The sequence below is a fragment of the Microcoleus sp. B4-C1 genome, from assembly GCF_036705285.1.
In the GTDB taxonomy this organism is placed as follows: Bacteria; Cyanobacteriota; Cyanobacteriia; order Cyanobacteriales; family Microcoleaceae; genus Microcoleus.
The window spans coordinates 1-41,074 of record NZ_JAUBUC010000040.1; the positions used below are offsets into that span (position 1 = coordinate 1).

Annotated in this window: 34 protein-coding genes; 19 read left to right on the forward strand and 15 right to left on the reverse strand. The window is 45.5% G+C overall.

Features of this window, described 5'->3' with window-relative positions; translation table 11 throughout:
- Positions 1-76 precede the first annotated feature (76 nt).
- On the reverse strand, positions 77-3,622 hold the full coding sequence (locus QUB26_RS17075) for an EAL domain-containing protein (protein WP_333242678.1): 3,546 nt from the start codon (positions 3,620-3,622) through the stop codon (positions 77-79).
- 242 nt (positions 3,623-3,864) lie between these two features.
- Positions 3,865-4,926: a transposase gene (locus tag QUB26_RS17080; protein WP_333318951.1), complete on the reverse strand. Its 1,062-nt coding sequence runs from the start codon at positions 4,924-4,926 to the stop codon at positions 3,865-3,867.
- 198 nt (positions 4,927-5,124) lie between these two features.
- Between QUB26_RS17080 and QUB26_RS17085 the strand changes: the two genes are divergently transcribed.
- On the forward strand, positions 5,125-6,129 hold the full coding sequence (locus QUB26_RS17085; RefSeq protein ID WP_333318981.1) for a zinc-dependent alcohol dehydrogenase family protein: 1,005 nt from the start codon (positions 5,125-5,127) through the stop codon (positions 6,127-6,129).
- Positions 6,130-6,603: 474 nt separating this feature from the next.
- Here the strand turns inward: QUB26_RS17085 and QUB26_RS17090 are convergent, their stop codons facing one another.
- The 7 genes from QUB26_RS17090 to QUB26_RS17120 form a co-directional block, all read right to left on the reverse strand.
- A complete protein-coding gene (locus tag QUB26_RS17090) occupies positions 6,604-6,906 on the reverse strand; it encodes a DNA cytosine methyltransferase (protein ID WP_333318953.1) in 303 nt (100 codons plus the stop codon).
- 170 nt (positions 6,907-7,076) lie between these two features.
- Positions 7,077-7,193, reverse strand: coding sequence for a hypothetical protein (locus tag QUB26_RS17095; protein ID WP_333233953.1), 117 nt, complete (start codon positions 7,191-7,193; stop codon positions 7,077-7,079).
- 114 nt (positions 7,194-7,307) lie between these two features.
- Positions 7,308-7,550, reverse strand: coding sequence for a hypothetical protein (locus QUB26_RS17100; protein WP_333318955.1), 243 nt, complete (start codon positions 7,548-7,550; stop codon positions 7,308-7,310).
- 184 nt (positions 7,551-7,734) lie between these two features.
- Positions 7,735-8,313 carry a hypothetical protein gene (locus QUB26_RS17105; protein WP_333318957.1) on the reverse strand — a complete coding sequence of 193 codons (579 nt, stop codon included), beginning with the start codon at positions 8,311-8,313 and terminating at the stop codon, positions 7,735-7,737.
- Positions 8,314-8,548: 235 nt separating this feature from the next.
- Entirely contained in the window at positions 8,549-11,023 is a 2,475-nt protein-coding gene (locus QUB26_RS17110) for a glycoside hydrolase family 18 protein (RefSeq protein ID WP_333318959.1), read from the reverse strand.
- Between the two features lie 146 nt (positions 11,024-11,169).
- Entirely contained in the window at positions 11,170-11,874 is a 705-nt protein-coding gene (locus QUB26_RS17115; RefSeq protein ID WP_333172742.1) for a CAP domain-containing protein, read from the reverse strand.
- 164 nt (positions 11,875-12,038) lie between these two features.
- Positions 12,039-12,224, reverse strand: a complete 186-nt coding sequence (locus tag QUB26_RS17120; protein WP_333138832.1) for a LysM domain-containing protein — start codon at positions 12,222-12,224, stop codon at positions 12,039-12,041.
- A gap of 374 nt (positions 12,225-12,598) precedes the next feature.
- Between QUB26_RS17120 and QUB26_RS17125 the strand changes: the two genes are divergently transcribed.
- Together QUB26_RS17125 and QUB26_RS17130 are read left to right on the forward strand one after the other, a co-directional pair.
- Positions 12,599-13,111, forward strand: coding sequence for a transposase (locus QUB26_RS17125; RefSeq protein WP_333318961.1), 513 nt, complete (start codon positions 12,599-12,601; stop codon positions 13,109-13,111).
- Between the two features lie 20 nt (positions 13,112-13,131).
- On the forward strand, positions 13,132-13,668 hold the full coding sequence (locus QUB26_RS17130) for a transposase (RefSeq protein WP_333318964.1): 537 nt from the start codon (positions 13,132-13,134) through the stop codon (positions 13,666-13,668).
- Between the two features lie 253 nt (positions 13,669-13,921).
- On the opposite strand, the gene QUB26_RS17135 is transcribed toward QUB26_RS17130, so the two are convergent.
- The 3 genes from QUB26_RS17135 to QUB26_RS17145 form a co-directional block, all read right to left on the reverse strand.
- Positions 13,922-15,649 (reverse strand): asparagine synthase-related protein, encoded by a 1,728-nt coding sequence (locus QUB26_RS17135; RefSeq protein WP_333318966.1) that lies wholly within the window; start codon positions 15,647-15,649, stop codon positions 13,922-13,924.
- Between the two features lie 29 nt (positions 15,650-15,678).
- Positions 15,679-17,139 carry a serine/threonine-protein kinase gene (locus tag QUB26_RS17140; protein ID WP_333242688.1) on the reverse strand — a complete coding sequence of 487 codons (1,461 nt, stop codon included), beginning with the start codon at positions 17,137-17,139 and terminating at the stop codon, positions 15,679-15,681.
- A 132-nt stretch (positions 17,140-17,271) separates the two neighbouring features.
- Positions 17,272-18,276: a LysR family transcriptional regulator gene (locus tag QUB26_RS17145; RefSeq protein WP_333242691.1), complete on the reverse strand. Its 1,005-nt coding sequence runs from the start codon at positions 18,274-18,276 to the stop codon at positions 17,272-17,274.
- 296 nt (positions 18,277-18,572) lie between these two features.
- On the opposite strand from QUB26_RS17145, the gene QUB26_RS17150 reads away from it, so the two are divergent.
- From QUB26_RS17150 to QUB26_RS17185, 9 genes are all read left to right on the forward strand, one after another.
- Positions 18,573-19,286, forward strand: a complete 714-nt coding sequence (locus tag QUB26_RS17150; RefSeq protein ID WP_333318968.1) for an NnrU family protein — start codon at positions 18,573-18,575, stop codon at positions 19,284-19,286.
- Between the two features lie 44 nt (positions 19,287-19,330).
- A complete protein-coding gene (locus tag QUB26_RS17155) occupies positions 19,331-19,708 on the forward strand; it encodes a thioredoxin family protein (RefSeq protein WP_333242698.1) in 378 nt (125 codons plus the stop codon).
- A gap of 389 nt (positions 19,709-20,097) precedes the next feature.
- The gene (locus tag QUB26_RS17160) at positions 20,098-22,143 is read left to right on the forward strand and encodes an NAD(P)H-quinone oxidoreductase subunit 5 (RefSeq protein ID WP_333246321.1); all 2,046 of its coding nucleotides are present in this window, start codon (positions 20,098-20,100) and stop codon (positions 22,141-22,143) included.
- A 513-nt stretch (positions 22,144-22,656) separates the two neighbouring features.
- Positions 22,657-24,243, forward strand: coding sequence for a photosynthetic/respiratory NAD(P)H-quinone oxidoreductase subunit D1 (gene ndhD1, locus QUB26_RS17165; protein ID WP_445299615.1), 1,587 nt, complete (start codon positions 22,657-22,659; stop codon positions 24,241-24,243).
- Between the two features lie 273 nt (positions 24,244-24,516).
- Positions 24,517-25,332 (forward strand): DMP19 family protein, encoded by an 816-nt coding sequence (locus QUB26_RS17170; RefSeq protein ID WP_333246320.1) that lies wholly within the window; start codon positions 24,517-24,519, stop codon positions 25,330-25,332.
- A gap of 135 nt (positions 25,333-25,467) precedes the next feature.
- Positions 25,468-25,728 carry a hypothetical protein gene (locus QUB26_RS17175; RefSeq protein ID WP_333318970.1) on the forward strand — a complete coding sequence of 87 codons (261 nt, stop codon included), beginning with the start codon at positions 25,468-25,470 and terminating at the stop codon, positions 25,726-25,728.
- 33 nt (positions 25,729-25,761) lie between these two features.
- Positions 25,762-25,944, forward strand: coding sequence for a ParE family toxin-like protein (locus QUB26_RS32025; RefSeq protein ID WP_445299395.1), 183 nt, complete (start codon positions 25,762-25,764; stop codon positions 25,942-25,944).
- 293 nt (positions 25,945-26,237) lie between these two features.
- On the forward strand, positions 26,238-26,474 hold the full coding sequence (locus QUB26_RS17180; protein ID WP_333246316.1) for a type II toxin-antitoxin system Phd/YefM family antitoxin: 237 nt from the start codon (positions 26,238-26,240) through the stop codon (positions 26,472-26,474).
- 241 nt (positions 26,475-26,715) lie between these two features.
- The gene (locus QUB26_RS17185; RefSeq protein WP_333246314.1) at positions 26,716-26,925 is read left to right on the forward strand and encodes a hypothetical protein; all 210 of its coding nucleotides are present in this window, start codon (positions 26,716-26,718) and stop codon (positions 26,923-26,925) included.
- Between the two features lie 120 nt (positions 26,926-27,045).
- Here the strand turns inward: QUB26_RS17185 and QUB26_RS17190 are convergent, their stop codons facing one another.
- A complete protein-coding gene (locus tag QUB26_RS17190) occupies positions 27,046-27,390 on the reverse strand; it encodes a metalloregulator ArsR/SmtB family transcription factor (RefSeq protein ID WP_333054392.1) in 345 nt (114 codons plus the stop codon).
- A 97-nt stretch (positions 27,391-27,487) separates the two neighbouring features.
- Here QUB26_RS17190 and QUB26_RS17195 point away from each other — a divergent pair, with 97 nt between their 5' ends.
- Genes QUB26_RS17195 through QUB26_RS17205 form a run of 3 tightly spaced genes read left to right on the forward strand, consistent with a single transcriptional unit; the run spans position 27,488 to position 29,656 of the window.
- Positions 27,488-28,189: an MBL fold metallo-hydrolase gene (locus tag QUB26_RS17195; RefSeq protein WP_333054391.1), complete on the forward strand. Its 702-nt coding sequence runs from the start codon at positions 27,488-27,490 to the stop codon at positions 28,187-28,189.
- A 31-nt stretch (positions 28,190-28,220) separates the two neighbouring features.
- Positions 28,221-28,772: a rhodanese-like domain-containing protein gene (locus QUB26_RS17200; protein ID WP_333318972.1), complete on the forward strand. Its 552-nt coding sequence runs from the start codon at positions 28,221-28,223 to the stop codon at positions 28,770-28,772.
- Positions 28,769-29,656, forward strand: coding sequence for a sulfite exporter TauE/SafE family protein (locus QUB26_RS17205; protein ID WP_333054388.1), 888 nt, complete (start codon positions 28,769-28,771; stop codon positions 29,654-29,656). Before QUB26_RS17200 ends, QUB26_RS17205 begins: the two co-directional genes overlap by 4 nt.
- Positions 29,657-29,798: 142 nt before the next feature.
- On the opposite strand, the gene QUB26_RS17210 is transcribed toward QUB26_RS17205, so the two are convergent.
- Entirely contained in the window at positions 29,799-30,548 is a 750-nt protein-coding gene (locus QUB26_RS17210; RefSeq protein WP_333302691.1) for a LuxR C-terminal-related transcriptional regulator, read from the reverse strand.
- Between the two features lie 299 nt (positions 30,549-30,847).
- Here QUB26_RS17210 and QUB26_RS17215 point away from each other — a divergent pair, with 299 nt between their 5' ends.
- From QUB26_RS17215 to QUB26_RS17225, 3 genes are all read left to right on the forward strand, one after another.
- Positions 30,848-31,276 carry a DUF6220 domain-containing protein gene (locus QUB26_RS17215; RefSeq protein WP_333242728.1) on the forward strand — a complete coding sequence of 143 codons (429 nt, stop codon included), beginning with the start codon at positions 30,848-30,850 and terminating at the stop codon, positions 31,274-31,276.
- Between the two features lie 9 nt (positions 31,277-31,285).
- Entirely contained in the window at positions 31,286-31,720 is a 435-nt protein-coding gene (locus QUB26_RS17220; protein WP_333242731.1) for an MAPEG family protein, read from the forward strand.
- A gap of 1,304 nt (positions 31,721-33,024) precedes the next feature.
- Complete coding sequence (locus QUB26_RS17225; protein WP_333242734.1) at positions 33,025-35,019, forward strand: bifunctional serine/threonine-protein kinase/formylglycine-generating enzyme family protein; 1,995 nt, start codon at positions 33,025-33,027, stop codon at positions 35,017-35,019.
- A 76-nt stretch (positions 35,020-35,095) separates the two neighbouring features.
- Here the strand turns inward: QUB26_RS17225 and QUB26_RS17230 are convergent, their stop codons facing one another.
- Positions 35,096-36,871, reverse strand: coding sequence for a DMT family transporter (locus QUB26_RS17230; RefSeq protein ID WP_333242736.1), 1,776 nt, complete (start codon positions 36,869-36,871; stop codon positions 35,096-35,098).
- Positions 36,872-37,692: 821 nt separating this feature from the next.
- Between QUB26_RS17230 and QUB26_RS17235 the strand changes: the two genes are divergently transcribed.
- Positions 37,693-41,028, forward strand: coding sequence for a non-ribosomal peptide synthetase (locus tag QUB26_RS17235; protein ID WP_445299617.1), 3,336 nt, complete (start codon positions 37,693-37,695; stop codon positions 41,026-41,028).
- Positions 41,029-41,074 lie beyond the last annotated feature (46 nt).

The window sequence follows — 41,074 nt, forward strand, 5'->3', positions numbered from 1 at the left end:
GCCCGTCCTTTTTGGACGGGCGGGACGCCCATCCCACAATAACAATTAAAATTGTAAGTTATTTAATTCGCGATCCTTACCATTGGGGTTGACTTTCTATCAAAAGTGTGGCTGCGATGCTGTCTATCGGCTTTGAGAAAAAGTATCCTTGTCCGTATTCGCATTGCAGCGCTCTAAGTAAATTAAGCTGTTCGCTGGTTTCGATGCCTTCAGCAATTACATCCATGCCTAAATGACTGGCTAAAATTAAAATAGTCTGTACAATCGCTTCGTTTCCTTCATCTTCAGTCATGCGGCTGACAAAAGCTCGATCGATTTTTAAAGCATCAGTTGGAAAAGTGTGCAGGCGGCTCAAAGAAGAATAGCCAGTGCCGAAATCGTCAATATATAATTGAATTTGTAAATTTTTCAATTCCGCGAGGATAGCCACTGCTGATTCGGCATTCTCCATGATGACGCCTTCAGTAATTTCTACCTTTAAAGTGCGGGGGTCAAGCTGAGTTTCTTGTAAAATGTCGCGAATGCGATCGATTAAATCCGGTTGTTTAAATTGTTGGTTAGAAAGGTTGACGCTGACAGTCAACGGCGGATTTTCGGGGAATTTTTGGTGCCACTCGTGGATCTGATGGCAAGCCGATCGCATCATCCACCAGCCAATAGGTATAATCAATCTAGTTTCTTCAGCTACTAAAATAAACTCGCCAGGAGCTACGACACCCCGCTGCGGGTGATACCACCGCAGCAGCGCTTCAAAACCGCTGATTCTACCAGTAACAAGAGAGACGATAGGCTGATAGTAAAGCTGAAATTCCTGGGAGTCTAAAGCGCGTCGCAGGTCGTTTTCCAGTTGCAAAAGGGCGACGGCGCGAGTGTGCATACTTAAGTCAAAAACTTCGTGGCGAGCTTTGCCCAATCCCTTAGCATGATACATGGCCGCATCTGCATCTCGGAGCAGTTCTTCAGGCCGATCGTACAACATTGGGAACGGGACATTGGGAACAGGAGAGTCGGAAGATAAGCAAGACAAAGAAGTTTCCCGATCGATATTTCCCAAATTTTCGGGACTCGACAGTTTGCTGGTTTCCCTTGGATATCGAGGCAAACCAGAACAAACAATCCCAATGCTAGCACTGGTAAAAACTTGATATTCGTTAAGGTAAAAAGGCTCTGCCAGTTCCGCTTGCACTCGTTCGGCAATCTGGATCGCATCCTCGGTGCTTTTGATATTTTCCAGCAAAATAGCGAATTCGTCGCCACCAAGACGCGCAACGGTATCTCCAGCGCGCAAACAGATTCCCAGGCGCTGCGCGATCGCGATGAGCAACCGATCGCCCACTAAATGCCCCAAACTGTCGTTAACAACCTTAAAGCGATCAAGATCGATAAACAGCACCGCAAACAAAATTTCGGGGCGGCGTTTGGAAAGATCGATCGCGTGCCCCAAGCGATCCATAAATAAAGCTCGGTTGGGCAAACCGGTTAGCATATCGTGCAAAGCATCGTGTACCAACTTATCTTCTGCTATTTTGCGGAGGGTAATATCTTCGACAGTGCCTTCGTAGTAAAGTAAATTTCCGTCAGGATCGCGAACTGCCCGGCCGTTCTCGGAAACCCAGATAGTAGTGCCGTCAGCGCGGTAAACTTGGGACTCGAACTCAGACACAAAACCGTGTTTTTCGATCGCGCGCAAAAACTCGACACGGCGGTTGGGATCGAGGTAGAGTTGGCTGTCGATGTTGCGTATGTTCGCGATCAAGTCGGCGGCCGAGGAATAGCCGTAAATTCTCGCCAAAGCAGGGTTAGCGCTGAGGTAGCGTCCGTCGGGCGTTGTCTGGAAAATGCCTTCGATCGCATTTTCAAAAATACTGCGGTATTTCTCTTCGGCCTGTTGCAGCGCGAATTCTGCCTGCTTGCGATCGGTGATATCGGTCAACGTGCCGAGATAGCCTAGAACTTCCCCGCTTTTGGTAATTTCTGGCACTGCTTGCCAAAATACCCAGGTTGTCAACTCACCGTTGCAAAAGCGGTACTCTAACTTACATGGCAACTTGTCTATGACAGCGCGATACCACTGGCTCAAAACACGCTCGCGGTCTTCGGGATGCAAACTTTGCGCCCAACCTTCGCCGAGTGCCTTTGGCGCAGTCAGTCCCGCCATCTCCAAAAATCGCTCATTGACGTACAAGCAATCTCCAGCAGCATCGGCGCGGAAAATCCCGACCGGCAGTATTTTTGCCAAGGTGTAATAGCGATATTCGCTTTCTAGCAACGCGCTGGCAGCTACTTTAGTCTCTGTGATGTCAAACATTGCGCCTTGAAGGATGACAGACTTGCTTGCTTCATCGCGAACTGCGGTAGCTTGATCGCGGAACCAGACGACTCGACCGTTGCGGGCGATCGCGCGGTATTCTGAAACCAGCGACCCCTCGCAGAAGATATCTTCTCCATCGCTGAATTTCTGTGTAGCGTTTTCAACTAACACGCGGTCACGGTCTTCTGGGTGAACGAGTTTCAGCCACAGGTCGGGATCGGCTCTCCATTCAGATACAGAATAACCCAGAAAAGTCTCGATTTGCGGGCTGATGTAAAGTTTGGCAGCCTTGCGGTTGAGGGGAGAAATGTAGGTGACAGCGGGCATTTGTTCTACCAGGGCGCAGTATTTCGCTTCTACAGTGGACAGTGCTGCTTCTAGGCGCTGCCGCTCTAATTCAGCGGCTGCCCGTCCGGCAAAGATACTGAGAATTAATCGGAATTTGGCAAGATGTGCTTCCACCAGGGGTCGATCGTGAAAAATACAAATAATCCCTAAAGGTTCGCCGTAAGAGTTTTTCAGCAAGACTCCCAGGAAACTGCGCGCACCCGTAACTACCGGTCTGCGGTCTTCTGGAAAGGTTTCCCCGAGGTAGTCTGGACAGGAATACATTCCCTCCTCCAGCACCCGCGCTTCGGGAGTATTGGCAGTGTCGCACTCAAAATTTGGCTGCTGCTGTCCGTCGCTCCAAAAACTGATAACTTGCAATCTATCGGCAGCAGCATCGGTGCGTGCCTTCGACTTAATCGATTTGGCAGCGACGGCGGTGCGAACTCCGAGTGCTGAAGCTAAGTGGCACACTAAGGCATCAAAGAATTCTGCTCCCCCCGGCGAATCAGTACCTGCTAGGATTTCGCCCAGCAAATCTTCCTCTAATTGCGCGAAAGCATTAACTTTGGGAGGATTCTCGGCATTCGGGCGATCGGGATTTTGCCCCATCGAACCCGCAATGCTCAGACTTAGCGTTTTGCTATTTCCAGGCCCCAGAATAGGCGAAGAATTCACACTTAGGCGCTGTTGCTTAGCCAAGAATACAGCGCGACCCATACCTAAAACTTTACCCAAGAAGCTGTCAGTTGCCGGCCACAGATTTGAGTTGGGAAAAATCAAAAAGTTTTTCCGCATTTTCAATCCCGCAGATAAATCGTCGGGTTTTAATTCTGCCAACTGCCGTTGCTCTTTGGCTAGCGGTAGACTAGAAGGCCTTCGGTGCCACTTGAGATAAATCGCGGACACCACGGCTAAAGTCGTCAATAATCCCAGAAGATATGCAAGAATCTCAAAGTAAAAAAATAAATCTCGATCGAACATCGATTAGCACCGCTCGACAATTATTGTAGTTATCTGAAGCCAATCTATTTAAAAATAACTAAGTATCGTCACGGATGGGTAACGAATACAAGGTCAGATCGCCCTGAAAGCGACAAGAGAGTTAACAGTTCACAAAAAACCTGGCAATACTTGACATTACCGAACTTTTTGTATTTTTTTTCGTACAGGCTGAAACCGTACAGGTGAAATTGTAAACACATATATACGATTGTGGCACTCCTCTAAGGGGGTGAGTTTACGTTTACTTTTCTAATCATAATTAACGCTGCATTCACATCAGCATTAATCCGACTTTCATTCCAAGACCGAAACCACCCGCGTTTATCGATCTTACCCTGATAAGAGTCTTGCTTACCGACAGGCTCTAAATCCCCTAATCTGCACTTATTTGTATAATATGCTTGTGTAACTATTATGTTGATACCGACTAGCTCAGTTTTGTAAATAATAAACTTTACGATTTCGGTATGAGGAATTACACCCAAAATTTGATGCTTTTTTTGTAATTTTATATTGTGTTTATTTCTCACATTTGTGTCAATAATGAACTGAATTATTTTCCGAGCCACCAACCGCTTGATAATCAAACTGCTGGTTTTATCTTGGTAGTTTTCTAATCGTTTATTTCGTTTAAAGGTGATTTGCTGAATTTGGCGCCTGGTAGATTTTCCCTGCTCAATTTTTGACAGTAAAAATGCTTGGCGCTGATTGAAACATTGATTGATTGATGTGAGATTTTTTTGAGAATCATAAATAGTTGGAATAAATGTTGGCTTATTGGATGCCACAGCTACGAGGCGATCTATCCCTAAATCTATACTTGCTCTAAGGTGGCAATTTAAATTCACCAACGTTACAAGCTTTTGATGGGCAGCCTCAACAAAGTAGAGCGCTGTTGCAGGAACTATTCTTACCTTTATGACATCTTGGGACTTTGTAGAAATTATTATGTCACTTGGAGAGAAATGAAGTAGTCCCTTATTGGAGTCGCTCCCCCTTTTTTTTATGGATTGGTTATCAGAACTGAACAAGTTACCTGTACAGATTCTATGTTTGTATTGGGGGATGCTGGGGAGAAATGAAAATTTAGGTATATTTCGGTCATACGCTATTCTTGATTTTTGGCAATCCTCCCAATCGTGAACAACTTGTTTGAAAACTTGCTTGCTAATATTAGCAGGGAATGAGTGAGAGAAGTCTCTAGGTTTGAAGATGGCAAATAACTGTCTGATAATTTTAGTGCCACCAACTTTAGAACCCGAAGTGAAAAAGTGTGTCCTCATAAATATTTACCACGATCGTAGAGATTTTTGAACAGAAATGATAAGCCATCAAACTGTTTATAAAACTGATGCTGCCGATCTATGTAATGCCTTTCAACAACCCTCATAAATTTTGGGATAAACGAAAAGTTTTTTGTTGCTTTGCTAAGCAATGTACAATAAAGTCTAGGGATTATCTGATCTAGTGTAACACTCATGATGAAAGCGATCGTTTTTCAAACCCCCGGAAGCCCGTCCGTATTGAAAGTGCAAGATATCCCCGCCCCTACTATACAAAGAGAAACTGAAGTTTTGGTGCGGTTGCGAGCGGCGGGTATCAATCCGATAGATACTAAGTTGCGATCGCGCGGCACTTTTTACCCCGATAAAGCTCCTCACGTTTTGGGGTGCGACGGTGCTGGAGTCGTAGAGGCTATCGGTGCTGGTGTGCAAAGTTTCCAAGTGGGAGACGAGGTTTTTTTCTGCAATGGCGGTTTGGGCGGATCGATCGGGACTTATGCTGAGTTTGCCGTTGTAGACGAACGTTTTCTCGCCCTCAAGCCTGCTGCTTTAAGTTTTGCTGAGGCGGCGGCGGCACCGTTAGTTTTAATTACAGCTTGGGAATCGCTGTACGATCGAGGGCGCTTGCAAGCCGGTCAAAAGGTGCTGATTCAAGCTGGTGCCGGCGGTGTCGGCCACGTCGCGATACAGTTGGCGAAGTTGCAGGGTGCAGAGGTTTGCACCACTGTTAGTTCTGAGGAAAAAGCCAATTTTGTCAAGCACCTAGGTGCAGATGCAGTTATTTTATACAAAAATACCAATGTTGTCGATGAGGTTTTGACTTGGACTCAAGGACAAGGAGTTGATTTGGCTTTCGATACAGTCGGGGGAGAAACTTTTTACCAAACTATTCCGACTGTGAAAATTTATGGAGATTTGGTAACAATTTTGGAACCAGATCCGGCTTTGGGCAATTTGAAAACAGCGAGAATGCGGAATCTGAGAATTAGTCTGGAATTAATGTTGACACCGATGCTGGAAGGTTTGGTGGAGGAACAGGAACAGCAGGCTCAGATTTTGCAGAAGTGTGCTCGTTTGTGCGATCGCAACTTGCTAAAAATTCACGTCAGCAAAACTTTCCCTCTCGAAGAAGCGCAAGCCGCTCACGAACTGTTAGAAACAGGATCGGTAACAGGTAAAATAGTGCTTGAAATTGGGGCTTAAAAATGCGGATGCTTAAAATTGCGGCTTGAAGAATCGCGGGCGATCGCAAGAGACTGTTGGCGAATTTAAAAAAGGTGAAACCAAACATCCCATAATCATCCCAGGAAAGCTATAGTAATCCTTGCAGGAGCAGTAAATTTTTTACCCCACCCCAACCCTCCCCTTACCAAGGGGAGGGAGTAATAAATTCACAAATGATGCGAGGATTGCTAAGCTGTTGTACACCTAATTTGACAGTCAATTTTTATACAATTATTGTGGAACGGGCAGGAGATCCCGTCATACTACTCACCATTTGCATAATACAGGTCGTGACGCAATAATTAGTTGGGCGGGGGAATCGCTTTGCCCATCCTATATAGTTTTAGGTTATGATTGAGAATTATTAAACTGCATTTTTCAAAGGAACTTGCTTTGCTGAGGATAAACAATTATGGATAACTTCTAGAGCAACAGCTTTAACTACATTAATACTTACACTATTACCAGTTGATGATAAGCTTTATCATCGTTAGGATGCAAAATAAAACTATCTGAAAAACCTTGTAACCGTGCTGCTTCGCGGGGAGTAATCCTGCGGACTCGGTTATGAGAGTAAACTCCTAATCTATTAGCATCACTGGCAACAATTGTTACCGAAATCTTATGCGGATCGAGAAATTTATAGACTTCAAAGAAAAAGTTACCGGCTACAGGTTTGTGCTGATTGTTGTTCCCTTGCAGGTACTTTTTTGTTACCAAGGAATCCAAAACTTTATCGAGATTGGGATGAGCCACAAAAGTAGCTATTTGCTCTTTAGTTAATAGCTTGTCATCTGGCTCATGCCCAAATTATTTATTTCGCCTTTTCAAAATAAAACTCTTCATCAACTCAATTTTGTCTAAACTGAACTCGCCTCGCAAACCCAGTTCCCAAGAATGAAGAGAAGTGCCACCGCGATAGTCAATTAGTCGCCTACCCGGTACTGGTAAAGTAACTGAGCGTCGGGATTAATTTCGCTGCTTAAGAGGCATTCCGTTCCCAGATTCAAGGAACGAGCGGCGGATTCAAACGCTAATCTCATGCCCCCTCTTCCTGAGAATAAGTCAATAAAACGGATTTTTTTCAGGGCTATTAAGCCGACGGTAAAAACTCATCTTTTCTACTATTTTTCAATCGAGGCAGAGCCTCTAGATATTCATTGGTCTTCGAGGAGATTGCCTTGAGAGTCTTCGAGGAGAGTGACAAGTGCTACAGCAGACTGGGTGTTGAAGCCGATGAGCTGAAACTCTTCGACTATAACTTTTTCTTTGTTGGAGCTTTGCGCTATGCTCGTGACAGCTTCGCGAAGATTTTGCATTGCTGTACTGATGATTTCTTTGGATATCATGTTTTCCTCGGCTTGATTCCCTTTTGGATCGCCAGTTTGTAAGTTATTCATGAGTATATTTTTTCTCCAGAAAAATTGATTGGTATCGACAGCAAAGTCATTCTCAGATGAACCTGTATTTGTAGAGATTCGACTTGGACGAATAGAAATCGCACTAAATCATCCTTCCTCCATGAGTGATCGCTTAACTTTTAAGGCAGTCGCTACAAAAGCGGCGATCGCTGGGAATACTCCTTTAGAGATTAGGCCAAATATCTCTGATGAAAATTACAAAAGCTGTCGCAGTATGCGAGGTATTGAAAACATTAGAACCCGGCGCAAACACAGTATTAGTTTCGTTAACAAGTATACCAATGATTTCGTTAGGGTCGGTTCGGCCTGCAAATATATTACGTTGGACGCTCACTAATCTCTGCATTTCTCTTTGGTTAGGTGGCAGTTGCTCCTGGACATCGTCATTCCAAGGCGTGCCAGTACGATCCCAATTTAGCGAATAGGAAAAGCTATATGTATTGTTATCTATGTCGGATGGTTCAGCGGTATAAACTTGTCCATTAATAGTATCTAATCGCAAAGTTTCTCGACTTTCTTCCCGTACTTCTTGTTGCATGGTCTGTAGTTGATCACCCTGCGGGGAACCACCAAAAAACTGAGGAGTACCACCCGCAAACCAAAAATTACCATTATATGGATTCATATCAGCCTTAATAGGAACGATCATGTATTCACTATTGCATAGAATTACATAGGATTTAGGTCGCTTCTTGCAACGGTTTTTTGCTTTTTTGGCATTGTCACGAATTGTAGTGAACATGATAAATTATCCTGTTTAGTGAACTAGATTGATTTGTGTGAGCATACTCAGTTTTTTTGTTTCTTTCGGTGATAATCGTTCACCTCAGAAGTTAATAGGGGTTAAGGTACTATTCAGCCCAGAAACTTGAGCAAACAGGGCTAAATCATCAAATCGGAATTCCTGAAACCCTAATTCTATGTTATTGAACATGAAGACCCAGACCCTTTTTAGGTACTGGTCTTTTGCTTTTGCGTCATAGGTAAAACCCACCTTCACCAGTTCCAGCTCCAGGGATAACCACTCCCTGGTCACTTGATGAAATGTGACCTATTTCTTCGCCAGACAAACCCCGTAAATGCAAATTCATCCCACCTGGACCATAGGTCAAATCAAAGTTAGCTCTCCAGCCCTGACTCGCAAGCCAGTCAACCCCATAGTTGAGCTTTGCCGTACCTTGCCAAGAACCACCACCAAAAATAGGCGAACTTGGTGTAGAGATATAAGCGTCCCCTCCAAAGGTTGCTAACTTTCCTGTTTGATCCGAGTTCTGAAAATCTACCTTAATATACGTGTGTGCAGGGGGGGGCAATAACTCATACGTTATTGATATCTCTACGTTATAGTTATACTCCACAGGAGAAGGTGGATCAACAGGTGGAGCAGGAGGGGTTGGGATACCTGGGATACCTAAGACCGATCCTATATCTCCTAAATCCTTTGTGGGCCATTTATCAAAAGCACCTTTCAGCACATCTATGGCTCGCTGTATTTGTTGTGAAACCTCATCGGCTTCACGCTCACATTCTTTTTGTTCCTCTTCCTCATCCTCATTATTGTCAGGAGCTCGATCTCGACCTTCTGAAGGATTTTGTCGTGCAAACCCTTCCAGCAAAACATGTGCCTGGAACAAAGTAATCATTGAGAAGAACGGTACAAATACCCAACCAGCCACTCCTCCGATCATCAACCCAACCAGCCCGACCAATCCGGCGACTTTATCCTTGAGATCTGTTAAGACACTTACAGCGTCTGGACTATCTACCCTATATCTTTTTGCGGTTTCCTCTATCTCAATCCACAATCCAATTATTTTATCTTTATCGTCCTTTGAGGTTTCTTCGCCCTCTGTTTTTCCAGCTTCATCGAAAAATTTTGTGATTGCTTCTACCAAACTTGGATCGACAAGCAAGCCTAATCGAGATGTTTCCTTTTCACGTCCTTGTGCTATCTCAGCCGCGAACTCATTTGTGTAGCTTCCGATACGTTCGATGAGCGGGGTGAGTATATCGCTTGGCACAGGTGTCTTCCCACTTGGAGGCAATGCCGGTCTGGTTTCCGGGTTGCCAGAGTTTTGGTAAAGTGCCTTAATGATGCTTTTCCCCTCTTCCCAGATATCATTAGAAAGTTCCCAAATAATCACTCCCTGCGCTCCCACATCCTTTAAGAAATTCAGTTTGCTAACAGCAGTGCCTGGAGTTTCAAAGTAGATATTGTGAGTATACGGGTAATTTCCTGAAGCAGAGATAAAAGGAGGTCTAGGTGTACTTCCCGACACTTTAATATTGCCATTGGCAGCCCTATGAGCATCTGGAAATTGAGCCAGGATATCTTTGTACCGAATCGATTTATACCCTGGAGGAACTTCACCACTCAAGTCATCTGGATCTTTTCCATAGGCAAAATCATAGCCATAGATCGGCACTCCTGCGGCGATCTTGTCTCTGGGTATATTTTGTCCTGCACCCTGCCAGTTCACAAATAACGGATTCGTCCAGTACCAAAGTGTGTCTTCCACTGAAAGAATAGGATTATTTACAATCCCACCACCAGGCCACTCTCCCTGTTGTTCTTCAACATATGACTCCTGATTGCGTATCTTATACAGGGTTGTATGTGGCCCCACTGGAGAACTATTCCAAGATCCAGTAAGATCGTAGGTCATAATTCCCAGCCAATCCACATAATCTGCTAATTTTGGGTCATAGTTATTTCCATACCATGAGGTGCCAAAAATAGCTGCAGAAACCAATTTATCAGGCATAGCTTGCTTTAATTTTTGAGCAAACAAAGTCAAAGCAGATCCAGCCGGATGAGGTCCATCACCTTTTGGTCTTCCTCCCTGATCCTGTTCGCCAGGTTTGCCCCACCAGCACTCTAAATCCAGGTCTACGCCATCTAGATGGTTTGAGTTGACAAAATTGACTACATTTTGTACGGCGCGATTCAGAAGTGGATTATCGGGATTATTTCCTATAGAAGTCATCAAATTGAGGAATCCATAATCAACTGCACCTCCCAGCGCAATTGAGATTCTCGTACCGTTTCGATGTCCGGTGTTGACCACATCTGAGAGGATTGCCTTAACCTCATCCAAAGACTTTGGTTCAAACTCACCGATATTTACCTCACTAAACATGAGAAATGAGACGATGCCGTGTGTGATGTATCGATACATCTCATCATTGGCATAGTTAAATCCCTCTTTCTTTCTCCAAGTAGGAATATAGGCAATGATTTTAGCTTGTGCGGTAGGCGTGTGAGGTGTTTGATCGTACAACTCATCGTAAAACCGCCAACCATTATGATCTGCATCCCCTACCCCTGGTTCTGAAGCCCAGAAGTTGGCATAAAAGATGTTGCCATTGTATTTGACCATCGATCCGGTCGGGTACCCTTCGGGTTTAGCTACCCAGTCAGGAACGTTTGAATAATCTTGAGAGAATCCCATTTTTCAACTCCTTTCGCTAAATAAACTGTTCTACATTTAACTTACAATAAATCTGCCATTAGACATCTCCGATTAGGAGACTAAAACCCTTGCAATGCTTGAGTCAAAATCTAAATTCGGTCGATGTCTAATGAAGATAGATGCCGTTAGAAAACTGATTGACCCATAAAATTTCCTTGAGGACTGTAGCGGCAAACGAGTCTAGCGTTCCCATCACCACCGTCAACAACAGCACATCCTACTTGCGTAGTATTCTTCCAAACCATTTGAGTATAGTGACCGACATCCTGCCAATTGCCAGTATTACTAACATTCGGGAAAGTTCCACTGACAAAATGCTGCTTTTCGTTACCAAAACTCTGAATCATTTGCGTAAAAGAGAACGCCCCTGAAGTACCCATCCAAAGGTTCTCTCCTTCTCCTTCCGCTCCACTATGCTCAAATAATCCGTTAGAACTGAGGTAATTTGCCCACTCTTGAGCATGACTCGCCAAAGTATCAGACCAAGTGAGGGGTGGAACTCCGACTTGCGATCGGTACGAGTTGTGGGCGTTCAGGATCTCTTGCGCCATACCACCGCCTGACGGAGCAGATGGAGTACCTTGTTCGACTTGTTTGAAGGATGAGATCATATCATTCCAGGCGTTGGTGACCCAAGGATATTGACCTGGTGTAAGCTGAAAACTTCGCCCTTGGAAGTTTGCATGCTCAAAAAATTCCCAAGTGCCGGAGTAAACTTTAATTGAGGATATTTTGTCGTTCCAAAAATCCCCAACATAAGAATAGTCCTGATCCAGAGAACCTGATGCGGTTCCAGAGAATTGGGAATCCACAAAAATTTCGACTGACATAATTAACCCTCCAAAATTTTAAAAAGAGTTATTTCTGGCTTCTTCGGGTCAATATAAATCCATTTGCAAGTGTTAGTTGCAGAAGGTCAGTTTGATTGGCTAACCTTCTGCACTCTTAATAACTGCTATTAGCAGTGGTTAGTTTGACAAGCTTTCCAAATCTGTTAAGCAGGAATTTGAAGTTTCTGACCAATTTGCAAACTTGTAGGGGAAACGCCAGGATTTGCACCTGCAATTTTGTTCGCGTTCGCATCGCTACCATCACCATAGTAGGCAAGTGCAAGATTGGAAAATGTATCTCCAGACTCTACAGTATGTTGACAGGGGGGTTGACCTTGTTTACTGGACATATTTTTTTCCTTGAAAGATTATTGACGTAGTTGTGTTAGATAAGTAGTTAGACAGAATTAACTACACAAATACATAAATGCAATCATCCTAAATTAGCGACGGGTGCATCTACTAATTTAGTCTTTCGCCTCACAGCACCTCTTTCAGGACACTTTGGCAGAATTTAGGAGAATTTGTGGCGAGGGCGGGCGATTGACAAAAAAAACCCGGCCAAAATTGGTCGGGAGTTAGATCCCGTCTCTGGATTCAATTTAAATGCGTAGCAGCTTATATACAGCGTATTCCAGGTTTATGAAATACACCTATAGCAATCCTAAATCATTATCAAGACTATGATACAATTATATGCAATACTTGATTGTGACAATAAAAAATGGATAACTTACAACTGCAACAAAAAGATAGAGAAAAAGAAATAGCCCAATTAGAATCTTTCATTAAAAGCGATATCGATGCCAGAGAACTAAAACGAGCAATAGCTGTAAGGATGGCGCTCTCAGGTAAGAGCTACAATGAAATCAGCAAAATTTTAGGTGTAAGTAATTTTTTTATTGGTTATTGGAAAAAACAATTTAAAACCAAAGGCATCGCCGGAATCAAACTAGGACATAAAGGGTCAAAAGGGTATTTAACAGCTCGACAAAATACTGAAGTAATCGAGTGGTTAAAGAATAAAGAATATTGGAATTTAGATGAGTTGGTTACTTATTTAGAGCGAGAATTTGGTGTAACATATAAATCAAAACAGAGTTACTATGAACTTTTCGAGCGGGCGAAAATTAGTTGGAAAAAAACTCAAAAAACCAATCCTAAATTTGATAAAAAACTGGTAAAAAAAAAACGGAAGAAATTAACTATATTTTATTTAAAAACAAGGATGGTATAGAATCTGGGGAAATAATAGTATTGTTTTTAGATGAATGTCATCTACTTCATGGTGATTTAACTGGTTATGTTTGGGGTCAATCAAAAATCAGAATTGAAGTCCCAATTACCAATGAAAAAGATAGACAAACTTATTTTGGCGCCCTCAATTATCAAAGCAAAGAATTCCATATTCAGAGCCATCCATCTGGTGATGGAAAATCAACAGTTAAATTCATAAAATACTTACAAAATAAATATAAAAATCGAAAGATTATCTTGATTTGGGATGGAGCTAGTTATCATAAATATGGCGAATTTAGAGACTTTTTATTAGAACTAAATGGTGACAAAGAACCTGATAATTGGTCAATAACTTGTATTTTATTTGCTCCCAATGCTCCCCAACAGAATCCCGTTGAAGATATTTGGTTACAAGCTAAAAACTTTTTAAGAAAGTATTGGTATTTATGTAGGTCTTTTAAGATTGTCAAATTTTTATTTGAGTTTTTTACTAACGAACATAAATTTGATTTCCCCAAAATACGTCAATATACTTACACAGAGAAAATCATTTAGGATTGCTCTAGATATAGAAAATCATTTAGGATTGCTATAGAATACGCTGTATATCAAATCCGTTGGCATCGGAACGATTCATCTGTCTCTTCCGTTTCTCTGTATTCTCTGCGCCCTCTCCGGTTTAATTCGGTTCTATAAACAAGAGCGAAAACCGCATAGGGAAAATGCCATTGTCGATCGAGAAACTTGGGGGTCAAGTGCTTAAATTGACACGACGAAAGGCACGGCGCCGTGTCCTAATTTTGCATAACTAACGGCGATTCACTTGTAACCAAATTTCCAGCGTCACCAGCAGCCACAGCTTCAGCCCATAGCGGGGAAAAACTTCCCCACGATAGTTTAGCCACTCGCGGATTAGTGTTCGATCGACGTAAGGCGCGATCGCCGCATGACGATTCAGCAACAACGATCGCGCTTGTCGCTGCCAATCCCTCAAAAACCACTGCTGCATCGACATCACCATCCCGCTTTTCGGACGGTTGACAATGACATCGGGCAGCAAATCCGCCACAGCAGCCTTGAGCACGGCCTTTTCTTGCGCGCCCGAAAGCTTGTACTCTGGGGGAATTTGTAAACTCAGTGCCACCATCCGCGCATCGAATAGGGGCGATCGAGCTTTTAGTCCCGCCGCAGCCGTGAGATTATTCACCTTGGTCAAAATATAATCGGCTCCTTTAAACTCAATGTTGAGCCGCATCAGCCGATTCAAAAACGTCGTTTCTGTCTGTTGCAATTCCTCAGCAAAGACGGAAGGCGCATTCTTCACCTTTTCCCAAACCTCCGGCTTCAGCAAACGCGGCAAATCCACATAGCATTTTTGAAACGAAGTCAAATAAGCTGCGATCGGATCTGGTTTACCCTGAATCGAACCGTACAAACTATTCAGCAGCATCGGCTTATTTTTCGGCCCGCCAAAACACGGATCGCCACCTTCGCCATTGAGTACCACGTCTGCAAATTGCTTTGCCGATCGCCCCAACAGCAAATTGGGAACCGTCAAGCCTTCCCCCACCGGATCATCCATCGCCGCCAGCGTTTCCGGTAGCAACTCCCAAATTTGCTTTGGCGAAACTTCTAAAATATGGTGTTCAGTGCCACAATGTGCTGCGACGAGGTTGGCAAATTCAATCTCGCTGGGATAGTGAGCGCCAAAGTGCATCGAAAAAGTGTGTACCGGACGATCGTGCAGTCGCGCTGCGATCGCCGTGACGCAACTTGAATCAATACCACCGGAAAGATATGCTGCGACTGGTTCTCCCGCTGGTAGCGCTTCCTGCACCAGTTGTTCCAAAAGCGATCGCACTTGTTGACTATGCCATTCCAAAGGGCGATCGGCATTAGTAATTTGCTCCTGCGGTTCCCAGTATCTTTGCGCCTTAACATCCGGTAAATACAAGTAGCTACCAGGGCGCAACTCTCGCACCGCTTCCCACAGCGTTTGTGCTCCGGGTACAAAAGCACAGCACAAATAGTCGCGCAAAGCAACCAAATCGAGTGTGCGATCGTGATACGGATTGAGCGATCGCAGTCGGGGCGCGATCCAGCGAGTCGTTCCTGTACGGTTGTAATAGAGGGTTTTGGCTCCAACGCGATCGCGCCCCAGACACAAGGTTTTCTCCTCTCGATCCCACACTGCAAGGGCAAATTGTCCTGACAGCAAGCTCAGTGTTTTAGTACCGTACTGCTCCCATAGCCGCCCGACGATCGCCAAATCGGTCAATCCCTCGGTATCAATCTGTTGTTTGAGCATTGGGGTGCGATCGAAGCAGCAGTCACCTACCAGCACAAATCGCTGATTGGGGCTGAAGGTGGGTTCAGCTCCGATTATGGCAAAACCGGACGTTTCCCAAGTTGCAGGGTGCGATCGGGCTTCTGGGCCCCAAGCAATGACCCAATTCGGGTAGATAGACTTCTGAGTCTGCATTTTAAATAAAACATCTCCCATAATTATTGTGGAACAGGCATCTTGCCTGTTCAAAACAGGCTTTTCTACAGGTGACTATTAGCTTAAAAAATATTAGAAAGTAACTTATAAATCAACCGAAAAATAGCTGTTCCAGCGATCGCACCCAAAGCACCCAACCATCCCACAAACAACACGCCAGTGATCGGAGAATTCGGATAAATCGCACCTGCAGCCGTCTGTAAAACCGGGAAAAACCACAGCAAAGCCACAGTACCTGCACCAATAATCAACATCTCAGTTTGTTCGATCGCCCTGCGATACTGGCCGTAAATCAAACCCGCCACAATCATCCCCAACAATCCGATACTCAAGCCAGGAGAGGGCAGCAAACTCGTCAGGGCGATCGCCAGCACCCCCGCCTCAAAACCCGTAAACGCCGCCCCCGACAAAACCTCCCAAATCGAAAAAGTCGCTCTCTGCGAAGGTTGCAGCCCGGATGGAGGTGTTGCATGAACAGGCACAGGAGGCGGCTGAGTCGGTGGTAGCTGCTGAGTCGGTAGGGGAGTCGGAGTCCGTAGGGTCGGTGGCTGCACGACGATGTTAGGCTGTTGAGGCCCAGACATCAGAGCTGCTTCCACCTCACTCGCAGATTGAAACCGCTGACTGGGAGCTGATAATAACATTCGATCGAGAACATGAGCCAAACGCGAACTTACCTGCACCCGCGAATGCCAATTCCATTCGTTTCTGTAACTATCAAAAAGCTCCGTCGGCTGCAAACCACTCAGCAAAGTAATACAAGTCACAGCCAAAGCATACAAATCCGTTGCCGGATAAACTTCTTGCCCGCTCATCTGTTCTGGGGGAGCGTAACCCAAAGAATAAATACCAGTCGAAGCTTTTGCACTCCCAACACTTTGTGTTACTTGTTTAACAGCCCCAAAATCTAATAAATAAAGCCGACCATTTTTACCCCGCATAATATTAGCAGGTTTAATATCCCGGTGAATCGAACCGCGAGAGTGTACAAAATCGAGAACCTTCAAAATTTCCCGCAGCACCTCCACCGTTTCCGCCTCCGAAAACCTGCCTTTAACAGCCTGTTCATCCTCCAAATTTTTACCGTCAATAAATTCTTGAACCAGATAGAAAAACTGATCGTTTTTTCCCGGCTGCAAACTCGTAACAGTCAGCTCAAAAAAAGCCAGCAAACTCGGAATTTGGGAATGTTCGTTTCCCAGTTCTTCCAGCACCGCCGCTTCCCGTTCAAACAGAGTTTGAGCGATTTTTAGCTGGGGCGGAGTCAGACTTACCGACGGCTGCAAAAGTTTAGCAACGCACTGCCGCATCGCCGGAGTATCCCGGTCTCTGGCCAAAAACGCCGCCCCAAAACCGCCTTGACCCAACAACCTTACGGGCAAATAGCGGCCCCTCAAAATCATGGGCATCCCGCAAGCGGTGCAAAACTTTTGCTGCACCGTTTTCAGCCGCGAACTGTCATCGAGGTCGGGAAAAGAGTTTTGAGGGCGCGGGCAGCCCGGGCGGGTGCAGTAAACTTCCATTTTTGTTTGCTAAGAAGAGGGAAGAAGGAAGAGGAAAGAAGGAAAAGGGAAGAACGAAGAAAAAGTGATGGTTAAACCAGATTTCGATTTCTCAACTCACCGCGAACTGCTAACTGCCAGCGACCTAAGAGATTAACTTCCCGCCGAATTGGGAGTTGCTATTTCTATGAATCCCAAATCGAGTACCGGGGGTTCTTTCTTCTCCAGGATGGTCGAATAAGTAGCAAACTGGGGCAAAATTTCATTGCTGAAAGCCTCTGCTGCTTTAGAACGGTAGCGGTTGGGGTTGTAAATCAGCGACAAAATCCGAGTTACCAAAACTTCGTCCATTTGAGATTTGTGCAAGACGCCCATGAGCAACTCTTTTTCGATCGCCGAAACCGAGACAAAAGCAGCTCCCAGCCCCGACTGAACGGCATTTTTAATGGCTTCGATCGAATTTAGTTCCATCTCTATTTTTAAGCGGCGCGTGTCAATGCCGCAGCGAGTCAGTACCTGATCGATTACTTTGCGGATCGTAGACTGCGAATCGAGGGATATAAACTGCAATTTGTAAAGGTCTTCTTTTTGGATAGTTTCTTGTTGTACCATCGGGTGAGATGGAGGAAGAATCAGAGCCAGTTCGTCCTCAGCGTAAGGAACAATTTCTAAAGCTTCTACAAGTTCGGTAGGAATTTCTCCGCCAACAATTGCCAAATCGATTTGCCCGTTTGCCACACTCCACGCCGTGCGGCGGGTCGAGTGAACGTGAAGCTGTACTGCTACATCCGGGTACTTTTGGCGAAACATCCCGATCATCCGGGGCAGCAAATAGGTTCCCGTTGTTTGAGAAGCGCCGACGATCAAAGTACCACCTTGGAGATTTTGCAAGTCTTCCAGGGCTCGACAAGTTTCTTGGCAAAGCGATAAAATTTTCTCGCCGTAACTCAGCAGCAGGTGTCCGGCTTCGGTTAGTTGCGCCCGCCGCCCCCCCCGGTCAAACAGCGGCACGTCCAATTGTCTCTCTAAGTTTTGCACCTGCAAGCTAACTGCTGGCTGGGATACATAGAGGCTGTCCGCGGCGCGTTTGAAGCTTCCTTCAGAGGCGATCGCCTTGAGAATGCGTAACTGGTCTAAAGTGAAAGGAAGGTCAGACATATATCTAAATTGTCAGTAGGTGTAGGGGCGGGTCTTCTGTCAATCTCTGCGGTCAATCGACAAGCTGGTTCGATTTGGTGTGCAACAGTCGGAGTTGACTTCGATGCCAGTCATTTGGCTGCAACACACGCAACCTTAAAGTCAGTTGTACTCGTCCTCTGTCTGCGGTCTTTAGTTGCTATTGGGTCACTAATGACTGATGACTGATGAGTGATGACTGATAACCGCTGAATGCTCCCATAGATACTTTGTGACACAAATTGGCCGAGAATCAATAACTTTTCTTAATATTTGCAATGACGATCGACTTGGCGCTCGACTCCCACTTAGTTATTCTGGGCTTATTACTGGTTTTTGCGATCGCCCACAGCGGTTTAGCAGCCCTCCGGCCCAAAGGTGAAAAGCTGATCGGGCCGAGACTTTACCGCGTTTTGTTTGCCCTTGTCAGTTTGCCGCTAGCCGTCATTCTGATTGTCTACTTTTTCAACCACCGTTACGACGGCGTACAGCTTTGGCAAGTACAGGGATTACCCGGAGTTAAACCTGCAGTTTGGATACTTTCGGCAATTTCCTTTCTGTTTCTGTACCCAGCAACTTTCAACCTCCTAGAAATTGCCGCCGTCCAAAAGCCCCAAGTTCACCTCTACGAGACTGGCATCATTCGCATCACTCGTCACCCGCAAATGGTGGGACAAGTGATTTGGTGCGTGGCCCACACCCTGTGGATTGGCACTAGCTTTACCCTCGTCACTTCCATCGGTTTGGTAATTCACCACCTGTTCGGAGTGTGGCACGGCGACAGACGACTTCAGGCTCGTTTTGGAGAATCCTTTGAAACCATCAAATCTCGAACCTCAATCATGCCTTTTTTGGCAATCATACAAAAGCGTCAAACCCTTGATTTGCTTGAGTTTCTGCGCCCTTCCTACGTAGGTGTAGTCATTTTTACTGGTTTGCTGTGGGAAATTCATCCTTTTTTGATGCGTGTCACTAGGAACATATACTGGTAGCATGATCCCTAGGATAGAAAAAAATTATTAAATTTTGAGGGCTCATGGTGTTGTCGGTTAGCGAACGCACTTTTGCACAAGAGGTTTTTCAAGCCTCTACCCCCGTTTTAGTTCACTTTTCGGCTCCTTGGTGCGGTTTGTGCCGCGCGATCGACCCCACGCTTAAGACTTTTGAAGCACAGTGGGCAGGAAAAGTCAAGCTCGTAGGGGTGAATGCCGATCAATGTTTCAAGTTGGCCCACACTTATCGGCTGACAAGTCTGCCCACGCTGATTTTGTTTGAGGGCGATAAAGTTCGATTTAGATTGGAAGACTACCAAGGACGCGAGGAACTGCGGCGGACTCTGGATGCCTGGATGCTGGCCGCTCACGTAGTTTCCCCATCTCAACGGCTGCAACTTCAGGAAGTAGCCAACAGGTAACGGCTGCAAGTTATTCGGCTTTTAGGTAGAAATCAGAAGCAATTCCTCATTTGTCGATCGGCCACCTGAGCGCCAAATGTCGCATTCCTGAACCCCGAAACAGTGTTTTTTACAAAAATATAGTGTGAAGCGCCAGGGTATCGGTTAAAAAACCAGGTTTCTTGATTTCTTTCCGTCCAAGCTCGATTTGTCAGTCTATATTTGGGCATAGATTTAAGGCGAACTAGATCGATCGGCTCGATCGGAAAATAGGCAGTAGGTCTCAAGCGTTGTCGATCGACAACGCTTGAGAATTACAACAAGTATTTCTGCCGGGTCGCGCAGGCGTGTGTCACAATTGTTTACAGTTTTGGCCATATCTAGTAGAAACTTTAAACTACCTATCAGTCATGGAACTGCTTTATCAATACGCTTGGCTGATTCCTGTCCTGCCACTGGCAGGCGCAATGCTAGTAGGTCTAGGCTTAATCACCTTTAACCAGGCAACCAACAAACTCCGACAAGCGAATGCGATATTAATCGTGTCCGCACTCGGAGGGTCAATGGTACTCTCCTTCGCATTGCTGTGGAGTCAACTACAGGGCCACGCACCCTACACCCGCACTATTCAGTGGGCTTCTGCTGGCAACTTCTCGCTGAATATGGGCTATATCATCGACCCGCTGACGGCGGTGATGCTGGCGATCGTCACTACGGTCGCCTTTTTGGTGATGATTTACACCGACGGTTACATGGCTCACGATGACGGGTACGTGCGCTTTTACGCCTACCTGAGCATCTTCAGCGCGTCGATGTTGGGTCTGGTAATCAGCCCGAACATCGTTCAGATTTACATTTTCTGGGAACTCGTAGGTATGTGTTCGTACCTGCTAGTCGGATTTTGGTACGATCGCAAACCCGCTGCTGACGCTTGCCAAAAAGCTTTTGTCACCAACCGCGTCGGCGACTTCGGCCTACTGCTGGGCATCCTCGGCATTTACTGGGCCACCGGCAGCTTTGAATTTGAGGTGATGGGCGAACGCCTGCACTCCTTAGTCGAATCCGGTGCCCTCAGCGCGACTCTGGCGACAATCTTCGGCGTCCTGATATTTTTGGGGCCAGCAGCCAAATCTGCTCAATTCCCCCTCCACGTCTGGCTCCCAGACGCAATGGAAGGCCCGACACCGATTTCGGCCTTAATCCACGCCGCGACAATGGTAGCCGCCGGCGTATTCCTGATCGCTCGGATGTACCCGGTGTTTGAAGGGCTGCCGGCAGTCATGAATTTGATCGCCTGTACCGGCTGTTTTACGGCATTTATGGGCGCTTCGATCGCGATTACCCAAAATGACATCAAAAAAGGCCTCGCCTACTCCACCATCTCCCAACTCGGCTACATGGTGATGGCAATGGGCGTCGGCGCTTACAGTGCCGGACTTTTCCACTTGATGACACACGCTTATTTCAAAGCAATGCTGTTCCTGTGTTCAGGTTCAGTGATTCACGGGATGGAAGCAGTTGTAGGCCACAACCCTGCACTCGCTCAAGATATGCGAGTCATGGGCGGCTTGCGGAAATATATGCCGATTACCGCTAGTTGCTTTTTAATCGGAAATTTGGCAATCTGCGGAATTCCGCCCTTTGCTGGTTTTTGGTCAAAAGACGAAATCCTCGCCAGCGCCTTCTCCGCAAATCCCGCTCTGTGGGCTGTTAGCTGGTTGACGGCCGGGATGACCGCGTTTTATATGTTCCGAATGTATTTCAGCACCTTTGAGGGCGAATTCCGGGGCAATGACAGCGCCATCAAGCGGCAACTCCTGCAACCCGGTCTTGTTTTTGGCCCCGGAGCGATGAACGTTAAGGAATTGGCATCAACTGGCGACAGTCACGATGAGCACGACCATTTGCCTCACGAATCTCCTCTGACAATGGCTCTGCCGTTAGTGTTGCTGGCAGTACCTTCTGTGTTTATCGGTTTTCTCGGTACGCCGTTTGCCAATTATTTCGAGCAGTTTGTTCGCGCTCCCGGCGAGTCTCTCGAAGAAGTTTTGGAACACGCTGCTGAGTTCAATTTGACGGAATTTCTAATCATGGGCGGAAGCTCTGTAGGTATTGCTTTGCTGGGCATTACTTTGGCTTCTCTGATGTATTTGAGCCGTAAAATTGACCCAAGTGCGATCGCCCAAAAAATCAAACCGCTTTACGAGTTCTCCCTGAACAAGTGGTATCTCGACGATATCAACGATTTTCTCTTTGTCAAAGGCAGCCGCCGTTTAGCGCGGCAAGTCATGGAAGTTGATTTGCGCGTCGTCGATGGTGTCGTCAACTTAACAGGGTTTCTCACCTTGGTTAGTGGCGAAGGTTTGAAATACTTTGAGAGCGGTCGCGCTCAATTTTATGCTCTGATTGTGTTTGTCGCAGTTCTGGGTTTTGCGATCGTTTCTGGAGTCGGTTAAATCTTTAGGGAGACGGCATTGTCCATTAGTGTCAACTTTCCCGGTAAAACCGATAGTCCGACAGGGAATGAATTCCCTGTCTCAAAGCTAAAGTCCTCGCTATGAGGACTGAAGAACTCCTTAAACCTCTTATTGTGGAACAGGCATCTTGCCTGTCCAATACTGGCTTTTTTGGAGATATCTATTAGTCCTCTTGAGAGGACTTTCGCTATTAGCCAGGGAATTCATTCCCTGGCGGACTCGCCCAATTGCAGATGAGCGGCTGAAGTTGACACCAAGGGGCAATGCCATTTCTCGCCAGAAGATATTTTAAGAACGGGCATTAGCTCAATAACTCACAATTGACAATTAGCAAATAGAAATAAATCTTTCATTAAACTTAACTGTTGCGATCGCATAATTTGTCCAGATAATAGCAAAAAAAAATGTTCCGTCTAAAGAAAGTATAAAATTTAGGCTAAAATTGGCAAAATGTGTTTAAACCTAATAACTGATGGATCATTTTAAAACGCAATGGATACAGCTAACTTTCCCTGGTTAACAACAACAATTCTGTTTCCCATTGCTGCGTCCTTGCTGATTCCTTTAATTCCCGATAAGGATGGCAAGACGGTGCGGTGGTATGCCCTAATTGTGGGTTTGATCGATTTTGCCCTACTTGTTTACGCTTTTTACACTCAGTACGACTTCAGCAATCCAGATTTGCAACTGGTAGAAAGCTATACTTGGGTGCAGCAACTCGATTTGAATTGGTCGGTGGGTGCTGACGGTTTGTCGATGCCTCTGATTTTGCTGACTGGTTTTATTACTACTCTGGCTACTTTAGCTGCTTGGCCTGTCACATTTAAACCGAAGCTATTTTACTTTTTGATGCTGACAATGTACGGCGGCCAAATCGCAGTTTTTGCCGTGCAGGATATGTTGCTGTTTTTCCTGGTTTGGGAACTGGAATTAGTCCCGATTTACCTGATTTTGTCCATCTGGGGCGGCAAGAAGCGCCTCTATGCAGCAACTAAGTTTATCCTATACACCGCAGGCGGTTCGCTGTTTATTTTGCTGGGCGCGCTGACGATGGCGTTTTACGGCGATACGGTGACTTTCGATATGCGGGCGATCGCAGCTAAAGATTACGCCCCCAATGTAGAATTGCTCCTGTACACAGGTTTCTTAATAGCTTACGGCGTCAAACTGCCGATTTTTCCGCTGCACACTTGGCTCCCTGACGCTCACGGGGAAGCAACCGCACCCGCCCATATGTTGCTAGCAGGAATTCTGCTAAAAATGGGCGGTTACGCTTTACTGCGGATGAATGCGGGAATGCTCCCGGATGCTCACGCTACCTTCGCACCCATCTTGGTAATTTTGGGTGTGGTTAACATTGTTTACGCCGCCTTAACTTCTTTTGCTCAGCGCAATTTGAAGCGAAAAATTGCTTATTCTTCGATTTCGCACATGGGGTTTGTGCTGATTGGGATAGCTTCGTTTACCGATTTGGGAATTAGCGGTGCAATGCTGCAAATGGTTTCTCACGGTTTAATCGGGGCGAGTTTGTTCTTCATGGTAGGTTGCACTTACGATCGCACTCACACGCTCATGCTGGACGAAATGGGCGGTGTGGGGCAGAAAATGCGTAAGGTTTTTGCCATGTGGACTGCTTGTTCTATGGCTTCTTTGGCTTTGCCGGGAATGAGCGGTTTTGTAGCAGAATTGATGGTATTTGTGGGTTTTGCAACGAGCGATGCTTACAATCCAGTGTTTAAGGTTTGCGTGGTATTTCTAGCTGCTGTCGGGGTGATTTTGACTCCGATTTACCTGCTGTCGATGCTGCGTGAAATCTTCTACGGGCCTGAGAATAAGGAATTGTCGGAGCACGAGGAATTGGTGGATGCGGAACCGCGAGAAGTGTTTATTATTGCGGCTCTGTTAGTGCCGATTATTGGCATTGGTTTGTATCCGAAGATGCTGACTCAGGTTTACGATGCGACTACTGTACAGTTGACTGCAAAGTTGCGCGATTCTGTGCCGTCGCTTGTGGCTAAGGCTGCTGCGGATAAAACTGTCTCTCTGCGTGCTCCGGCGATCGAGCCGAGTAAGTTGTGATTTAAACTGGATTTAGGAAGAAAACCCCCAAACTTAATTTTTAAAATGGTTTGGGGGTTTTGTATATATCGGCTCGAAGTAAATCGATTAGATTGGGATTTTTAAACCGCAGATTTCAGCAGATAAACACAGATGAACGCTGATGTAATTTTCAGTATTGTCGTTCCTCAAAAAGCATAAAAGAGCATGATAGGCTATATTCGATGTTGCAACTGCAATATAATTAATAGTTGGGCAAGATAAAAAGTTTTAGCCTAAGAGGGAGACGGAAAAATGAGTGACGACATACTTGGCTCGAAAGATGCGGTCGTGCTCTCAGCGGAAAGCATGAATAGCGATGATATCCGCGCGACGATCCAATCAAATATTGACTTTGTGAATGCACTATTTGAAGAGCTTCTGAATCTCTCAGAAATTTCTCACGACGCACTCCTCAGTTACTACGTTGATTATTACCTCGGGCAGGTGAATAATGGCGGTTTTGCTCAGTTTGTCTATAACACAAGGTGGCAGCCTGCTGTCATCGCGCTAGTTAAAGAAGGCCTTGGGCAAATCGGCGCGACACAACATACCGATCTTTTTGCAAAAGGAGAGGCGCTGGTTACAGCACGAAAGACAAAGTTAGCATCGTTCTTTTCTAGTGGGTTATTCGGCGAAAATGCTGAGAGAGACAGGCTAAATGGCATAAATGAGGACTTTTATTCGATCGCACAAGAGGAGAGTCTCGAACGATTAAATGCTAACTGGTTAAAAGCGCGCCCCGGCCTGATTGTTGTAGCAGAAGATCGAATCCAACAGGAAGTCACTCGACGAGCATTGAGTATTTCCGATCGCGAGGCCCGGCTCGCCCAAGCCCGTGCTGCCGAGCCGAGATACATTAAACTGATACGAGCCTTGTGCCATGCAGCCGGCCATAAGCTTGAGCGCGTTACGGCAGGCGATACTATGAATGAGTACGGTGGCCAAAGAATACTCGCTTGGCACTTTATTACCGATAAGGGGCATCACTTTATGGTGGAGGCTGACGGGAAGGCAATGATGTTTTCTGGAAAGTCCAAGGAACAGATTGCGGAGCTGGTAGTCGTATAATTATGCAGCCAAATTAATAGTTAGGTTAATGCACTATCTTTTTTAGTCTTTACTCTTAAGTGTGCTTATTTCTATACTTGCTAGAATAAGCGATAATAAATAATATGCCATTTTCATTCTAAGAGAGTGCTAGCCATGACTGAGTTACTAGAGCGTGCGTTAGCGGAGCCCTCGAAGAGGATCGCTAAGTTGAAAACCTTGTCTGCCAGCGAGCAAGATGCGTTAGCGAAGCCCTCGAAGAGGATCGCCTCAATGATTTTGGAAGAACTTCAAGACGATCTAAGATGGGATCGAGCATTTGCGAGTTCTCCCGATGTTCTTGCTAAACTTGCAGCCTCCGCAATGGCTGAGTATCACGCAGGTAAAACCCAAAAACTCGATCCAGAAACATTGTGAATTCTCGTACTACAGCCGAATTCCGTAAATCTTTTGCGACACTGCCTTTCACAAGTTCAAGAGCAAACACGCGAGGCATATCGCCAGTTCAAGGAAAACCCAAATTATCCAAGTCTGCGTTTCAAAAAAGTGCATCCAGAGTTACCAATCTACTCTGCTAGAATCAGCAACAACTATCGAGCCGTTGGTCATTCGATTTTAGATTTTAGATTTTAGATTTTGGATTGACTTGCGCGATATCAATTCGGGGGCTTGAGGATTTTAGATTTTAGATTTTGGATTGATTCCACGGATAAATCACGTGGCGGGTACCATCAAAAAATTCTTGGTCAGTTGGATGGAGATACTGTGATTTGGTTTTGGGTTGGTTCACACGCAGAGTACGACAGGTTGCTATCTCAGTTATAATGGTTATTTCATCCACTTTAGTTTAACTTTATCAGAACGTTCACTGCGGTTGTTGAAAAAGACCATGAAACTGCTTTTGAGCTTTATACGGAGGCATTTTTATGTTGAACGTGACAGTTGACGAAATTCAGCGCGATCCTTCAAAGTATCTGCGTCAAGTGGAGGCTGGTGCAACTTTTGTTATCCTGCAAGCAGATAAGCCGATCGCCGAACTCAGACCTATTTCTAGCAGCAAGCAATTACGACCATTCGGTTTGTGTACAGGCGAGTTTACCGTTCCAGATGATTTCGATGCTCCTTTGCCAGAAGATATCCTCAGTGCATTTGAAGGTAAATGAAGATTCTGCTAGATACCCACATATAGCAATCCTAAATGATTCGTGTAATTCTTGTAGGGGCAAACCCCCCGTGGTTGCCCCGATGCAGGCTGGGGTAGGCACGGGGAGTAGGGGTAGCACTACCCCTACATATTTTTACAAATGATTTAGGATTGCTATATTTTTATGGTTCATCAGTGGTGACGCCCAGTTATCAACAGATGTTCGAGATGCAATTCGCGCTCCAGATAATGAGGTCTATTTGAGTGCAGTTTCAGTCTGGGAAGCAATTGTCAAGTACCAGTTGGGTAAGTTACCTCTACCGGAGCATCCCGCAACATATTTACCCAAACAGCGCTATCTTCATCAAATTGTCAGTCTTGCTCTTCATGAAAGTAGCGTAGCTCAACGGGCTAAACTGCCACTATTACATCGCGATCCATTTGACACAATGCTTATTTGTCAAGCTTGACAGAATGGTCTGACTATTGCGACATTGGTGATGAATTATAAGCGTGCAGATAGCTAGATTTAGTGACATTTTTAGCACCACTCTTGAGCGCACACAGCACTTGCAGCCAACAAAGCGTGGTTAGAGTTGACGCAATCTGTCGAGGTTTTTTAACTGTTGTGACTGTTCTTGCAATCGAGTTTCGAGCTTCTGACACACAAGTTCGCATAAATCAAAAATCATTGGGTCAGTGATTTGATAGTAAACACTGACTCCCTGCTGCTGCCGTTGAACGATGCCTGCCTGGGTCAAAATCTTGAGGTGCTTGGAAACATTGGCTTGCCCCAGCCCTGTTTCTTCAATGATTTCAGTGACATTTTTAGCACCACTCTTAAGCGCGCACAGCAATTGCAGGCGGCTAAGCTCTGATAAAACTTTGAAGTAGTCAGCCACCTGAGCGAGAGCGGAAACTGGGATTTGAGACATAAGCAGGAGTGAATAGATTTTGAGCGAGACTTGTTTTTTAGACAATACTACTATATAGTAATATTATCAGTAAATATGTAATGAGAGGCTGATGCCTATGCTGTTTCGTCAACTTTTTGACCGGGAAAGCAGTACCTATACTTATCTGATTGCCGATCGCGCTTCCGCAGAAGCCCTATTGGTCGATTCAGTGTTGGAACAGGTGGAGCGAGATATCAAATTGCTGAAAGAACTGGGTTTGACATTGCGTTATTGCTTGGAAACTCATGTTCATGCCGATCACATTACCAGCGCGTCTCAACTGCGGGAAGCAACAGGCTGTGTGAGTGTGGTTCCAGCCCAAGCACAGGTTAACTGTGCAGACCGTTTTATCCATCCAGGGGAAACGCTACAGCTTGGAACTGTGGAAGTGCAGGCGATCGCCACGCCAGGACACACAGATAGCCACATGGCATACCTCGTCAATGGAAGTCACTTGCTGACCGGGGATGCGTTATTGATCCGTGGCTGTGGACGCACGGATTTTCAAAGCGGGGACGCCGGAACCTTGTTTGATTCAGTTACTCAAAGATTATTTACCTTGCCTGATTCTACCTCGATCTATCCAGGACACGACTATCGCGGGCAAACTGTTTCTTCCATTGAGGAAGAAAAACGCTGGAACCCTAGGTTTACAGGGCGCAGTCGGGATGAGTTTATTCAATTTATGAATGCACTGAATCTGCCCAACCCTCAAAAAATGATGGAAGCCGTGCCAGCTAATGAACGGTGTGGCAACCTCACCTCAATTTCTGCCTAGACCTTTGATCTATTTTATTTGGAGTACAACTATGACACTGACTAACGATTCTCAACTTCAAGAAATTGATGCTCAAACCTTGAAACAATTGCTTGAGGAAAACGCCGTAACTTTAGTGGATGTTCGGGAATCTGCCGAATATGCAACTGAACGTATTCCCGGCGCAAAATTGCATCCACTGTCACAATTCGATCCACTTCAAGTACGACCGTCTGAGGGACAAAAACTCGTTCTCTACTGTCAATCTGGAAATCGCTCTGCCAAAGCCGCCAGACAATGTTTAGACGCAGGATTCAATTCTGTGATTCATCTGCGTGGTGGAATTCCTACTTGGAAAAATGCAGGCTATCCGATTGAAAAAAGTCAAAATGCGCCGATTAGCTTGTTTCGGCAAGTGCAGATTGTTGCAGGCTCATTGGTTTTTGTGGGAACAGTTTTAGGGGTATTTGTCTCACCTAATTTTTTACTTCTGAGTGGATTTGTGGGTGCTGGCTTAGTGTTTGCTGGAATCACTAACACCTGTGCGATGGGAATGCTACTGGCAAAGTTACCTTACAACCAACAAGCCGGAAATAAACGATGATCTGGATAATTGGACATTTCCTGGCAGTTGGTATTGGTGTGAGTTTAGGCTTATTGGGCGGTGGTGGTTCTGTGCTAGCACTGCCTGTGCTGGTTTATGTGATGGGTGTTGCGCCTAAACCTGCGATCGCCATGACTTTGATTATTGTCGGGACTGTTAGCTTATTGGGCAGCATTCCCCATGGGCGGCGCGGTAATCTTAATCTCAAAACCGCAGTAATTTTTGGAACTGCAACCATGTTGGGGGCTTACCTCGGTGCAAGAATTGCGACGCTGCCGTTCATTACCAGCGCATTCCAGATGACCCTATTTGGATTGTCGATGCTGATTGCCGCAGGCTTGATGATTTATCGCACCACCTTGTCAAAGACGGTAGTATCTAGTAAGGATGAGCTAGAGGCTATCGAGTACGTCAAACCTGTTTGCAAATACTGCTGGCTATGGCTGATGACTGAAGGGATTGCAGTAGGGATTTTGACAGGATTAGTCGGTGTGGGTGGCGGGTTTGCGATCGTCCCTGCCTTGGTTTTATTGGGAAACGTACCCATGCGACAGGCGATAGGGACTTCTCTGCTAATTATTGCGTGTAATTCGGTCGCGGGTTTGCTAGGTTATTTAGGGCATATTTCCTTAGACTGGAATCTCACGGTTTCATTCACCTTTTTAGCTGGATGCGGAACGGTGATTGGGGCTTATCTTGCACAGTTTATTCCAGCGCAACAACTTCAAAAAGGCTTCGGTTACTTTCTGCTAGTAGTCGCCACATTCGTATTAGTCCAAAATCGTGATAGCTTACAGGGAATCAAAAAGTCATCTGCTGACGAGCCACCTCACAACGCACTCTCTTCAAACGGACGGGAGATGTCGGCTGTGATGCCGAGGTAATCTGCCACCACTCATCTTAGCCCTTAGATCGCGATCGCCCTATTCAATACTTCAAAATTACCACTAGATCGATCGCCCTTCAATTCAATGCGTTAGCGAAGCTTGCAGAAGAGGATCGCTCTTAGGGTTTCTAGCCTTAAGTTTATTGGTGAGTGTTCTGCATCAAGTTGGATGGAGACATTTTTACGGTTGGCAAATTATATTTTGTCGCCGAAAGCTGTGCAACCATTTCTGCACGAGACGAAACCTCAAGCTTACGGAACATTCGCTTCAAAGCTTGCTTTACTGAATTCTCAGTAATCCAAAGTTCCCTCCCGATTCCTGCGTTGGTTCGCCCCAAAGCAACCAATTCGGCAATTTGCAATTCACGAGGCGTTAGGCGTGAGGTCTTGAAAGGTTGGTGCTGCGATTCCCTACGGGATAGCTTCGCCGCGCGTACTGTTGCAGCCCAAACAGACAAATGCAAACAGATCGCACTCAAATCCGCTAGATTTTCTGTATCGAAAGCGGGCATTGAGCGATCGCGCGTACAACCCACTACACCCATTAATTGACCGCGACTGACAATCGGCCCCGCCATCACGTGCCAATGATCGGGTCGGGGACAAATTATTGTCCAAACCTTGGGTGATGCCACCAATGCTTCATGGACAGGAGCGTGACGTTCCGCTAAATAACGCACAACAGGATTATGTTCGATCGATAGCGCAACTTTCAATGTTTTCTGAAAATTGCTATCGGCTAAAGGAAGTCCATCGAAGAAAAAGATTCCCGATCTTTTAGCTGCAAAATACTCACCGATTTTGGGCACGATTTGCGATCGCAGCTCTTGTTCATCCTTCACCTGGTCGATCGCTTCAAATAAAAGCTGCAAGGGACTTGTCATGCTCATGGTGTCAACCGATTTTAGATTTTAGATTTTAGATTTTAGATTTTAGAATTGACCCCACGGAGGAATCTGGGGGCTTGTAACCAAATTGCTTGAGTGTCAATCGATTTTAGATTTTAGAATTGACCCCACGGATCAATTCGGGGGATCCTTTATCGGATACAGGTTTTTGATTTCTCCACGGATGAATCTGGGGGCTTGTAACCAAATTGCTTGAGTGTCAAAAAGAGTACCCGATCGAGGTCTGGAAGCATGGCAATACTCAGTTTATATTACCTTTATAATCTCAAAAACAACTTGACATGATAACAAGTTTGGAAACCGAGTCCGATCGCACTCCCACACGTGGGATACTCATCAGCTTTTATGTGACTTCAATCATCTTTAATGTCTGCTTGATTGCTCAGTTATTAACGGTTGGAGTTGCCTACTTCCATAATCCTGCATGGTGGAATATTCATGTTTGGTTCGTGCGAGAGTACAGTGGGCTGTCATTAGTATTACTGGGATGGTCGTTAATCGCCCCATTCTCACGCAGAATACGACATCTCGCCGCCAGTTTGCCAATCCTGCTTGGACTACAATTTTCCAGCATTCATCTCAAAAGTCCTCTTCACCTAGAGATACTGCATCCTCTAATTGGATTTACGTTACTCTATGTTTCTTCAAGCCTTGTACATCGTATATCGTCTACTTTATCGTTCAGCAACTATCACAATAATCAAATTTGAGAGGTATAAATGACGCAAGATACAATTTTCAGTCCCTTCTTTGCAACAGTGTTTCTAACATTCCTAGTCTGGGTGTATATGTACATCCGCCGTATCAGTTTTATCACCAATATAAAGCTCAGCCCAAAAGAGCTTGCTGTACCGGGTACACTGGCACAAATTTCGCCACCCAGCGTATCCAATCCATCGGATAATCTAAAAAACCTGTTCGAGGTTCCGGTACTTTTCTATGCGCTTGTCCTATATCTGTTCATCACAAAGCAGGTGGATACAGTGTATGTGAACGCCGCGTGGGTATTCGTTGTGTTTCGCACATTGCATAGTGCTGTCCATTGCACATTCAATCTCATCATACTTCGGTTCTACCTCTACCTATTTGCCACGCTCGCGGTGTGGTTCATCGCGATCCGCGCAGCACTTATCCACTTTGGCACAATCAATTAACCTCGTTCAAATGAGGTAGAAGTTATCAAAAGTTGCCGAACAATGAGCGTGCAGCGGAAAGCCTACCCTGTTTCTGCGTGTATGTTTGGGGTCTTGCGGGGCTGTCTGCCACTGAACCGAGTCGTTAGGTCGCGATCGCAATACCCCATACTTTAAAATTACCAGTAGAGCGATCGCGCCGGAGCAAGTTTTGAAGCGATGCGCTAAAATCCTGTTCAGATAGCTATTATAGATTAATCATGAAGATTAAGGCGAAATATGTTGCTGGCAAAGGACTCGGCAAAATGTTTGAGCGACATGGTTGGTCGCTAAAAATAACCGCTTTGTCTCGTTAGAAGGCTCTTTTGCTATCCATCCCTAATTATTCAATCCACCGGGTTGTATTAATCAATACAATTGAAAAAAGCCAAGCATTTTTAGAGCCATGAAAGGGTTGATTCAATATCTTTACGAAATCAAATTAGATAAAGCTATTCTCTGGTGCTATCTCATTTGGTATATTATAGTAGTTTGTTTTCATTTCGATCCTTCGGTCAAGATATGGCTCAATTCAATTGGTATAAGTGCTGTAATCGGTACGGGTCTGATGCTAAGTGTTTCTTCTAGTAAAGGCAAAAGAGATCATTGGCAGGCATTCAGGTTATATCTCATGCCATTTTGTGTCTCCAGCTTCTCTGCCTTAATTAAAGATGAGGGATTTATCATATTTATCTCACCAAATATCACCGAAACAATAGTGTCAATATCATGCTGTTGTCTATTTTTATTACTTATTTTAGTGATCAAAATATTCAAGAATAAAGTTATTTAGCGGAACTAAAAAATTGGTGAAAGCAGCATAAATATGACATTTTAGGTTAAAATTTCCCCGATCGCCTTTAAAGACGATCGAGCTTGTAGAACTCTTACACCCCGATCAAGCGATGGAATTGCTTATTGAAATCGCTTTCTTAGTTTATAGTCGGATAGTTCTTTGAGTGCGATCGCTTTTTGGTTTGGGCGATCGCCAAGTTGTACTATACTGGATTCTGTAAAGCAATTACCAAGATCCCCAGACGAATATCGGCGGTAAGCGGGTTGGTAAAATCGGTCGATAAGGCTGGCATTTTTTGCCCTCAAATCACTTTATTTGGATTAATTGGCGTTTTAAATTCTGCCTTCTACTTTCTCCCTTGGGGCTACACAAGCAGGGGGTAATGCCCTCCCTACCGTCAATTGTCAATAATTAATTATGAATTGTTAGTCTTCCTGGAGGAAGCCAAAAAGATATATCATCATCTTAACCGGATCATTTCTTCCCAGATATGTTCTACTGTTCTAATCCCAGATGTTCTAATCCTTTCAATCCAGACAACTCTAAATTTTGTCAAAGTTGCGGCAAGTCCGACCTCACGCCTCTCTTCAGAAACCGCTACCGCGTGATTCGACTGTTGGGCGAAGGGGGATTTGGCAGAACTTACGAAGCGGTAGATACGGATCGCATGGACGATCCCTGCGTAATTAAGCAGTTTGTACCCCAATTTCAAGGAACCTCAGCACTTGAAAAAGCCGCACAATTGTTTAAAGAAGAAGCGAAACGACTTTACGAACTCGGCGAACATCCCCAAATTCCTCGATTAATTGCTTATTTTGAACAAGACAAGCGACTTTATTTAGTACAAGAGTTGATTGAGGGGCAAACTTTACTAGCAGAATTAACTCAGCAGGGCGTTTTTAGCGAAGAAAAAATTTGGCAGTTGTTGGCAGATGTACTGCCGATTTTGAAATTTGTGCACGATCGCAATGTCATTCACCGAGACATCAAACTTGAGAATATCATGCGGCGCCGCACCTCTGTTAGCTCATCCCTACCAAAGGCGGGAAAATTTCGGAATTCAGCTTTCCGAAGGGGAGGCCGGGGAGAGTTAGTTTTGATAGATTTCGGCATTTCTAAACAAGTGACGGGCTCGCTGATGAGCAAAGTAGGCACGACGGTAGGAACGCCCGGATATTCGCCTGTAGAACAAATGCGCGGTCAAGTTTTTCCCGGCAGCGATTTGTACAGTTTGGGAATAACTTGTCTGAGACTACTAACTCAATGTTTGCCAAAAATTGACGGTTCCGATGACCTTTATGACCCGATAAACGGCGGCTGGATGTGGAGAGAACGGTTGCCAGCCGGCACAAAAATCAGCAGCGAGTTGGCAAATGTTTTAGATAAATTAATTCAAGATTATCTCAAAAATAGATATCAATCTGCTGATGAAGTAATCAAAGCTTTAAATCTCTATTCTTTACCTCCCCAACCCCATTGTGCCAATGGAGGACAACTTGCTCTAAATTCTTTTCGGACAAAGGGAGGACAACTTGCCATCAATACCCCGCTCAATCAAAGCGGGCAAATTAATAGCAATATCTCTGTCAATCCGAGGGAAAAATCTAACACCAATCCGCCTCCGAACAAGGCAGCACAGAGAATTTCCGCTGTCAAAAGCACTTTTGAATTTCAGGTGGTGACAGTAGACAAGCGCGGGAAGCCAACTAATGTTAACAGCGGCCAAGCGCGTTTTTTTGAAGAACATCTTGGTAGCAGTACAATGCTGGAAATGGTATCTGTTCCTGGCGGTACTTTCCTCATGGGTTCTCCAAAAGATCGGGGTGACAGCGACGAAAAACCTCAGCACCCAGTAACTTTAGGCTCTTTCTATATTAGCAAATTTCCAGTCACTCAGGCCCAGTGGACAGCAGTGGCGGCGCTGCCGGAAATTAAAATGTTTCTCAATCCCGATGCTGCCCGTTTTAAAGGTGCAAATCGACCTGTAGAAAATGTATCTTGGTACGAGGCTGTGGAGTTTTGCGATCGACTTTCTCGCAAAACTGGTAAGAATTATCGCTTGCCTAGCGAAGCCCAATGGGAATATGCTTGCCGGGGGCAAACTACGGGGCCGTTTCATTTTGGGGAAACGATTACCAGCGAGTTAGCAAATTACAACGGAAATTCTAATTACGCTGACGCGCCGAAGGGAGTTTATCGCTTTCAAACGACAGATGTTGGCAGTTTTAAACCTAATGCTTTTGGATTGTACGATTTCCACGGAAATGTTTGGGAATGGTGCGCGGATTCTTGGCACAATAATTATAACGGTGCGCCTGCGGATGGTAGCGTTTGGGAGTCCGACGGGGAGTCTTCGCTGAGGTTGTTGCGGGGCGGTTCTTGGAACGATCATCCTCCGAATTGTCGCAGCGCGTGTCGCCTCAGATATCAGCCGGATTGTAAGGCTAGTATTGTGGGTTTTCGAGTGGTTGTTTCTGTTGTTTAATCTTGTCTCCGCACAGAGAAACCCGGTTTCTTGAAGAAACCGGGTTTCTGAATGGACGATCGCCCAAATTCTTGCCTTAACTAGCCTTCTTCTGAGGAGCCATTATGCGTTCCACACTCATAGCAGCCACGCTCAACGTCACCACAGCCATGCCGAGAATTGCCACAGGCTGCAACTTCTCATTGATAATTAGAAAACCGAAGAGTGCAGTCATTGCCGGCCCCAAAGTGCCAATTACTGACGCTAATGCCGCCCCCGCGAACCGGATGGCAAAATTATTCAAAAGATAGCTAAACAGCGTCAGCACCCCTAAAACAACGCCTCCCAAAATCAAACCAGGCCAAACATTTGGGTCGATTTTAGGAGAAAAATTTTCCGACAGTGGCACCCACAAACTCAGGGAGGAAAATACAAAAATCGCGGCGAAATTGACTAAACTAAAAGGAATTGGGTGCAGCTTGCCCGCGGCCATTTGCGTCAGCAATACGTAACCTGCAAAGGTAATCCCAGAAGCCAGTGCTGCTGCGACTCCCACTCCCACATTGCCGCCGCCCGGAGCTGGGGCCGCAAAACTCGGCCACCCAGCTAAAATCAGACCTGCGGTAATCCCGAATATGGCCAAAAAGCCGACTTTGCTAGGGCGAGAACCAAACAAGATCCAAGAACCTAGTACGGTGACGATCGGGTAAATAAAGAAAATCGTAATCGCAATCCCGGCTGGAATATTGCCGATCGCCAAATAAATCAAAACCTGAGACAAAAACAGAAAAAATGCGCTTCCTAAAACCTTACTCCACAAAGCTCGATCGCCCGACTCAAACAACCGCCTAATATCTTTCCACACAGAAGGATACAGAAATGTCGCCAATATCGGCATCAAAGCCATCACCACGATCAGTCGCATCAACAAAATCAACAAAGAATTTCCAAAACCAGGAGTCACCACCCCCGGAAATTCAAACAACCCAAAAACCATCCGAGGGTTTTTGCTTTTAATCAGAATTCTCAAACAAACATTAAACAGCGACAATACCACCGCCGAAGACAAAGCCAGCACCAAACCTGTCTGTACTTGAGAAGATGCTTTAACAGTTGCAGCAGGCGCTGAAGAAGGCTGGGGCACCGGTTCTCGCGGCGTTTCCGCAGGTGTTGGCTGCAGAAATTGCGGGCGGACAGAATTAAGAGAATTAGTTGATTCCTCGACATAGGAATCTTGAGCATCGAAAGGATTCTCAAGATATGCTTCTTCTTCTTCGAGTTCTTCCCTGATGCGGTTTACGAGATTTTGTAACAGCTCTTCCCCTTGCAGTTCCAGGGTTTTCATGTTGTTGAGCCGCACAGAAAGCTCGCTTTCGTAACTGGTTAAATCTTGTTCCAGCATCTGGAAACTGCGATCGATCCTTTCATCCAGCGCCGCCAGCAACTGCGAGGCCCGTTCGTCGTAGTTGCTGGGTGGCAAGGGTATCGGGAACTCGCCACTGGGAATAGGGCTGCTGAGAGAATTTCCCGAATTAGCGCTGAGTTCGTTGAACCGCTGCACCAACAAATCCTGCAAATTGTGAGCCAAAACTTGAGCCAACTGCTTCAGCCACAATTGCTGCTGCTGAATGTATCGCCCAGACAGAGATTCCATTTGCTGAGACTGCAATTTGCGATATTGCTCTCTGAGGTCTTCAATATCTTCAATCAGGTGATTTTTTTCAGTTTGCAGCCGAGTAATGTCTTGATTTAACTGACCTTTGACATTTTGATGCAAAGCGTCCAGTTCTTGCATTACTGAGTGGAGGACTTCTTCTGCTGATTGTGTATCCTCTGGCTCGTCCTTTGACGAGTATACGTTCCGCTGCGCCATTAGCCTATAACCTCTAATTTAAACTGCACGTTCAGTGTTCTTAAGTATTTTGGCAAATCTGGTCGCAAGTTCTAGTGAGTGGCTCTAAAAGATTGCGAACACTGTTGAATCAATAGTAGTCGCTAAGCTACAAATGTGAGAAAATTGCGTGAAGCAAAGCTATCCCGAAGGGAATCGCCCCAAGAACACTTTGTGCAATTAGAAATCATACTATAGCAATCCTAAATCAGTTGTAAAAATATGTAGGGGTAGTGCTAAGAGTGCCTACCCCAGCCAAGGCGGGGCAACCACGGGGGGTTTGCCCCTACAAGAATTACACAAATCATTGAGGATTGCTATACAGCTTGACCTCTCCACGAATTGCTCCCGGTAATTCTCGCATATAACTCACCCGATTGCACCCGACTCACAAACCTAAGATCCCGTTCTGTGACTAAATTTGATTGGGGGGTGGCACTCCTAGCCCCTCAATGGATAACTTTATCCTGCAGGCAGAAACCCCGTTTCTATTCCCCGCGTCTCTCCCGCACTCCTGCACCCGGATTTATTATATTAAAGGTTCCGATCTTTTGCTTGCGAAAGTTTTAAGAGGCGATCGCACCCTCAATCGATTTTAGATTTTAGATTTTAGATTTTAGATTGAAGCATTGACCCCACGGATAAATTCGGGGGGCCAGTTTCTCGGATACAGGTTTTTTATTTCTCCGTCCTGAGTCTGCGAAGGAATGAATCCGCGAGCTTGTATCCTGGATGCTGTCGGTCAAAAATCCCCCCCGCGCCATCAAAAAATTAACACATCCCATCCCCCAAGAGCAACAGATATGGCCTCCGAAATTTTTGACAATTCCTTGACAAAGGATATAGAAAAACTGAATATTTCCTCAGAAGCCGAAGTGTTTGTCTTTCCGGCATCATTTGCCCAGCAGCGCTTGTGGTTTCTCGACCAATTCGCACCGGAAAACCCTTTCTATAATGTAGTAACAGCACTGCGCTTAACTGGTTCCCTCAACTTAACAGCCTTAGAGGAAACCTTCAACGAAATAGTGCAGCGACACGAAACTTTGCGAACCACTTTTGCAGCGGTATCAGGCCAACCAGTGCAGATAATCTCTGCGGCTTTCAAGACTAATTTAAAAATATTAGACTTGCAAGATTTGCCGCCAGCACAACGACAAACAGAAGCAAAGAAACTCTCCGCAGCAGAATCTCTTCGCCCTTTCAATTTATCCACCGGGCCGCTGATGCGAGTAACCATCCTGCGGGTGACAGAAACCGAGCATATTCTATTGGTAAATATGCACCACATAGCCTCTGATGATTGGTCGATCGGCGTGCTAATTCGAGAAATAGAAGCTATCTATACAGCCTTTATAAATCAACAGCCATCTCCTCTACCAGAATTATCCCTTCAATATGCCGACTTTGCAGAGTGGCAGCGCGAATGGCTGCAAGGTGAAGTATTAGAAACTCAGCTAGCTTATTGGCGGCAGCAATTGCACGGAATTTCTGTGTTAAATTTGCCTACCGATCGCCCTGCACCAGCTAGGCAAAATTATCGGGGGAAAACTCAATATTTAGAACTGCCTAAAAAGCTGAAGGACGCACTTGTAGAGCTATCGCAGCGAGAAGGAGCGACTTTATTTATGACAGTGCTCGCAGCATTTCAAACTTTGCTTTACCGCTACTCGCAACAAGAAGATATTGTAGTAGGTTCGCCGATCGCCAATCGCAACCGCAGCGAAATAGAAGCATTAATCGGTTTTTTTGTCAATACTTTAGTGCTGCGAACAGACTGCTCAGGAAACCCGACATTTCGAGATTTTTTGGGCCGGGTGCGGGAAGTAACCCTGGGAGCTTATGCTCACCAAGATGTGCCTTTTGAGAAGCTAGTCGAGGAATTGCATCCAGAGCGATCGTTGAATCGTCACCCGCTGTTTCAGGTGGTATTCGGGCTGCAAAATGGGCCTGTGGACGAGCTAGAATTGCCCGAATTAAAGTTGAGTTCTTTTCATTTGGAGACTCTAACAACCCGCTTTGATTTAGAGCTGCATTTGTGGGAAGCTTCCGATAAGTTTAGGAACAGATACGGCGAACAGTGGGAAGATTCGGAAGGCCTGAGAGGCGTAGCTGTGTACAATACAGATTTATTTGATGAAGTTACGATCGCCCGAATGCTGAGGCATTTTAAAACGCTGCTGGAAAGCATTGTTGCTAATCCAGAACAAAGAATCGCTAACTTACCTTTATTGAGCGAGGATGAAGTGAATCAATTATTCAGAGAATGGAACGATACTCGGACAGATTATCCTCAAAATAAGTGCATTCATCAGTTATTTGAAGAGCGGGTTCAGCAGCATCTGGAGGATGTAGCCCTAACTTTCGATAGCAAGCACCTGACTTACAGAGAACTCAACAGTCGCAGCAACCAACTGGCGCGCTACCTACAAAAACTGGGCGTGGGGGCGGAGGTTTTAGTGGGGCTTTGTGCAGAGCGATCGATCGACCTAATTGTCGGGATGTTGGCTATACTGAAAGCGGGAGGAGCTTACCTACCGTTAGATCCGAGCTATCCGCGCGATCGGCTAAACTTGATGCTGGAAGATGCTCAAGTTAAAGTCTTGCTAATTCAAGATAAATTGATTGAGAATTTCCGAGACTTCTCAAACTCGGTGATTTACTTCGATCGCGACTGGGAAGACATAGCCAAAGAAAGCGCCGAAAATCCCGCCAACACCGTAACAGCAGACAACCTAGCTTACGTTATTTACACATCTGGCTCAACCGGAAAACCCAAGGGAGTTGCTGTCACCCACAAAGCAGTAAATCGGCTGGTACTCAACACCAACTATATAAAAATAGAACCTACCGATAAAATTGCCCAAGCATCAAACGCTTCATTCGATGCAGCCACATTCGAGATTTGGGGAGCCTTGCTTAACGGCGCTCACCTCGTGGGAATTAGCACAAATATTACCCTTTCGCCTCACGATTTAGCCTTAGAACTGCGCCAACAAGGCATCACCGTTTTGTTTTTAACAACGGCATTATTTCAACAAATTGCTAGAGTTTTACCGCAAGCTTTTGATTCGCTGCGCTGCTTGCTGTTTGGCGGAGAAGCGGTGGATATGAGATGGGTTAAAAAACTTCTCAAACAAAATTCAACCACTAAATTAATTCACGTTTACGGGCCTACAGAAAATACCACATTTTCCGCTTATTATTGCGTGCAAGACGTACCCGAAACCGCAGCATCTATCCCCATCGGCCGCCCGATCGCCAACACGCAGATTTATCTCCTAGATGCGGATTTGCAGCCGGTGGCGATCGGTGTTATTGGTCAATTGTACGTCGGCGGTGACGGACTGGCGAAAGGCTACCTCAACCAGCCGGATTTAACTGCTGCTGCATTCATTCCTAATCCTTTTAGCAATAAATCAGGTTGTAGCCTTTATAAAACAGGTGATTTAGGTCGCTACTTAGCTGACGGCAACATCGAGTTTTTAGGCCGCATTGACGACCAAGTAAAAATTCGCGGCTACCGCATCGAATTGGGAGAAATTGAAGCGGCTTTGTGCCAGCATCCACAAGTGGGCGAAGCAGTAGTAATTGTGAGGGAAGACATCCCCGACGATAAACATTTGGTAGCTTATGTTATTCCTGACGGCATTAAGGAAAAATCAGAAATTCCCAATCTCAACTCAAGTGACTTGCGCCAATTTTTGAAAGAAAAGTTACCAGGATATATGGTTCCTGCAACTTATGCAGTGTTGGAGAATATGCCACTGACGCCTAATGGCAAAGTAGACCGCCGCGCATTGCCTGAGATAGATACAGACAGCGAGGATATAACAGAAAATTATGTAGCGCCTCGGACTGATCTCGAAAGTGCGATCGGGAAAATTTGGGCTAAAGTTTTGGGAAAACAGCAGGTTAGTATCTACGATAATTTCTTTGAACTAGGGGGGCATTCCCTGCTAGCAACTCAGTTGATTTCTCGCATCCGAGACGCTTTGCAAGTCGAGTTATCGGTCAGCAATTTGTTTGAGGCTCCGACTGTGGCGAGTCTGGCAAAATACATTGAAACAATGCGCTGGGCTGCGAAAGGTTTGGATACTCCCAGAACAGACGAAAATGAGCGCGAAGATGTGGAATTTTGAGGTTGGCGCAAATAAATCGGTGCTGTGTAATAGTTTTTCAAGGGCG

Excerpts from the sequence above, each read along its gene's own strand:
- QUB26_RS17075 (WP_333242678.1), bottom strand. The coding sequence starts at position 3,622 with ATGTTCGATCGAGATTTATTTTTTTACTTTGAGATTCTTGCATATCTT.
- QUB26_RS17080 (WP_333318951.1), bottom strand. The coding sequence starts at position 4,926 with ATGAGGACACACTTTTTCACTTCGGGTTCTAAAGTTGGTGGCACTAAA.
- QUB26_RS17085 (WP_333318981.1), top strand. The coding sequence starts at position 5,125 with ATGAAAGCGATCGTTTTTCAAACCCCCGGAAGCCCGTCCGTATTGAAA.
- QUB26_RS17095 (WP_333233953.1), bottom strand. The coding sequence starts at position 7,193 with ATGAGATTAGCGTTTGAATCCGCCGCTCGTTCCTTGAATCTGGGAACG.
- QUB26_RS17100 (WP_333318955.1), bottom strand. The coding sequence starts at position 7,550 with ATGAATAACTTACAAACTGGCGATCCAAAAGGGAATCAAGCCGAGGAA.
- QUB26_RS17105 (WP_333318957.1), bottom strand. The coding sequence starts at position 8,313 with ATGTTCACTACAATTCGTGACAATGCCAAAAAAGCAAAAAACCGTTGC.
- QUB26_RS17110 (WP_333318959.1), bottom strand. The coding sequence starts at position 11,023 with ATGGGATTCTCTCAAGATTATTCAAACGTTCCTGACTGGGTAGCTAAA.
- QUB26_RS17115 (WP_333172742.1), bottom strand. The coding sequence starts at position 11,874 with ATGTCAGTCGAAATTTTTGTGGATTCCCAATTCTCTGGAACCGCATCA.
- QUB26_RS17120 (WP_333138832.1), bottom strand. The coding sequence starts at position 12,224 with ATGTCCAGTAAACAAGGTCAACCCCCCTGTCAACATACTGTAGAGTCT.
- QUB26_RS17125 (WP_333318961.1), top strand. The coding sequence starts at position 12,599 with ATGGATAACTTACAACTGCAACAAAAAGATAGAGAAAAAGAAATAGCC.
- QUB26_RS17140 (WP_333242688.1), bottom strand. The coding sequence starts at position 17,139 with ATGGAAGTTTACTGCACCCGCCCGGGCTGCCCGCGCCCTCAAAACTCT.
- QUB26_RS17145 (WP_333242691.1), bottom strand. The coding sequence starts at position 18,276 with ATGTCTGACCTTCCTTTCACTTTAGACCAGTTACGCATTCTCAAGGCG.
- QUB26_RS17150 (WP_333318968.1), top strand. The coding sequence starts at position 18,573 with ATGACGATCGACTTGGCGCTCGACTCCCACTTAGTTATTCTGGGCTTA.
- QUB26_RS17155 (WP_333242698.1), top strand. The coding sequence starts at position 19,331 with ATGGTGTTGTCGGTTAGCGAACGCACTTTTGCACAAGAGGTTTTTCAA.
- QUB26_RS17160 (WP_333246321.1), top strand. The coding sequence starts at position 20,098 with ATGGAACTGCTTTATCAATACGCTTGGCTGATTCCTGTCCTGCCACTG.
- ndhD1 (WP_445299615.1), top strand. The coding sequence starts at position 22,657 with ATGGATACAGCTAACTTTCCCTGGTTAACAACAACAATTCTGTTTCCC.
- QUB26_RS17170 (WP_333246320.1), top strand. The coding sequence starts at position 24,517 with ATGAGTGACGACATACTTGGCTCGAAAGATGCGGTCGTGCTCTCAGCG.
- QUB26_RS17175 (WP_333318970.1), top strand. The coding sequence starts at position 25,468 with ATGACTGAGTTACTAGAGCGTGCGTTAGCGGAGCCCTCGAAGAGGATC.
- QUB26_RS17180 (WP_333246316.1), top strand. The coding sequence starts at position 26,238 with ATGTTGAACGTGACAGTTGACGAAATTCAGCGCGATCCTTCAAAGTAT.
- QUB26_RS17190 (WP_333054392.1), bottom strand. The coding sequence starts at position 27,390 with ATGTCTCAAATCCCAGTTTCCGCTCTCGCTCAGGTGGCTGACTACTTC.
- QUB26_RS17195 (WP_333054391.1), top strand. The coding sequence starts at position 27,488 with ATGCTGTTTCGTCAACTTTTTGACCGGGAAAGCAGTACCTATACTTAT.
- QUB26_RS17200 (WP_333318972.1), top strand. The coding sequence starts at position 28,221 with ATGACACTGACTAACGATTCTCAACTTCAAGAAATTGATGCTCAAACC.
- QUB26_RS17205 (WP_333054388.1), top strand. The coding sequence starts at position 28,769 with ATGATCTGGATAATTGGACATTTCCTGGCAGTTGGTATTGGTGTGAGT.
- QUB26_RS17210 (WP_333302691.1), bottom strand. The coding sequence starts at position 30,548 with ATGAGCATGACAAGTCCCTTGCAGCTTTTATTTGAAGCGATCGACCAG.
- QUB26_RS17215 (WP_333242728.1), top strand. The coding sequence starts at position 30,848 with ATGATAACAAGTTTGGAAACCGAGTCCGATCGCACTCCCACACGTGGG.
- QUB26_RS17220 (WP_333242731.1), top strand. The coding sequence starts at position 31,286 with ATGACGCAAGATACAATTTTCAGTCCCTTCTTTGCAACAGTGTTTCTA.
- QUB26_RS17225 (WP_333242734.1), top strand. The coding sequence starts at position 33,025 with ATGTTCTACTGTTCTAATCCCAGATGTTCTAATCCTTTCAATCCAGAC.
- QUB26_RS17230 (WP_333242736.1), bottom strand. The coding sequence starts at position 36,871 with ATGGCGCAGCGGAACGTATACTCGTCAAAGGACGAGCCAGAGGATACA.
- QUB26_RS17235 (WP_445299617.1), top strand. The coding sequence starts at position 37,693 with ATGGCCTCCGAAATTTTTGACAATTCCTTGACAAAGGATATAGAAAAA.